The sequence below is a fragment of the Bacillus niameyensis genome (genome assembly GCF_001375535.1).
GTDB classification, from domain to species: Bacteria; Bacillota; Bacilli; order Bacillales; family Bacillaceae_C; genus Lederbergia; species Lederbergia niameyensis.
This window is the reverse complement of record NZ_LN831197.1, coordinates 1599668-1657338: the sequence shown is the minus strand read 5'-3', so window position 1 is coordinate 1657338 and position 57671 is coordinate 1599668. Positions and strand designations below refer to the sequence as shown.

At 37.3% G+C, this 57671-nt stretch carries 53 protein-coding genes and 1 tRNA gene (2 of these 54 running past the window's edge); 42 read left to right on the top strand and 12 right to left on the bottom strand.

Annotated elements, in window-relative coordinates; all coding sequences use genetic code 11:
* Positions 1-867 carry the 5' portion of a Gfo/Idh/MocA family protein gene (locus BN1243_RS08135; RefSeq protein ID WP_062105820.1) on the bottom strand. 162 nt of this gene lie to the left of the window's left edge, so 867 of the gene's 1029 nt are visible here — the first part of the coding sequence; it begins with the start codon at positions 865-867; the stop codon falls past the left edge of the window.
* Between the two features lie 244 nt (positions 868-1111).
* Between BN1243_RS08135 and BN1243_RS08130 the strand changes: the two genes are divergently transcribed.
* Both BN1243_RS08130 and BN1243_RS08125 read left to right on the top strand, forming a co-directional pair.
* Positions 1112-1492 carry a hypothetical protein gene (locus BN1243_RS08130; protein WP_062105817.1) on the top strand — a complete coding sequence of 127 codons (381 nt, stop codon included), beginning with the start codon at positions 1112-1114 and terminating at the stop codon, positions 1490-1492.
* A 156-nt stretch (positions 1493-1648) separates the two neighbouring features.
* Positions 1649-2791: an HAD family hydrolase gene (locus BN1243_RS08125; protein WP_062105814.1), complete on the top strand. Its 1143-nt coding sequence runs from the start codon at positions 1649-1651 to the stop codon at positions 2789-2791.
* Positions 2792-2929: 138 nt separating this feature from the next.
* Here the strand turns inward: BN1243_RS08125 and serA are convergent, their stop codons facing one another.
* Positions 2930-4525, bottom strand: coding sequence for a phosphoglycerate dehydrogenase (gene serA / locus BN1243_RS08120; RefSeq protein WP_062105812.1), 1596 nt, complete (start codon positions 4523-4525; stop codon positions 2930-2932).
* The gene (locus BN1243_RS08115; RefSeq protein ID WP_062105811.1) at positions 4518-5675 is read right to left on the bottom strand and encodes a pyridoxal-phosphate-dependent aminotransferase family protein; all 1158 of its coding nucleotides are present in this window, start codon (positions 5673-5675) and stop codon (positions 4518-4520) included. The genes serA and BN1243_RS08115 overlap by 8 nt, the downstream gene beginning before the upstream one ends.
* A 468-nt stretch (positions 5676-6143) precedes the next feature.
* Between BN1243_RS08115 and BN1243_RS08110 the strand changes: the two genes are divergently transcribed.
* The 4 genes from BN1243_RS08110 (at position 6144) to BN1243_RS08095 (ending at position 11441) form a co-directional block, all read left to right on the top strand.
* Entirely contained in the window at positions 6144-7127 is a 984-nt protein-coding gene (locus tag BN1243_RS08110; RefSeq protein ID WP_062105810.1) for a Gfo/Idh/MocA family protein, read from the top strand.
* Between the two features lie 29 nt (positions 7128-7156).
* Positions 7157-9259, top strand: a complete 2103-nt coding sequence (locus BN1243_RS08105) for a tetratricopeptide repeat protein (protein ID WP_062105808.1) — start codon at positions 7157-7159, stop codon at positions 9257-9259.
* Positions 9256-9645: a methylglyoxal synthase gene (gene mgsA, locus BN1243_RS08100; RefSeq protein ID WP_062105805.1), complete on the top strand. Its 390-nt coding sequence runs from the start codon at positions 9256-9258 to the stop codon at positions 9643-9645. The genes BN1243_RS08105 and mgsA overlap by 4 nt, the downstream gene beginning before the upstream one ends.
* Positions 9646-9728: 83 nt before the next feature.
* Positions 9729-11441 carry an AAA family ATPase gene (locus tag BN1243_RS08095; RefSeq protein WP_062105803.1) on the top strand — a complete coding sequence of 571 codons (1713 nt, stop codon included), beginning with the start codon at positions 9729-9731 and terminating at the stop codon, positions 11439-11441.
* 100 nt (positions 11442-11541) lie between these two features.
* On the opposite strand, the gene BN1243_RS08090 is transcribed toward BN1243_RS08095, so the two are convergent.
* Positions 11542-12216: a response regulator transcription factor gene (locus BN1243_RS08090; RefSeq protein ID WP_062105798.1), complete on the bottom strand. Its 675-nt coding sequence runs from the start codon at positions 12214-12216 to the stop codon at positions 11542-11544.
* Positions 12217-12544: 328 nt separating this feature from the next.
* Here BN1243_RS08090 and BN1243_RS08085 point away from each other — a divergent pair, with 328 nt between their 5' ends.
* A complete protein-coding gene (locus BN1243_RS08085) occupies positions 12545-13594 on the top strand; it encodes a polysaccharide deacetylase family protein (RefSeq protein WP_062105796.1) in 1050 nt (349 codons plus the stop codon).
* Between the two features lie 283 nt (positions 13595-13877).
* A complete protein-coding gene (locus BN1243_RS08080; RefSeq protein ID WP_062105793.1) occupies positions 13878-14615 on the top strand; it encodes a FixH family protein in 738 nt (245 codons plus the stop codon).
* 189 nt (positions 14616-14804) lie between these two features.
* Here the strand turns inward: BN1243_RS08080 and thrB are convergent, their stop codons facing one another.
* From thrB to BN1243_RS08065, 3 genes are read right to left on the bottom strand one after another with little or no spacing between them, the layout of a single operon-like run.
* The gene (gene thrB / locus BN1243_RS08075) at positions 14805-15722 is read right to left on the bottom strand and encodes a homoserine kinase (protein WP_062105791.1); all 918 of its coding nucleotides are present in this window, start codon (positions 15720-15722) and stop codon (positions 14805-14807) included.
* On the bottom strand, positions 15715-16779 hold the full coding sequence (gene thrC, locus BN1243_RS08070; RefSeq protein WP_062105789.1) for a threonine synthase: 1065 nt from the start codon (positions 16777-16779) through the stop codon (positions 15715-15717). The genes thrB and thrC overlap by 8 nt, the downstream gene beginning before the upstream one ends.
* Positions 16779-18077 (bottom strand): homoserine dehydrogenase, encoded by a 1299-nt coding sequence (locus BN1243_RS08065; protein WP_062105787.1) that lies wholly within the window; start codon positions 18075-18077, stop codon positions 16779-16781. Before BN1243_RS08065 ends, thrC begins: the two co-directional genes overlap by 1 nt.
* 190 nt (positions 18078-18267) lie before the next feature.
* Here BN1243_RS08065 and BN1243_RS08060 point away from each other — a divergent pair, with 190 nt between their 5' ends.
* The 25 genes from BN1243_RS08060 (at position 18268) to hisIE (ending at position 46535) form a co-directional block, all read left to right on the top strand.
* A complete protein-coding gene (locus BN1243_RS08060) occupies positions 18268-19059 on the top strand; it encodes a hypothetical protein (RefSeq protein ID WP_062105785.1) in 792 nt (263 codons plus the stop codon).
* Between the two features lie 5 nt (positions 19060-19064).
* On the top strand, positions 19065-19454 hold the full coding sequence (locus BN1243_RS08055; protein WP_062105783.1) for a GntR family transcriptional regulator: 390 nt from the start codon (positions 19065-19067) through the stop codon (positions 19452-19454).
* Positions 19435-20139, top strand: a complete 705-nt coding sequence (locus BN1243_RS08050) for an ABC transporter ATP-binding protein (protein ID WP_062105781.1) — start codon at positions 19435-19437, stop codon at positions 20137-20139. The genes BN1243_RS08055 and BN1243_RS08050 overlap by 20 nt, the downstream gene beginning before the upstream one ends.
* A gap of 6 nt (positions 20140-20145) precedes the next feature.
* Complete coding sequence (locus BN1243_RS08045; RefSeq protein ID WP_062105779.1) at positions 20146-21066, top strand: ABC transporter ATP-binding protein; 921 nt, start codon at positions 20146-20148, stop codon at positions 21064-21066.
* On the top strand, positions 21059-22021 hold the full coding sequence (locus tag BN1243_RS08040) for an ABC transporter permease (RefSeq protein WP_062105777.1): 963 nt from the start codon (positions 21059-21061) through the stop codon (positions 22019-22021). Before BN1243_RS08045 ends, BN1243_RS08040 begins: the two co-directional genes overlap by 8 nt.
* 176 nt (positions 22022-22197) lie before the next feature.
* The gene (locus BN1243_RS08035) at positions 22198-23316 is read left to right on the top strand and encodes an ABC transporter ATP-binding protein (RefSeq protein WP_062105775.1); all 1119 of its coding nucleotides are present in this window, start codon (positions 22198-22200) and stop codon (positions 23314-23316) included.
* A 40-nt stretch (positions 23317-23356) separates the two neighbouring features.
* Entirely contained in the window at positions 23357-26308 is a 2952-nt protein-coding gene (locus BN1243_RS08030) for an extracellular solute-binding protein (RefSeq protein ID WP_230200139.1), read from the top strand.
* Positions 26298-27296 carry a carbohydrate ABC transporter permease gene (locus BN1243_RS08025; RefSeq protein ID WP_230200138.1) on the top strand — a complete coding sequence of 333 codons (999 nt, stop codon included), beginning with the start codon at positions 26298-26300 and terminating at the stop codon, positions 27294-27296. The genes BN1243_RS08030 and BN1243_RS08025 overlap by 11 nt, the downstream gene beginning before the upstream one ends.
* Positions 27297-27324: 28 nt before the next feature.
* Positions 27325-28215, top strand: a complete 891-nt coding sequence (locus BN1243_RS08020) for a carbohydrate ABC transporter permease (RefSeq protein ID WP_062110499.1) — start codon at positions 27325-27327, stop codon at positions 28213-28215.
* Positions 28216-28238: 23 nt separating this feature from the next.
* Entirely contained in the window at positions 28239-30377 is a 2139-nt protein-coding gene (locus tag BN1243_RS08015; RefSeq protein WP_062105771.1) for a YIP1 family protein, read from the top strand.
* Positions 30377-32719: a DUF5696 domain-containing protein gene (locus BN1243_RS08010; protein WP_062105769.1), complete on the top strand. Its 2343-nt coding sequence runs from the start codon at positions 30377-30379 to the stop codon at positions 32717-32719. Before BN1243_RS08015 ends, BN1243_RS08010 begins: the two co-directional genes overlap by 1 nt.
* 1 nt (position 32720) lies before the next feature.
* A complete protein-coding gene (locus tag BN1243_RS08005; protein WP_062105767.1) occupies positions 32721-33590 on the top strand; it encodes a carbohydrate ABC transporter permease in 870 nt (289 codons plus the stop codon).
* Between the two features lie 14 nt (positions 33591-33604).
* Complete coding sequence (locus BN1243_RS08000) at positions 33605-34582, top strand: carbohydrate ABC transporter permease (RefSeq protein WP_062105765.1); 978 nt, start codon at positions 33605-33607, stop codon at positions 34580-34582.
* A gap of 322 nt (positions 34583-34904) precedes the next feature.
* Complete coding sequence (locus tag BN1243_RS07995) at positions 34905-35606, top strand: response regulator transcription factor (protein ID WP_062105763.1); 702 nt, start codon at positions 34905-34907, stop codon at positions 35604-35606.
* A complete protein-coding gene (locus BN1243_RS07990; protein WP_062105761.1) occupies positions 35603-36961 on the top strand; it encodes a sensor histidine kinase in 1359 nt (452 codons plus the stop codon). Before BN1243_RS07995 ends, BN1243_RS07990 begins: the two co-directional genes overlap by 4 nt.
* Before the next feature lie 20 nt (positions 36962-36981).
* Complete coding sequence (locus tag BN1243_RS07985) at positions 36982-37758, top strand: hypothetical protein (RefSeq protein ID WP_062105759.1); 777 nt, start codon at positions 36982-36984, stop codon at positions 37756-37758.
* A gap of 315 nt (positions 37759-38073) precedes the next feature.
* Positions 38074-39417, top strand: coding sequence for an ABC transporter substrate-binding protein (locus BN1243_RS07980; protein ID WP_062105758.1), 1344 nt, complete (start codon positions 38074-38076; stop codon positions 39415-39417).
* Between the two features lie 89 nt (positions 39418-39506).
* Positions 39507-40514 (top strand): family 20 glycosylhydrolase, encoded by a 1008-nt coding sequence (locus BN1243_RS07975; RefSeq protein WP_062105756.1) that lies wholly within the window; start codon positions 39507-39509, stop codon positions 40512-40514.
* Between the two features lie 261 nt (positions 40515-40775).
* The gene (locus BN1243_RS07970; RefSeq protein ID WP_062105754.1) at positions 40776-41900 is read left to right on the top strand and encodes an ATP phosphoribosyltransferase regulatory subunit; all 1125 of its coding nucleotides are present in this window, start codon (positions 40776-40778) and stop codon (positions 41898-41900) included.
* A complete protein-coding gene (gene hisG, locus BN1243_RS07965) occupies positions 41897-42517 on the top strand; it encodes an ATP phosphoribosyltransferase (RefSeq protein ID WP_062105752.1) in 621 nt (206 codons plus the stop codon). The genes BN1243_RS07970 and hisG overlap by 4 nt, the downstream gene beginning before the upstream one ends.
* Positions 42514-43800 carry a histidinol dehydrogenase gene (gene hisD / locus BN1243_RS07960; protein ID WP_062105751.1) on the top strand — a complete coding sequence of 429 codons (1287 nt, stop codon included), beginning with the start codon at positions 42514-42516 and terminating at the stop codon, positions 43798-43800. The genes hisG and hisD overlap by 4 nt, the downstream gene beginning before the upstream one ends.
* Before the next feature lie 20 nt (positions 43801-43820).
* Positions 43821-44408, top strand: coding sequence for an imidazoleglycerol-phosphate dehydratase HisB (hisB, locus tag BN1243_RS07955; RefSeq protein ID WP_062105749.1), 588 nt, complete (start codon positions 43821-43823; stop codon positions 44406-44408).
* Between the two features lie 20 nt (positions 44409-44428).
* Positions 44429-45124 carry a 1-(5-phosphoribosyl)-5-[(5-phosphoribosylamino)methylideneamino]imidazole-4-carboxamide isomerase gene (gene hisA / locus BN1243_RS07950; RefSeq protein ID WP_062105746.1) on the top strand — a complete coding sequence of 232 codons (696 nt, stop codon included), beginning with the start codon at positions 44429-44431 and terminating at the stop codon, positions 45122-45124.
* A 6-nt stretch (positions 45125-45130) separates the two neighbouring features.
* Positions 45131-45892, top strand: a complete 762-nt coding sequence (gene hisF, locus BN1243_RS07945; protein ID WP_062105744.1) for an imidazole glycerol phosphate synthase subunit HisF — start codon at positions 45131-45133, stop codon at positions 45890-45892.
* Positions 45882-46535, top strand: coding sequence for a bifunctional phosphoribosyl-AMP cyclohydrolase/phosphoribosyl-ATP diphosphatase HisIE (gene hisIE / locus BN1243_RS07940; RefSeq protein ID WP_062110496.1), 654 nt, complete (start codon positions 45882-45884; stop codon positions 46533-46535). The genes hisF and hisIE overlap by 11 nt, the downstream gene beginning before the upstream one ends.
* A gap of 38 nt (positions 46536-46573) precedes the next feature.
* Here the strand turns inward: hisIE and BN1243_RS07935 are convergent, their stop codons facing one another.
* On the bottom strand, positions 46574-47710 hold the full coding sequence (locus BN1243_RS07935; RefSeq protein WP_062105742.1) for a zinc-dependent alcohol dehydrogenase: 1137 nt from the start codon (positions 47708-47710) through the stop codon (positions 46574-46576).
* A gap of 229 nt (positions 47711-47939) precedes the next feature.
* On the opposite strand from BN1243_RS07935, the gene BN1243_RS07930 reads away from it, so the two are divergent.
* Entirely contained in the window at positions 47940-49397 is a 1458-nt protein-coding gene (locus BN1243_RS07930; protein WP_062105740.1) for an amidase family protein, read from the top strand.
* A gap of 137 nt (positions 49398-49534) precedes the next feature.
* Here BN1243_RS07930 and BN1243_RS07925 read toward each other — a convergent pair whose 3' ends face one another.
* Positions 49535-50449 (bottom strand): MBL fold metallo-hydrolase, encoded by a 915-nt coding sequence (locus BN1243_RS07925; RefSeq protein ID WP_062105738.1) that lies wholly within the window; start codon positions 50447-50449, stop codon positions 49535-49537.
* Positions 50450-50729: 280 nt separating this feature from the next.
* On the opposite strand from BN1243_RS07925, the gene BN1243_RS07920 reads away from it, so the two are divergent.
* Genes BN1243_RS07920 through pabC form a run of 5 tightly spaced genes read left to right on the top strand, consistent with a single transcriptional unit; the run spans position 50730 to position 55406 of the window.
* Entirely contained in the window at positions 50730-51887 is a 1158-nt protein-coding gene (locus tag BN1243_RS07920; RefSeq protein ID WP_062105736.1) for a DEAD/DEAH box helicase, read from the top strand.
* Positions 51888-51892: 5 nt separating this feature from the next.
* Positions 51893-52549, top strand: a complete 657-nt coding sequence (locus BN1243_RS07915; protein WP_195892087.1) for an HAD family hydrolase — start codon at positions 51893-51895, stop codon at positions 52547-52549.
* A 22-nt stretch (positions 52550-52571) separates the two neighbouring features.
* Entirely contained in the window at positions 52572-53969 is a 1398-nt protein-coding gene (pabB, locus tag BN1243_RS07910) for an aminodeoxychorismate synthase component I (RefSeq protein ID WP_062105734.1), read from the top strand.
* The gene (gene pabA / locus BN1243_RS07905; RefSeq protein ID WP_062105733.1) at positions 53966-54547 is read left to right on the top strand and encodes an aminodeoxychorismate/anthranilate synthase component II; all 582 of its coding nucleotides are present in this window, start codon (positions 53966-53968) and stop codon (positions 54545-54547) included. Before pabB ends, pabA begins: the two co-directional genes overlap by 4 nt.
* Before the next feature lies 1 nt (position 54548).
* On the top strand, positions 54549-55406 hold the full coding sequence (gene pabC / locus BN1243_RS07900) for an aminodeoxychorismate lyase (protein ID WP_062105731.1): 858 nt from the start codon (positions 54549-54551) through the stop codon (positions 55404-55406).
* Positions 55407-55463: 57 nt separating this feature from the next.
* On the opposite strand, the gene BN1243_RS22840 is transcribed toward pabC, so the two are convergent.
* A complete protein-coding gene (locus BN1243_RS22840; RefSeq protein ID WP_268258065.1) occupies positions 55464-55598 on the bottom strand; it encodes a hypothetical protein in 135 nt (44 codons plus the stop codon).
* Between the two features lie 135 nt (positions 55599-55733).
* Positions 55734-55877, bottom strand: a complete 144-nt coding sequence (locus BN1243_RS22040) for a hypothetical protein (RefSeq protein WP_154669823.1) — start codon at positions 55875-55877, stop codon at positions 55734-55736.
* Positions 55878-56054: 177 nt separating this feature from the next.
* Between BN1243_RS22040 and BN1243_RS07895 the strand changes: the two genes are divergently transcribed.
* A tRNA-Arg gene (locus BN1243_RS07895) sits at positions 56055-56127 on the top strand.
* A 780-nt stretch (positions 56128-56907) separates the two neighbouring features.
* Here BN1243_RS07895 and BN1243_RS07885 read toward each other — a convergent pair.
* Positions 56908-57189: a hypothetical protein gene (locus BN1243_RS07885; protein WP_062105727.1), complete on the bottom strand. Its 282-nt coding sequence runs from the start codon at positions 57187-57189 to the stop codon at positions 56908-56910.
* A 215-nt stretch (positions 57190-57404) separates the two neighbouring features.
* Here BN1243_RS07885 and BN1243_RS22300 point away from each other — a divergent pair, with 215 nt between their 5' ends.
* Together BN1243_RS22300 and BN1243_RS22295 are read left to right on the top strand one after the other, a co-directional pair.
* A complete protein-coding gene (locus BN1243_RS22300) occupies positions 57405-57566 on the top strand; it encodes a hypothetical protein (protein ID WP_195892086.1) in 162 nt (53 codons plus the stop codon).
* On the top strand, positions 57566-57671 hold the 5' portion of the coding sequence (locus BN1243_RS22295; protein WP_195892085.1) for a hypothetical protein. It continues 38 nt past the right edge of the window; only the first 106 of its 144 coding nucleotides appear in the window; the start codon lies at positions 57566-57568; its stop codon lies beyond the right edge, outside the window. Before BN1243_RS22300 ends, BN1243_RS22295 begins: the two co-directional genes overlap by 1 nt.

Here is a 57671-nt window from a genome sequence, read left to right as displayed (position 1 = left end):
TTTAGCACCAGTATCATATTGAATAACTTCCTGAGGATTATTATCAGCAACATACTCAATGCCATTATTTAGCTTAATTGTACCACGGTCTCCAACAATTTTAGCGATACCGTTTTCACAATGGAGTTCAATCTCGACTGGCGCATCATACGTATAATAATTAATACAGTGGAATGCGGTTACAACACCATTTTTATATTTAATCACCCCTTCAGCAGCATCTTCTACATCGATAAAGGAATGGGCGCGGTTGCTAATAGTAGCATCAATGTAATCAATTTCATCGTTAATAAGATATCTCATAATATCCATAGTGTGAATGGCTTGGTCAATAATGACACCGCCACCTTCCTTATCCCAAGTACCCTTCCAGTCACTATTCTTATAGTATTCATCTGAACGATCCCATGTAACGGAAAGTTTACCAGCTTTGATCGCACCAAGTTCGCCATTTTCAAGCAGTTTTTTAATCATTTGTGTACTAGCGTTATATCGGTTTTGAAAGATAACCCCAAGCGTTACATTATTTGCTTTCGCTGTTTCAACCATTTCAACAGCATCTTCATATGTAATCGACATTGGCTTTTCTGTTAAAATATGAATTTCTCTCTTAGCTGCCTCAATCGAAACAGGTGCATGGAGGTAATGGGGAAGACAGATATGGATGACATCCAAATCTTCCTTGTCAAACATCTCCATATAATCAGTGTAGTAAGAACAATTGTATTTTTCGCCTGCAGACTTTGCGCGATCTTCTTTTATATCACATACAGCTACCAATTCAACATCTTCACGATTTTTTACAGGTACTGCATGCATTGGAAAAATTCTTCCGCAGCCAATAATTCCAACTCTAAATTTTGACATTTCCCTTTCTCCCTTCAATTCTGAAAATAACTTTCAAAGTAATAAATAAGAAAAGTTCAACGGCACCTACCTTTCAATTGCATTATAGCAATCATAAGAGAAAAACGTAATTATTTAGCTGTGATTTTTTAAAAAAAGATAATAAATTGAATCTTTTACAGTAACATGGACAGAACCTATGAAAAAGTCATATAATAAGTTTATATCTACATATTCTATCAATATAAAGAGAGGGGGAGAACTCATGTCTTTCATGCGTATTGTAACAGGGTTATGGAGAAATAGCACAGAGACGAGCGATCGAGCAAAGGACCCGAAGTTAAAGACACGCTATTACAAGATTGGAAAGCGCAATCTAGCGGAAACGATTACATCTGTCGTTAATAATAAACTTCCCGGCTGGAAGATTAACCATTTCGATTATGAGCGTGGAGAAATGTTGATCGAAAAAAGAGGTATGAGACGCAACCAGATTGTAATAACGATTATTCAAGTTGAGCCGCTTCGTTGTAGCGTGGATCTTGTTTCAGCTTATGAAGGGTTGGGGGATCTTGGGGCTACTTATTTTGCAGTCCAGAAGTTTTATGAGTTGCTAAATAAAGAGGTACCACCTGTTTCAAAATAATAGAAGTTGTAAGCCAGTTACCTGTATTAAACTAATACGGGTGCTGGCTTTTTTTGAATTTGGATTTTGGAGAAATTCTCTGATTAATAAGGAAATTCAGTGCGGTATATGGTAGACTAATAGGAAGAAGCAACTAGGAAAAAGGAGAATATACACATGATAAAAACTGTTTTATTTGATGTTGATGGAGTCCTTTTGAGTGAGGAACGCTATTTTGATGCATCAGCATTAACTGTTTGGGAATTGTTAAGCAGCAACAATTATTTAGGTCTCCAACCTGAAGAATATAAAACAAATTTCAGTGATGATGAGATTGCTGGAATTCGCTCCCGTGTTTTTGAAAATGATCTTGTCTTAAAGTTCTTGAAATCTCGCGGATTGAATGCGAACTGGGATATGATTTATTTAACAGCTAGTTATCAAATTATTCGTCTGTTAGAACAGATTAAAGATAAAGCTCAAGATAAAATAGAAAATTGGGTAACGAATGAAATTGATCGTGATGTTTTGTTAGAAATGTCTGAAGTCTTTATCGAAAAAGACCTTTCTTTAGATTTCAATAGTTTTCGTATCGATTTTGCTGAAGCAGAATCCTCCAAGGCAGGCTTGTTCGCCCATTTGGATCTGTTAGCTCAAAAAAAGCTAGGAGTTACGAAAACGAGTTTTGGGCATAAGGGAAGCCTTTGGTCAACTTGTGAGCATATTTCTCAAGAGTGGTATGTGGGGGATCACCATGTTCTTAAGTCGACGGGAAGACCTTCAGTACAAACAGGGAAACAGGGCTTTTTAACGGATGAGAAAGTGTTGGCTTTACCAGAGGAAATTTCTGAATTATTCCAAGCCTTGAAGGATTCTGGAGTCGTGATCGGGATTGGAACGGGTCGTCCGGAATTAGAGACAATTGAACCCTTTCAACATTTAGATTGGTTAAGGCATTTCGATGTTCGAAATATTGTCACGGCTGATGATGTGCTTTCAGCTGAACGAGCATATCCTGATTCACCAGCGTTATCAAAACCACATCCATTTACATACGTGATGGCCTTATCAAGTAAATCTAAATCCGCTAAGGATTGTATAGAGGAAAAACTGCCGATTGAAAACGGAAAAGAAACTTTGATTGTGGGCGATTCGTTAGCGGACCTATTAGCAGCTAGAAAAATGGGTTGCACATTCGCAGCTGTTTTAACAGGATTATCTGGTAAAGATGCAAGAACAGAGTTTGAAGAACATCAAGCTGATTATATTTTGGACAATGTTCTTGAAATAAAGGATCTAGTTCTATCTATGGTCAAATGAACGTCTCTAAAAAATAGTTCAATCTAAAAAAACATGTGGTGAAAATGATTCATTTTCACCACATGTTTTTTAAAATACCTGAAAACAGGTTTTATAAATAACAAGATGTAAACCACATAAAGCTTTACGAAGATACAATTATTCCATAATCGGCAGTTCGAGAAATTGGGCTTCTTTCAATCCCTTTAATGAAGTCAACACACGTATTACATCATCATCTACATTTTTATCGAGGGTCAAAACCATGATGGCCTCGCCTCCTACATCAGCCCGTCCAACTTGCATAGTACCGATGTTTATATCGAAGTCGCCTAAGATGGAGCCTACACGACCAATCATGCCCGGAATATCTGTATGCCTAATATAGAGAAGGTTGTTTTCGGGACGAACATCTACCCGGTAGTCATTCATTTTAACAATTCTAGCTCCATAGCCATTTAATATTGTTGCACCTATATTAGAAGTTATTTTGCCCTTTAATAATGAGAGTTCCACATAAGAAGCGAAGCCTTTGCTCTTCGGATTTTTGAAGACGTTTGATGTTACGCCTTGGTCCTTCATCAAGTGGTGGGCATTAATTAGATTAACAGAGTCACCTAAATGCTGGGTCAAAATGCCTTTAATCATATTGCGAGTTAACAAATCAGTACTTCCATTAGCTAATTCCCCAAAATATTGGATCTCAATCTTTTCAGGAGCTTCTTTTAACAATTGAATGGCGAGCATTCCAATTTGTTCTGATAATGTTATATATGGCTGTAGTTTTTTGTGAGTCTCTCCAGATATTTGCGGCATGTTAACAGCATGGCGAATCGATTGAGTTTCAAAGATTTCAATAATTTCTTCGCTGACTTCATGAGCCACTTTTTCTTGAGCTTCAACTGTTGAAGCGCCAAGATGTGGAGTAACAATCACGTTCGGATGGTTGAGCAGCTCCATATTAGTAGAAGGTTCTGTTTCAAACACATCTAAGGCTGCACCAGCAACTTGACCAGAATTTAAAGCTCGTACAAGAGCGGCTTCGTCAATGATTCCTCCACGTGCACAGTTGACAATTCGAACACCGTGTTTTGTTTTAGCTAAATAATCATCATTAATTAATCCGCGTGTTTCCTTAATGAGAGGTGTATGGACTGTAATGAAATCTGCTTCTTGAGCAATTTCATCTAAAGTTGCTTTCGTAATCCCCATTTGTTCAGCACGGTCTTCTGTTAAATAAGGGTCATAGCCTAAAATATTCATACCGAAACTTTTTGCACGCTTCGCCACTTCGGAACCGATTTTTCCCATACCAACAATTCCAAGTGTTTTTTCGTATAATTCAACACCCTTGAAAGAATTTCGCTCCCATTTTCCTTGAGATGTAGAAATATGGGCATGCGGAATTGTACGAGCAAGGGATAACATCATTGCCATTGTAAGCTCAGCAGCGGAAATCGTGTTAGCGCCTGGAGCATTTATAACAATAATCCCTTTTTTGGTAGCTGCATTCACATCGATATTATCTACCCCAACACCTGCGCGAGCTATTACACGTAGTCGATTAGCATGTTCTAAAATGTCTGCTGTTACTTGCGTTTGGCTTCGTACGATTAAAGCATCATATTCACCAATTATATTTATTAACTCTTCAGGTGGTAGTCCTGGTTGTTTATCAATTGTAAAATTTGGATGTTCAAATAATGCACTTAAACCAGTATCACTTATCGCATCAGATACAAGAACTTTATACATGGTTGATCCATACCTCCTGTGCTTTTTTAGTGGCAAGTCCTAAAACATCTTGACCTTCTAGTTTGTAAATTGTCATTTCCAGGGCATTTAACACTTTTAAAACTTCAAACGGTGTGCAATATCCCATATGACCGATACGGAAAATTTGACCTTTTAATTTATGTTGTCCACCACCAAGTGTGACCGAATATTGTTCACGAAGCATTTTAGTAATAGCACCAGAAGTACTATTTTTCGGAACAACAGCAGTTACTGTTGGCGAGGCATCCTCATCAGATGTTAACAAATCTAAACCAATGGCTTTTACACCTTCACGGGTCATATTCATTAATAATTGATGGCGTTCAATCACTTGTTCGAAGCCTTCTTCTTCAATCATTTTGCATACTTCCTGAGCGCCATAAATTAGCGAAATCGCAGGAGTGTAAGGTGTTGATTTCTCTTTATCATAGGACGAAAAATAGCGATTTAAATCTAGATAGAAGCGGTTAGATGAATGCTTTTTAATGTGCTCTTTTGCATAATCATTGACTGCAACAAAGGCAAGTCCTGGAGGAAGCATCATAGCCTTTTGAGAACCAGTAACTAAAATGTCGATATTCCATTCTTTCATGTTGACAGGAACTGCACCAATACAACTAACTCCATCAACGATAAACAGCGCATCTGCTACTCTCTTAGTTACTTCACCAAGTTCTTTTATAGGATGAAGAACGGCCGTCGATGTTTCACAATAGGTGGCTATGACAGCAGTAATCTTTTTATTAAGAGATTTTAGGAAATCTTCTAGTTGTTCAGGTTTACATGATTTTCCCCACTCGATCTCTAAACGATGAACATTTGCACCAAAAGCTTCACAAATAGTAGCAAATCTTTCACCGAAAGATCCTGAAACAATTACGACAATATCATCATTTTCTCCAATAGTATTAGCTGCTGCAGTTTCCAAAGCTCCAGTACCACTTGCTGATAAAATGGTTACAGGATTTTCAGAACCAAATATCGGTTTTAGACGATTTGCAACATCCTCTAATAAAACAGGGAATTTACTGCCGCGATGTCCAATCATTGGTTGATTCATTGCATGTTTAACACGATCGGGAATTGGTGTTGGTCCCGGAGTGTATAAGTATTCTTGGCCTAGAAGCATTAGCTTTCATCCTTTCCACTTCGTCTATAATGATTAATAAAAATGAAAACGCCCCCATAACAGACGCATGCGCCGTGTTATGAGGGACGTAATATCGTGGTGCCACCCTCGTTCACTGGAATAAATAATTTATTATGTAGGTTCCAGCCTCGAGTTGATAACGGCTTATGCCGGGCAAAATTTGCCAGTTCAGAAGTGCTGGGCTATTTGCAGAAAAAACATCGATTCTCACCAACCATCGACTCTCTTTAGTATTTTCTACAAGCCGTCTTCCTCATTACTTTTATCGTAATTAGAAATATTTAGAATTTAATATACAGTGTATTGTACACATAAGCTGCGAATCTTGCAATAGGAAAATAAAAAAATGGATGTTTTTTCGAGAATTTTCGTCAAGAATCATGCAAGTCTGCCGTAAATGCAATATAGTATGTATAAGGTCATTTTGTTTTTGAAAGGAGTATAACGATGATTCGATTTGGAGTTATAGGAACGAATTGGATTACAGATTCTTTTATTGAAGCAGCATCAGAACATAAAGATTTTCAATTAACTGCCGTCTATTCTCGGACAGAAGAGCGTGCAAAAGAATTTTCTATAAAGCATGGGGTAGACACCTTTTTTACAAATGTGGAGAAAATGGCAAGCAGCAGCTTAATTGATGCCGTTTATATAGCGAGCCCTAATTCATTTCATTGTGATCAAGCTTTAACACTTATGAATGGTGGTAAACATATTTTATGTGAAAAGCCAATAGCTTCTAATCCTCAGGAATTGAAAAAAATGATTGAAACTGCACGTAAAAATAATGTAGTGCTAATGGAAGCTTTAAAAACAACATTAATGCCTAATTTTAAAGAGATACAAAATCACATACATAAAATCGGAAAGATAAGAAGGTATTATGCAAACTTTTGTAAATATTCATCCCGGTATGACGCTTATCGACAGGGGCATATCTTGAATGCTTTTAATCCTAAATTTTCTAACGGTTCATTAATGGATCTAGGCATTTATTGCATTTATCCAATGGTTGTTTTATTTGGTGAACCAAATAAAATTCATGGGAATGCTGTTATGTTAGAATCAGGAGTAGATGGAAGTGGAAGTTTGATTTTGGAATACGATGGATTTGAGGCAGTCATCACCCATGCAAAAACAATTAACTCGTACATACCATCCGAAATTCAAGGGGAAGAGGGAAGTATTATAATTGATGAAATTTCAACCCCTGGACATATTGAAATTCGTTATCGGAATGGCAAGAGCGAGATCATTAGTCAAAAAAGTGATAGGCCTTCCATGTACTATGAAGCAGAGGAGTTTATTCAATTAATTAAGAGGGGACAGTTAGAATCGGCTGTTAATTCTCATGAAAACTCGTTAATTGTTGCGCAAATTATGAAAGAAGCTAGACAACAGTTTGGATTGGTTTATCCAGCTGATCTATAACAGTGTGGAATAAGGAGGTTGTTGAGCAGATGGAATTTGAGAACAACTTAATCGAAAAATCCTTTTATGAAACGCTTTTAAATGAAAGTGAAAAGCAAAATCCAATTAAATCCCTAGGTGAGTTATTCTATCGGAAACAAAAGGATGAACCTGATCAATTGGATGAAGTTAGATTTGCTCAGGGAGAAGTGTATTTTCATGTTAGGGATTATGAGTCAGCAATTCATAAATGGGAGAATGTTCAAGGGAATTATGAACAATTCGCACGTAAGAATATCGCTGATGCCTATTTAGAACTCGATTTACTGGACACTGCGGAAGAAATTTATCAGTCCATAACAACTGACTCCCTTGTCCTAAATATAGAAATAGCTCTTCAGTTGTTCGGTTTGTATATAATGCAGAATAAAACACATGAAGCGAAACAAATGATTCAAAATGCAGTCATCCTTAATCCAGCCTATCCAAATGTAACAAAGCTTGCCCGTGCCTTTTTCGAAGAGATTAAAGATATGCCAAATGCTGTTGAATTGGCGGTAAATGAAGGTATACGAACAGAAGATGAGGATTGGATAAAGGTTTTACATGGATATGTGGAAAAAGGTCATATTATTTATGAACCAACCTACTTTCTTCCATTATTAAAAACAACACTGACTATCAATAAAGAGCAATTTGAAAAATTGGTTACAGGATTATGGAACGGCTATAAAAATAAGGATTCATTTTTAACATGGTTAGAGTTAGTAAGTGAGCTTTTAAATAAGGAAGGCGAGCCCCAAATGAACAAATGGGAAACGCTGGACGCTTATTTTGAAAAAACTTACTTTGAACTGGTAAGCGGGCAATATAGCTACTTTGAAATTGAAACATTAATGCCTATATATATAGAAGCTTGGATAAAAATAAGTAAACAGTTAGGTAATATTTTTTCTATTTCGGCAGCGATAGCGTGGAACGACCTTTTCCCAGGAAATATTAGTCAAGATACTACAGAATTAATCGGAAATACTATTGTCGAACGTAATGGGATGTCAGAAATTCTATCTTTTTCCCGAAGTTTATTTAGCAATATTAAAAAGTGGGCAGAGGATCATGAATTATTCATTGAAAGAGAGGAAAATGAGAATCAAAGTTATTCGGCAGTGCTTGTAAATGTTAAAGCGACGATACAACTTTTAATGGAACAGCTAGAAAAATTGAAGGAAGAGATGACACTTTCTATCGAGAACGATGAAGATATAGTTTCAAGGCTACAAGGCTCTATCAATCAATTACAGGACTTAGAAGAAGAAAAAGCTCAAGAAATTAGAGAAGCTTTCTTAAGCATTAAGGAAAATATTAATTCTAATTTGAGAAAAGCGATACCTAGTCTTATCAAAGAGTCTGCTAAAATCATTAAGGAAGACAGTGACTTCCGAAATATCCATCTTGATTTAAATAATGAGATGAATAAGCGAATTAATTCTTATATGCACACTACTATTCTTCCGATCTTTATTCAACTTCTTGCTGATTGGATAGAGAATTCGCAAGCTAAACTTTTGGAGATGCAAGCCCAATTATTTGAGTGGAGTTCTGGCTTTAATGAACTTCTTGGTCAAGATCGGATCAAACTTGAGTGTGATTTTCAAATACTTGAAGATTGGAAAAGGGATGCCGACCGAATGACGAGCGGAATTCAAATTGAGAAAGAAAATATTATGCTTAAAAGAACTCCTTCTCAAGTTTTTTTAAAGGGTGCTGGTAAATTGTTAGGGACCTTTTCTAAAAATCAGTCTGTTTTGGCCAATGCTTATCGTAGTTTTATACAAAATGAAAATTATGAGGAAGTAGCTGAGGCGGTTTCATCCAAGTTTCTTCAGCAATATGGGTTGTTTGAAAAAGCGATCGGAAGAGATATCCATCTCTTTATAAAACAACCTTTAAACACTCTACAAGAAATAGTAGAGGAAATTCAGGGAAGAATAGATGAAAATCAAGATAAATTAACTAAATTCCAAAAAAATCCAGATCTATATCGGAATGCACTAAAAATCTTTGAAGTAAGACTACGTCAGCTTGAGTGGATTCAAGATAGCAAGGAGAATAAGGAATTACCAATAAATAACCCTTCAGGAGGCGGACAATGAGAATAGCATTAATAGCACATGATAAGAAAAAAGACGATATGATTCAGTTTGCAACCGCGTATAAGTTTATATTAGAAAAGCATGAATTATATGCAACAGGAACTACAGGTGCAAAGATTATGGAAGCAACTGGATTAAGTATTAATCGATTTCAATCTGGTCCACTAGGTGGAGATCAGCAAATTGGCGCATATATTGCTGAAAATAAAATGGATGTTATCATCTTTTTACGTGATCCATTAACAGCTCAACCTCATGAGCCTGATGTTTCTGCCCTTATGCGACTTTGTGATGTCTATGGCGTTCCGTTAGCAACTAATATGGGAACGGCTGAAATTGTCATTCGTGGCTTAGAAAGTGGGCTTTTAGACTGGCGTGCTAAGTAAATGGCAATTATTCACCAATGACTCTATCCCTCTAATGATGCTATACTATTGATTAGATTTTCATTATAGAAGGAGATGGAATAATGAAATCCAATTCCAAAATTGCAACGAAGGTTATTCCAGTTGTCATTGGGTTAGTTTTAGTTGTTACGGTTATTCTTTGGGCGTTACTATCCGCAAATAAAGATACTGTCATTCCGTTTTCTTCCATTGAAAAAGTCATTCAATCACAAAATGGTGAATTAGTGACACTTAAAGAAATGTCAGATGGTACGATTACTATTGAGACAGATAAAGCGAAATATGTCTCCCATTTTCGGCCAAATAGTCCTTTAATTGATGAACTTGTTCAAAAATATAATGTTAACTATAAATATTCAAATGGTACACATGCAGGTAATTGGATTTTTGGCGGGATCATCGTTCTTTTACTTGCAACGGCCCTCATTCTTCAGAAAAAGGGTGGGCTTTCGACTGCAAAGATGAAACATGGTACAGCAAAGCCAGTTCCATTACCATCGATTACGATGAATGATATTGGTGGATTATCAGAAGAAATGAAGGAAGAAATCGAGCAAACACTTGAGATTATTAAAGCCCCACAACGTTCTATGAAACTAGGTATTAAAGCTCCTAAAGGCATTTTATTATATGGTCCACCTGGAACAGGGAAAACGTTACTTGCCCAGGCTATGGCAAATGAAATTGGTGCTAGTTTCTTTTCCGCAAGTGGTTCGGCCTTTACAGAATTATTTGTTGGTGTCGGCGCATCAAGAGTCCGCGGATTATTTGAGAATGCTAGAAAACAAACTCCTGCTGTTATATTTATTGATGAGGTTGATGCTCTTGCTGGAAAAAGAAAACAGCATGGGGGAGAAGAGGCAGAAAAAACATTAACAGAATTGCTTGTTCAGCTTGATGGTGGACATGCAAATGACGGTATTCTTTTTATCGCAGCTACAAATAGAAAAGATATGCTTGATGATGCATTTCTCCGCCCAGGGAGAATTGATTTTTCATTCCTCGTTCCTTTACCTGATACAAAAGGTAGAAAAGAAATTATTGATATTCACGCGAAAGGAAAAAAACTTTCTCAAGAAGTTGTTGCTTCATTTAATACTTTGGCTGAGAGTACATCAGGTTTTTCAGGTGCTGAAATTAGTTCGCTATTTGAATCAGCAAGCAGAAAGGCGATCAGAGAAGGGCGTGAGGAGGTTGGGCTTACTGACCTTGATTATGCCATTGATCGAACGATTCTTGGCTCAGCTTCTCGGGTACTTAACGATCCAGAAACTAAGCAAAGAGTGGCCATTCATGAAGCGGGTCATGCCTTGATTCAGGCACTGACAAAACCGGATACAGTTCGTAAAGCTACAATTATTCCTCGTGGTCAGGCATTAGGCTATGTAGCACCTGTTCAAAAGGAACTACATTTATCAACTACTAGTGAATTGCTGGATCAGGTCTGTATGATTCTTGCAGGTGGAATAGCAGAGAGGTTAATTCTTGGCGAGCATAGTGTTGGGGTAAGTGGAGATGTCCAACAAGCAAAAAAACTATTGGAAGATATGGTTGAAACTGGAATGCTTGAAGAGGGCTTTACGCTTACTTTTGATAAGCAAGAAAAGGATGTTAAAATGCAGGAGTTATTCGAAAAGGCGCTTGCGAAGACAGAACAGATGTTGACAAGTTATAAATATGAACACCAGCAATTAGTAGAAGCATTATTAATAGAAGAAACATTGGATGGAGCTGAAATTCAAGCAATTGTTTCTCGTAAACCTGCATATGCATAAATAGTTTAAACCCTCCTAACTTTTGAATAAGATAGGAGGGTTTTATAAGATTAGGAGATATAGTTTGCAACTGTTAGTCAGAAAATACTAAAGTACATATTCATGATTTTACCCATTTATATCCATACCCCCATACAGTTTGTATGTATTGAGGTTGTGATGCATCTTCCTCAGCTTTTTGCCTGATTCTCCTAATATTCACATCTACAATTTTCGAATCGCCCGCAAAGTTCAATCCCCACACCTCATCTAAAATGTCATTACGACTAACCGCTTTTCCTTTTGCTAAATCCAAGATAGATAGTATATCGTATTCAGTTGGCGATAACTCAATCTCTTCGCCCTTTTTATATAAACAGCGTTGTTTTCGATTTAATGTGAGAAGTGGTTTTTCCTCCATTTCATGAACGGGGACTCTCCTAAGCAATGATTTAATCCTGGCAATTAATTCATTAGGACTAAATGGTTTAGGAATATAATCATCAGCTCCGTTCAATAAACCATGTACTTTATCGCTCTCCATTGTTTTTGCTGTTAACATAATGATGCCGACATCTTGATTATATTCTCTAATTTTCCTGCCGACCTCAAAGCCGTCTATTCCAGGAAGCATAATATCTAATAATACGATTGCAACATCACCGTGTTGATATAATAGTTGTAACCCATCTTCACCACTATCTGCTTGCAAAACTGAGTAACCAGATCTCTTTAAGTTAATTTCGATAAAACCTCTAATATTTTCTTCGTCTTCAATAATTAAGATTTTTTCCATGATTAGATCCCTCGATATGGTTCGTTTTGTGTATCAATTATCCTAATTTGTATATTCGACATATCATTTGTTTTTCTGAATTATTCCACATTAACTAGCTGTAAGACCAAGAATTGTAAGTGAGGCGATGGAAGAAACCTCCATTGATTGAATTATCATTCTATGCCTACTCCATAAATCCCTACAATCTCATAATATCTTTAAAACGATCTTAAAGGGTTTCAAAAAAATAACAAATTGAAATGACACATTTGTAACCTTTATGTAACAAAGTTCTTTTAAAAAAAGTTTAAGATAATAATAGAATTTTGTCGAGAGGTTGAGGAAATTGGAAAAAAGAGCAAAGAGAACTAAAAGGAAATTAAATCGGTTAGGAAAGACAGTGCTTGGGTTTTTAATCATATTCACCATGGTCACAACGTACCTCATATGGGACCAAGTGGCCGAAAAAAATGTTGTTGCTAAAAGAAACTCCGACAAATTGACGGCTACTGTTGAAGCGAGCCAGCCACCTAAAAAGATGGAGAAAGAATCCGATCAAAAGCAGAATAATGTTGAAAACGGTCAGAAAATAGAACATCTACATAGTGAAAAGGATTCGAAACAAACACATTCTGAAACAAAGAAAAACCCTATACAAGCTGATAAAGAAAACGTTATAGATACGAAACCAAATGTTACAAAAAAAGATCAAAAGAAAAAAGATGCAGTTGATTCAGAGTCTAAAAAAAATAATCAGGCTATCAATAAGGAAGATGGAAAAGCTGAACAACTTGAAATTGGGAAAGTAGTATATATGACATTTGATGATGGACCCCATCCGACTGCGTCACAGGAAATACTACAATTGCTAGAAAAGTATAATGCTAAAGCTTCTTATTTCATGTTAGAGCCGAATATGAAGCAGAATCCTGATGTCGTGAAAGCGATGATCCAAGATGGGCATACAGTAGGCGTACATGGGGTGACTCATGATGTGTCTAAAGTTTACAAATCTCCTCAAAGTTTTGTTGCTGAAATGAATACAGCAATCGATTTTATTGCGGAGACTACGAATGTTAATACACATTTGGTTCGAGCTCCTTACGGCTCTAAACCTTATATAACAGCTCCGTTTCAACAAGCTTCTGATCAAGCAAATTTCATAATCTGGGACTGGAATGTAGATTCCGTTGACTGGAAACTTAAAAACGGCCAATATGTTCAGGAAGTCATCCAACAAATCAATCATCTTGAAGGCAAGGAGCCATTAGTAATATTGATGCATGAAAAGCCAACAACGGCGGCACATCTTGAAAATTTACTTAAATATTTTCAAGATAATGGATATGAAATGAGAGCCATTAATGAATCTATGCAGCCCATTCAGTTTAAATAGAAGATGATTTGAAAGCTAGTAAGATTAGTAGAAAATGCCTCTGAAGAATGTTTTCAGAGGCATTTTTAAGTATATGGGAGTATCTCACTCTGTATAAATTTCTTTTTATCCGATAGGTCACTGTCAATTAATAATCTTCTTATATATTCTGTGAACTTTCTGCCATATTTTACAGATTTCAATAATTCACCATAAATTTACGGTATTTACATGCAAAAATTGTTATAAAGTAGAAATAAAGTAAGAATAATGGTAGTAAAGATTAAGATGGAGGAGATAGACATTGAGAAAAGGACTATTACTAATTTTTGGTACAATTATAATTTTGATAATGGCAGGTTGCTCGGGCAATAAAAATAATGCTTTAAATGAGGACATGCCAAAACCTTTAGAGGTTGAGCTTTCAGTACCAGAAACAGCAGATGTGAAGGAAGCGGTTGTTTTAAAAGCAACTGTGACGTATGGCGAAGAAAAGGTAGAAGATGCCGATGAAGTTGTGTTTGAGATTTGGGAGGAAGGGAAGAAGAGCGAAAGTGAAATGCTCGACTCTACTAATAAAGGGGATGGGACATATGAAGCAAATACATCCTTTGAGCAAGACGGAGTTTTTGAAGTTCAAGTTCATGTAACAGCAAAACAACAGCATAATATGCCAAAGAGTTCCATCCAGGTTGGCGAGGGCACATCTGAAGCACATCATGAGCATGGAGATCACGAGCACTCGGAAGACTTCAGCATGCACTTCATGAATCCGAATAAAGTAGAGATTAATCAGGAGACGAAACTCGTCGTTCACGTACAAAATGAAGAAACCCCTTTAGAAAAGGCTCGTGTCCGTTTTGAAATATGGAATGATGCTATCTCTGAAAAACATGATTTTATTGATACAACCGAATCAAAAGCAGGAGAGTACGAGGCAACATTTACTTTTTCTGAAAAAGGCACCTACGATGTAAAAATTCATGTAGAAAATGATGATGGACTACATGAGCACGAAGAATACAAAGTAGAAGTTCAGTAATAAGAAAAGCGAATGCACCCGCATAGCGACGTACAAACTTTTTAAGCCTCTGACGAGATAAAGGAAACACGGCGAGGAACGAGCCGATGTTGACTTATCGTAGGAAGAAGCTGAAAGTTTGCAAGTCGCTGGGTGCAGCTAGACATTAAAAAAAACTGAAAGTGCATCGGACACTTTCAGGTTTTTCGCTTATCTCGCTAACCTTGAAGATAAATCTAAATTAACGCGGAGACCATATGGGTCTATTTTTAACAATTCCACATTATAAGTCGGAAACCGTTTCTGTAAACTTGCAGAAACGAGTGACCCTTTTCCTTTTGGAACGAGTGAAATCATTGTCGGACCTGCTCCGCTAATAACTGTTGCATATGCACCAGCTGATTTTGCTTCGTTACGAATCTCGCGATAATTTGGAATTAACGATGCACGGTAAGGTTCGTGAAATAGATCCTCTTCCATCATTTTGCCCGCAAGTTCATAATTTCCTGAAACGAGTGCAGCAAATACGATATTTCCAACAGCACTTGCTGCAACAGCATCGTTTCTAGAAAATTGTTCCGGCAATACCTTCCTGGCATCCTCTGTTTTTAATTCGAATTCCGGAATAGAAACAACTAACTCTACTTGAGGATCTGCTTTTTTGAAAACTCCGATCTCCCCACTAGCTAATGGTGAGGCGATGACAAGCCCTCCCAAAAGTGCAGCTGCTACATTATCCGGATGGCCTTCCATCATTGTTGCCTGTTTTAGCTTTTCTTGGTCAGTTAAACTCAGTTGGCAGAGTTGATTGGCCAGTTCAATACCAGCAACAATCGCTGAAGCACTGCTGCCAAGACCCCGTGCTAAAGGAATTTCACTTTCAACTACTACTTTACAAGGAGGCAGGGGTGCGCGAAATGTATCAGCGGTCTCCTTTGCTGCCTGATAAATTAAATGTTTGGCTGGATCGGGATTGGCTGGAAGATGGACAGACTGATGTTCAAACTCCCAAACATTTGAGTATTCTACTGACAGCGTTAAATATTTATTAACGGCTAATCCGGCCGAATCAAAACCTGGGCCGATGTTAGCACTACTCGCTGGAACAGTAATCGTAAACTTATTCATTTGAAATGACGCCTTCAATATAATTTAAAACCTTTTGTTCGTCATTTGGAAGAACAACAGTTTCAATATTGATTTCAGAAATGGCGGTTTGAGGATCCTTCAATCCATTTCCTGTTAAAACTGCAACTACTTTACTTCCTTTAGGAATGTTTCCTTTTTCCAATTGTTGCAGTACACCTGCGATTGATGCACAAGATGCTGGTTCAGCAAATACACCTTCAGTTCTTGCCAATAATTTAAATGCATTTAAGATCTCAGTATCTGAAACAGATTGAATCATACCACCTGATTCATCACGGGCATTTTCGGCGAGAGACCAACTAGCAGGGTTACCAATTCTAATTGCAGTAGCAACTGTTTCTGGTTCATCAATTGGTTCTCCGCGAACGATTGCGGCAGCTCCTTCAGCTTCAAAGCCAAACATTTTTGGAAGTCCAGTTTGTTTAAACTCATTGTATTCCTTGAATCCTTTCCAGTAGGCACTAATATTTCCGGCGTTACCGACAGGAATGGCAAGAATATCTGGTGCAGAGCCAAGTTGATCACATACTTCAAACGCAGCTGTTTTTTGTCCTTCTAATCGGAATGGATTAACAGAATTAACAAGGGTAACAGCAGAAGTCTCACTAATCGTTCTAACCATTTTTAAAGCTTCGTCAAAATTACCTTCAATTTCAACGATTTCAGCTCCATACATCATAGCTTGAGCTAATTTACCAAGAGCAACTTTTCCTTTTGGGATCACAATAATTGCTTTTATACCCGCTTTTGCTGCATAAGCAGCTGCAGCAGCGGAAGTATTTCCTGTAGATGCACAAATGATGGATTTACTTCCAGATTCAACTGCTTTTGCAACAGCCATAACCATTCCGCGGTCCTTAAAGGAACCAGTAGGATTAGCTCCTTCTATTTTCGCATATAATTCAATTCCAAGTTCTTTCGATAAATTTGAAAGAGAAACGAGTGGTGTGTTTCCCTCGTTTAGTGTCAGTGCCGGTGTTTGATCCGTAACTGGCAAGTATTCTTTATAGTTTTCAAGTAATCCCGGCCATTTCATTACTTTCCATCTCCCTCTACACGATAATAACTAATCACATTTTTTATAACAGGTAAGTCGCTTAGTTCCATTAAGGCAGTTTGGAATTGTTCTAGTGATACTTTGTGCGTGACGATAATAATTTCTGCCAAATCCTCTTTACTTAATGGAGTTTGTAAGATCTTCTCAAAACTGATATCCAGCTTATTAAACAAGTTTGTAATTTTGGAAAATGCCCCAACTTCATCTTTTAAGTGTAAACGGAAATAGTATTGCCCAAAACGTTGGTCAGGACTTTTTAAAACTCTTTCAAAACGCGGGCCAACGAAGCTATTTCCATTGACTTGGAGTCGCATGTTTTTCATGATGGCTACGACGTCAGACATGATCGCAGTCGCTGTTGGCAGGCTACCTGCTCCAGGGCCGTAAAACATCGTTTCTCCTACAGCCTCTCCGTTTACATAAATGGCATTGTACTCATTTTTGACAGAGGCTAAAGGATGGCTTTTTGAAAGGAAAGTTGGCTGCACACTCACTTCCAATTGTTGATTTTCGAAATTGGCTAAACCGATTAATTTCATCGTGTAACCAAGCTTTTTTCCGTAATTTAAGTCTTCAACAGCAACTTTGCTAATACCTGATACTTCGACATCTTCTAAGTTTACTTCCGTTAAAAAGGCTAACCTTGCCAAAATTGCCATTTTTCGAGCAGCATCTAGACCTTCTACGTCAGCAGTAGGATCGGATTCGGCGAAGCCAAGTTCTTGAGCTTCCTTTAGTGCCTGCTCGTAGGAAAAACCATCTTCATCCATTTTGGTCAAAATGTAATTTGTAGTTCCATTAACAATTCCCATTAATTTTTGGATGCGGTCTGAAACAAAACCATCTGCTAATCCTCTAAGGATCGGAATTCCTCCAGCTACACTAGCTTCATAAAATAAGTCACATTGATTGTCTAAAGCCATCTTTTGAAGTTCAGGTCCATAAAGAGCAATTAAATCTTTATTAGCAGTGACAACATGTTTTTTTGCTTCCAAAGCTTCGATAATATATTTTTTTGTTTCCTCAATTCCACCGATTACTTCAACAATAATATCAATCTCGGGATCTCTCAATACTTCATTTGGATCTGTTGTTAAATATGTTTCCCCAATTTGGATATTACGTTCTTTTTCTAATTCACGAACAAGTATGCTTTTTACCTTTACATTACAGCCTACTTGGTGAACAAGTTCTTCTTGATGATCATTAATAAGCTGGACTACTCCAGACCCTACAGTTCCAAGGCCTAGTAGTCCAATGTATACATAGTTTTTCAAGTTTGCCTCACCCTTTCGATGTCTACCTACAAAATACAATTGTATTTATATGGTAGACATTGTTAGCGGAATTGTCAATAGTTATTTTCATAAAAAGAAAGTCCAAGTTATTTGGGAAAACCACATTGACAAATCTTAATGTGTTAGTGTACTATTTGATTAATACAGTGATACATTGGAGGTGCTATTCATGCATGCTTTTTGGGGCTTAATCAAAAAAGATCTAGCAATAACAAGATTTTGGTATTTGGTTTGGCTAGTTCTTCTTTTTTTGGGGATGATTGCAAGTTTCGTTCTTGTAGAAAGAATCAATGAACCAAGTTCATTAGTTCCTATATATATACTTGCCATAAGCGCTCAAATCGTTTTAATGCCAATTTTGATGTTATTCGCACTAAAAATTGAAGGTAAATCGCAAATGTGGCTCTATAATCCGCAAAGCAGTACGAAATTATTACTTGCAAAATTGACGTCTATGTTTTTAATGCAAGTACTATCACAGTTTTTCCTAATTATATACGGTGTGGTCATACTTAATTATTTACTTCGAGCAGAAGTGATTTCGACGTCTGAAAAGTTTTTACCTATTAATTTGATCTTCTTATTCCATCTCGGAATTATCGGTACCGCCGTTTATCTAGCTATCTGGATTCTATTCTATTGGACTGTGTATCACTCCCTGGGGAAATACCCTCATATAAGGAGTTTCCGGTGGTTGATTATTATGATCATGTGGTTTTCCTTTAATACTATCGAAGCAATCTTTCATTTTATATTAGGGAAAAGCAATTTATTTCCTAGCTTGACAATTGAAATAAACACCGTGCCATCGATGGATTACGTATCAGGAAGTGGATGGGAAATTGTTAAACGAGATGGAGATTTCTCTTTTCCGATTCTTGCAATTTGCATATATACCGTTATCGCTATTGCTCTATTTCTCATATCAAGTCGCCTCCTTGATAAAAAGGTGGAGGTGTAGCAAAAATGGCTAAAGATTTTGAGGCATCTAAACCAATTTATTTACAGATTGTAGATCAAGTTTTCCAAAAGATTGCGAGAGGCGAAATCAAACCAGGAGAAAAACTTCCGTCTGTGAGAGAAATGGCTATTCAATCAGGAGTTAATCCAAATACAATTCAACGGTCTTATACAGAAATGGAAAGGATGGGTATCGTGGAAACAAAGCGAGGGCAGGGGTCGTTTGTGATTGAAAGCGAAAGTATTGTGCATGAATTGCAACGCTCTATGCAACGGGAAATCATTGAGCAATTTGTAAGTAATATGGAGGAATTGGGCTTTTCTAAGGAGCAAATGATGAAAGGACTTGAAAGCTATTTGAAGGAGAGGGACCAAGATGGCCATTCGCTTTCATGAAGTAACAAAGAAATATGGTGACGACAAAGCATTGGATCGCGTGACAATGGAGTTTCAGCCCGGAAAAATTTATGGTTTATTAGGGGCAAATGGAAGTGGAAAATCAACTACTTTAAAGTTAATAACAGGGCTCGTTTACCCAAATAGTGGTAAAGTAACCGTGCTTGGTAAGGAGGTTTCTCGAAAAACCTGTCAAGAAGTTGCCTATTTGACCGAACTAGATATGTTTTACGAAAGTTTTACAGTAGGAAAAATGGTTGATTTCTATGATTCGCAATTTCCTGACTTTGACTCCGCCAAAGCTGCTCATTTATTAAAAGATATGAAGCTGGATCCGAAGAAAAAAATTCGCCAGTTGTCAAAGGGAAATCGTGGAAGAGTAAAATTAGTCCTTACATTGGCAAGAGATACTCCGATTATTTTGCTTGATGAGCCATTTTCCGGCCTGGATGCAATGGTACGAGATTCAATTGTAAAAAGTTTATTAACGTATATTGACCTTAGTAAACAACTGGTAATCATTGCTACCCATGAAATCGATGAAATTGAATCAATTATGGATGAGGTTTTGGCTATTCATAATGGAGAAATCATTGGGCATGAACAGGTGGAGGATCTTCGAGCAGAATATGGCTATTCAGTACTAGAATGGTTTAAGTCAATAATGCAAGAGAGAGGAGAGTGATCTACGATGAAAAGCGTAGTCGAGCTGAAACATGTTTCAAAGGTGATTCGTGGAAAGAAAATCATAGATGATTTAAGTTTTGAAATAGTAGAAGGGGAAGTGTTTGGATTTCTTGGTCCAAATGGTGCCGGGAAAACAACTACTATTCGAATGATCGTTGGACTAATCGGAATGAGTTCAGGCGAAATAACAATTTGCGGAAAAGATGTTAAGAAAGATTTTGAAGAGGCGATCCAACATGTGGGGGCAATTGTTGAAAACCCTGAAATGTATAAATATATGAGTGGCTATCATAACTTGCTACAAGCTGCCCGCTTAATACAAGGTGTTACAAAAGAAAAAATTGATGAAGTAGTTGAACTTGTTGGTTTGAAGGATAGAATTCACGACAAAGTAAAGACGTATTCATTGGGGATGAGGCAGCGGCTAGGGATTGCGCAAAGTCTTTTGCATAATCCTAAAGTGTTAATTCTAGATGAACCAACAAATGGACTTGATCCAGCAGGTATTAGAGAAATCCGTGACTATTTAAGAAGTCTTGCTCGTGAGAAAAATCTTTCCATTATCGTTTCAAGTCACTTACTTTCTGAGATGGAAATGATGTGTGATCGAATAGCGATTATCCAAAAGGGAAAATTGATTAATGTCCAATATGTTCAAGAAGACACTGAAGTTATGAAAAGAACATACAGCTGTATCGTTGATAATCCTAAAAAGGCACTTCAGTTATTAAAAAAGCAAGGTTATCAAATAAATATCAGGTCGAATGAACTCGAATTGATGCTAGATAAAGAGGAAGTTCCCGAAGTCATTAATTATCTCGTTCACCATGATCTGCTAATCTATGAAATGAAAAAATTATCAAGATCACTGGAAGACCGATTCCTAGAGATTACAAATAATGGGGCGGTGAAAGCTAATGCTTAGACTAGTACAAAATGAATGGATTAAGATATTCAAACAAATTAGTACGTATATTATGATTGCTTTTCTTATTGTTATAGTAATAGCAGTTGGAGGGATTTCAAAATACGTGAATTCCCAAGATAAGGCAGTAAGTACGGATTGGAAAAAAGAGCTTCAGACACAAATCCAATCAGATAGAGAAACGTTGTCCAATCCTAATGATATCGTGATGGCCCCATCTCTTACAGGTTTTCTAGAAAAGCAAATTGCTATAAATGAGTATCGGATTGAACATGATATTCCACCAGAACAGGATTATACAATATGGTCATTTGTCAACGACTCTACTGGTTTGATTAGCTTAGTTGGTTTACTCGTAATCGTTGTTGCAGCGGGGATTGTCGCGAATGAATTTAGTAAGGGGACGATTAAGAACTTATTAATCAAGCCGTACAGACGTTGGAAGATTTTGTTAGCCAAGTATCTTACAACTGTTGTATTTCTTGTTTTTATGCTTGCTATTCTATTTATTAGTTCTGCGCTTTTAGGGGCTATCTTTTTCGGAACAGGTGATCCTGCTAGTAATGTTCATCTAGCTTACACAAACGGAGAAGTAGTAGAACAAAGTATTTTTATTTATCTCGTAAAAACCTACTTACTAAATTCATTAAGTGTCTTTTTACTAACAACGATGGCTTTCATGATCTCTTCTGTTTTCAGAGTAAGTGGCCTTGCGATCGGAATCTCAATCTTCTTACTTATGACAGGTGATACTGTTACGAATTTGCTAGCAACTAAATTTGAATGGCCCAAATACTCATTGTTTGCCAATACAAATTTAATGCAATATATCGATGGAACGCCATTAGTGGAAGGAATGACGATGTCCTTTTCCATTACAGTTATGATTATTTATTTCTTGTTATTTATTTGTCTAGCTTTTGTCTTTTTTACAAAACGTGATGTGGCAAACTAGGGGAATTTCATACAGCTATTTAAGAAGAAACTATGGTGTTTCTTCTTTTTTTTGTAAAAGGCTGTCAAAAGCTACACAGAGTGTGTAGAATCTTCACACTAAATTCACAAAAACTCATATAAAATTTAGTTAAAACAAACTACAAATTGTTACGTTTTGTCTTAGGAGGGACCTAAATGGCAAGGATTTTGTTGAATAATGTCTCTAAGCAGTATGGAAAGTTTAAGGAGTTAGCAGTAAAAGATTTTAACCTGGATATAAATGACCAGGAATTTCTCGTATTCTTGGGACCTTCAGGTTGTGGGAAATCGACAACTTTAAGAATGGTGGCTGGATTGGAAGATGTTTCAAAGGGGGAAATTTATATTGGTGATAATTTAGTAAATGACATCCCCCCTAAAGATCGGGATATATCTATGGTTTTCCAAAACTATGCTTTGTATCCTAATTTAACTGTATACGAAAATATTGCATTTGGTTTACGTATACGAAAAATCCCGAAGCACGAAATTGAAGATGCTGTAAAAAGAGCAGCTCGCGTGTTGGAAATTGGCGCTTTTCTCGATAGAAAACCGAGAGAACTGAGTGGTGGTCAAAGACAACGGGTAGCTTTAGGAAGAGCCATCGTTAGACAGCCTCAAGCGTTTTTGATGGATGAACCATTATCCAATCTAGATGCAAAATTACGTGTACAAATGAGGGCAGAAATTATAAGGTTGCATAGGTCAATGGGTGTAACAACTATTTATGTAACTCATGACCAAATTGAAGCGATGACAATGGGAGATCGGATAGTTGTAATGAATAGAGGTATTATTCAGCAAGTTGATTCTCCAGAAGAGATCTATAATAGGCCGACAAATATGTTCGTTGCAAAATTCATCGGAAATCAGCCTATGAATTTCTTTAAAGGGACTATACGAGAAATTGATGGTCATATTCGGTTTTTCACGAAAGCGTTTAACTTACGTCTTACAGACCAACAGGCAAACATGATGAGGAATAAACGTCTACATGATTATGAGGTTGTGATGGGAATAAGACCAGAGCATATGGGCTTCGAAAAGGAATTATTCGAAACTTATCCACATGCAACTATTGAGGCATTTTTACAATTTAATGAGTTTATTGGATCTGATCACTATTATCATCTCGATTCTCATGGGAAAGAGTCCTTTATAGTACGTGCTCATCCAAGGGCCCGCTATGACGAGGGTGCAAAAGTAAGAGTAGCTGTCGATATGGACAAAGCACTATTCTTTGATAGAGATAGTGAAGAATTGTTGACAGATTGAACGGAGGGATAAGATGAAGCTGCAATCTAGGAAATCTCTAATGAAGAGATTGCTATATTCATTTATATGTATGGTTTTCATTGCTAGTACACCTTTAAATATTGGAAAAGATGGACAAGCCTCTGCTGAAGAGAAAGAAGCAAAGGAAGAGCAACCTGCGGCAATTAATTTAAATACATTTATTGAACCGTTTTATAATGAAGTATTGCAGAATTGGGAAGCTGACGGAAAAAAGCCCGGAAAAGATGTTATTGAAATCCAAGCCTTTGATTTCTCAAATGCATCGGATGAAAACGCTATATCACACGGATCATACGCAGGAAAAGATAATGTAGCTATATGGTCCGACTCATCAGCTTGGGCTGAATATGTAATCGATGTCAAAGAGGCGGGTTTGTATGAATTGTCTGCTGAATATAGACCATTTACCCAAGAGGATGGAGGGAGTCGGCAAGCGGCCATTTTAGGTGTACAAATTAATGGTTCCCATCCCTATCGTGAGACAAGGTCGATACAATTGCGAAGACAGTATCAGGACAAAGAAGCACAATTTGATAGCGAAGGTAATCAAATTAGATCTTTAGTTGAGGATATTACTGAATGGAGTACAGCTCTTTTTCGGAGTCCTGGTGTAAGTGTTGACCCACTATTGTTTTATCTTGAAAAAGGGAAAAACACGATTCGTTTACAGCCAATGAGAGAAGGACTTGCAATTGGAACAATTAAGATACAACCACCTACCACTATTCCAAATTATGAAGAAGTAAAGGGAACTTACCCTGATAATGCTCAGGAAAATGGTGAAACAATCACAATTGAAGCAGAGCAATTTAGTGGGAAAAATTCAACTTCTATTCAGGTTCAATATAATCGTGACCCACTGACTACACCTGAATCATTGAAAAAAATAAAATTCAATACGATAGGTGGAGGAAGCTGGTATGACAGCGGGCAAACGATCACTTGGGAATTTGATGTTCCAGAAAGTGGCGAATACAAACTAGGCTTTCGTGGATTACAAAATTATCGGAAGAATCTAGCTGTTTTTAGAACTTTATATATTGATGGAGAGATTCCATTTGAAGAAATGAAGCATTTGAAAATCCCATATGCTTCAAAATGGCAGGAACTTATCGTAAAGGATGATAATGAAAAACCTTATTCTATCTATTTAGAGAAAGGGACACATACGTTATCTCTTGAAGTAACGTACGAGCCATTCATGCCAATTATTGTTCAAATTGAGGAATTGGCTGATCAAATTAAAGCTGTTTCTCAAGAAATTCAGATCGCTTCAGGAAACCGAATCGATGAATTCAGGGTGTGGAACGTAAAAAAAGAATTACCTGGCTTAATTGAACAACTTGAAGTGATGCATGATCAATTCGATAAACTCGCCAAAGAAACGATTGAGATAAACGGCGAACGAAGTAATGTTTCTCAAGCATTCGAATCGATTGTTCAGGATATTTCCGTATTACTTGAAAAGCCAAATGATATTCCAAACAATCAAGTAAGAATTGGTGCGATGCAGGAAAAGCTTGAAACACAAAGAACGGAATTAATGAATAGCCCATTGGAAATAGATAAGTTTTACTTAACTCCAAATAAGGAAGAATTTCCACGTATGACGGCTAATTTCTTTGAGAAGTTCAAAGGAACGTACAATTCTCTCATTTACTCATTCTCTGATAAGAATCAATTAAGAGAACAGAAAGATGAAGAACTGAATGTTTGGATGATGTGGGGGCGCGATTACGCGGAAGAATTACAGCAGTTAGCTAACCAATATTTCACTCCAGAATATGGGATCAAAGTTAATGTAAACCTTATTCAAGATCAAAACTTGCTAATTTTAGCAAAGGCAGCCGGAATTATGCCTGATGTCGCACTTGGTGTACCAAGTGGAATGCCTTTTGAAATGGCTCTGCGTGGTGCAGCGAAAGATTTTTCCCAGCTATCAGGTTCCGAAGAAGTACTAAATAATTATGCACCGGGTACTTTGCTTCCATATTATTATGATGGCGGATATTACGGAATCCCAGAAACAATTAACTTTAAAGTTTTATTTTATCGTAAAGATATATTGAATCAGCTCGACCTTGAGGTTCCTAATACTTGGGACGATGTCTATGATATGATTCCGACTTTGCTACAAAATCAATATAACTTTTATGCAGATCCTAAAGACTTTTCATACATGCTATACCAAAACGGGGTTGACCTTTATAGCGAAGATGGGATGGCAACTGCATTAGATAATCCTGAAGCATTCAAAGGATTTGAAGAGTGGACGAATCTCTTTAATCTTCATGGTATGGACAATCAAGTTCAAAGTTTTTATCAGCAATTTAGAAAAGGAACGATGCCAATTGGTATTGCCGACTTTAATCAATATATGCAATTACTAGTTGCTGCACCTGAAATTCTTGATTTGTGGGGGATTGCTCCTGTTCCAGGCCACGTAAATGAAAATGGCGAGATTGTAAGATGGGCCGGTGGTACTGGGATGGATACAACAAGCATGATGCTATTTAACGATACTCCAGAAGAAAAGCAAGAATTAGCTTGGGAGTTTATTAAGTGGTATACATCGCCAGAGATGCAAACAGAATATGGGTTAAACCTTGAACAATTCCGTGGAGAAACATTCCGTTGGAACTCGGCTAACGTACAAGCATTTAGTCAAATGCCATGGAGACAAGAAGATTTACAAGTAATTTTACAGCAGTGGAAGTGGGTAAAAGATGTACCTAACGTTCCAGGCGGTTATATGACGACAAGACAGTTGGATTTTGCATGGAACTTAACAGTCCTTGAAGGAGAAAATCCAAGAATAGAATTGGAAAAAGCAGTCAAAGAAATAAATCGAGAATTAAAGAGAAAACAAATTGAATTTGATTTGATCGATAAAGACGGAAAAGTATTACATCCTTTAAAACTTCTTAGTGTTACAGAACCGTGGGAAGGAGTGAGTCAGCTTGAACGGTAATGCTCAAATAGAAAACACAAATGTGGAAACAGTGAAAACAGGTAAGTTTAACCAGTTCAAGATGGATATTTCTGAGAAAACAAAGAAATTACTGTCTGAAATATGGCGATACCGCTTATCTTACTTGTTTATCGCTCCCTTCATGATTATGTTTATTATTTTTATTCTCATTCCAGTTATTGCGGCTATTGGATTAAGTTTTACCTATTTTAACTCGATACAATTTCCGGAATGGACGGGATGGCTAAACTATCAAACTTTATTTTCACAAGACATTGTCTTCTTGCAAAATATTTTACCGAACACATTTAAATTTTCATTATTCGTTGGACCAGTAGGATTTATACTAGGCTTCTTGCTAGCGTGGTTCATTGCACAATTACCGAACACATTGCGGATGGTTTTTGCACTCGCCATGTACGCTCCCTCGCTTGCTGCGGGGGTTGCCATGACGGTAGTTTGGCAAGTAATGTTTTCCGGTGACCGTACAGGTTACATCAATAGTTTTATGTTGAAATATGGCTTTATTACAGAACCGATTATATTCCTACAAGACCAAGACTGGCTTTTAAATATTATGATTGTTGTTTCCATTTGGTCGAGTATGGGAATTGGCTTCTTGGCGATGCTGGCTGGTTTATTAAATGTGGATCAAGAACTTTATGATGCTGGAAAAATCGATGGTATATCTAGTAGATTACAGGAAATTTGGTATATTACTTTACCAATGCTAAAACCTCAGTTAATGTTCGCAGGGGTTATGGCTATTGTTCATACTTTGCAGTCAGGTGAACTTGGAGTGCAATTATCGGGATCAAACCCAACACCTAACTATGCTGGTCAAGTTATGATCAGTCATATTTCAGACTACGGTTTTATCCGATTTGAACTAGGCTATGCAGCGGCGGTTTCGGTTATCTTATTGGTTTTGATGTTCATGCTCAGCCGTGTCTTCTCTTATCTTTTTGGTGAAAAGGAGGACGAATAATTTGAAACTATTAGCTTCACTAAAAAATATGGGGCAAGAGGCCATCATCAAAGTGAAAAATTTTGGTGGAGAAATAAGAAGGCTTGATGGTACTCAATGGGTTATTCTCTTTTTCTTAGCCTTGCTAGCGGTTTTTATGTTACTACCCATTGTATATATTTTTAATCATGCTTTTAAGCCATTACATGAGTTATTCCTATTTCCACCGACGTTTATCGTTCAGGATCCAACAGTTCAAAACTTTATTGAATTAATGTCTATGACACAAAGTACATTCGTGCCAGTATCAAGATACATTTTTAATAGTGTAATAGTAACGGTGTTGGCTACAGCTGCAATGGTTATTACGAGCTCATTATGTGCCTATGCATTGTCTAAACATAAATTCCCAGGATCCAACCTTGTTTTCGCCCTAATCATGGTATCACTTTTATTTGTACCAACAGTATTACAGATCCCTCGTTATGTAGTTGTTCAAGGTTTAGGGATTATGAATACGTATTGGGGTCACGTATTACCAATGATTGCGATGCCTGTCGGGGTTTTCCTTATGAAGCAATTTATGGATCAAGTACCTAATGAAATGTTAGAAGCAGCTAAAATTGATGGTGCATCAGAAATTAGAATGTTTATGCAAATTGTTATGCCGATTGTAACTCCTGCTGTAGCAACGATTGCGATTATTTCATTCCAAAATGCATGGGGAAATGTTGAAACTTCGCAGTTGTTTATGCAGGATGAGTCGATGAAAACATTGCCTTATTATATGATGTCGCTCACCGCAAATTTGGCCAATACAGTTGCAAGACAAGGAGCCGCGGCAGCAGGGGCACTGATTATGTTCTTACCCCAGCTGATTATATTTTTGTTCTTCCAAAGAAAAGTTATTGCTACCATGGCCCACTCTGGAATTAAATAAGGCAAGGAAACGGGGGTTCAACAATGAAAATAAGACGAAGAATTCGGAATATGCTATTCGCCTCTTTCAGCCTTATTATCTTGTTCTTGCCATCTTCATTATCAGTCAAGGCTGAAGCGCCTTTTGAAACTTTTAGTGTTAATGGTTTTAATAGGACGATTTTCACGCAGCCTGCGTATGAGCCTGACGGGGTTATGGCAGAAGATATCTATATGGTTGACGAAAACGGCGAACAAATCTTTTCTCCGCTAAAACAACCGCAAGATTTGTTTATTGATGAAGCGGATGATATTTATATTGCAGATACAGGCAATGATCGGATCGTTCATTTGGATAAAGATGGAAAGTTAGAAAGAATCCTTACAGTACCAGAGAGTCCGTTGAAACAGCCTTCAGGTGTATTTCTAAACTCAAAAGGCGATATTTATGTGGCGGATACTGGGAATAAGAGAGTAGTTCATTTAAATAAAGAGGGCAAACTCTTAAAAGAATTTGGAAGACCAGATTCTAAATATATTGACGAGAATTTTGTGTACGAACCAATTAACATGATTGTTGACCGACGTGGCTTTGTCTATGTTGTTTCACGCGGAACGTACCAAGGGATTGTTCAATTTGATCCCGAAGGTCAATTCTATGGTTTTTATGGTACTAATATAACAGAAGTGTCTCTTATGGATAGAGTCCGTAACATGTTATACACAGAGGAACAATTGAAAAGACAGGTAAGGTTACTGCCGAATCCAATACGTAACATTGACATTGACCAAAACGGATTTATTTACACAGTTTCAAGGGATGCCACTGAGCAAATTAAAAAGCTTAATATTCGTGGTGAAAATCAGTGGAAAGAGTTCTCCTTTGGTGACAATATTAATTTGAATTTTTTACGCAGGCGTGCGATGACGCAAACAGAAGCTGAAGGTCCGCCAACAGCGGAGATCAGCGACGTTACTGTTGATAAAAATGGAATAGTGACAGTCATTGATAAAGCGAGTAACATTGTTGCTCAATTTAACCAAAATGGAGAATTGCTCTTTTTCTGGGGAGCACCTGTTACTGCTGGTTCCCCGCAAGTAGGCGTAAATAAGAGCCCGACAGCACTAGATACTAATTCTGAAAATAAGATATTTATTTTAGATGATTCGTTGAATCTTATTCAAGTTCTAAGGCCAACTGCTTTTGGAAACGATATTCAGACTGCTTACATACTAACGCAGCAAGGAAAGTATGATGAAAGTGAGCAATACTGGAACGAAATCGTAAAACATAATGCGCTATTCTCACCAGCTTATGCAGGTCTTGCCCGTGCTTCCTTTTATCGAGAAGATTATAAAGAGGCGATGAATCTATACGAATTAGCTGGTGATGAACAAGGATATTCAGACTCGTTTTGGCAAATTCGTTTATCCTGGTTCCAAAAGAACTTTGCCTATTTCGCCAACTCATTGTTAGTAATTGGTGTTGGAACAGTGGCAACTTCAAAATATCGAAGGAAGAAAAGGCGTCAAAAGAAAGTAGCAAAAAGTAGAAAGTGGCAAGAAATAAAGCTGATTGAGCAAATAAAACATGCTTTCTATATTTTAAGGCATCCACTAGATGGTTTTGCTGATGTCCGATATAGAGATTTAGGTGGATATACAAGTGCGATTTTAATTCTAGCAGTAGTTGTAGTTGTAGCTTTAGCAAGAATCTATTTTACAAGCTTCACATTCCAGCCTATCCCAATTGAAAGTTTAAATGCAGGTTCAATACTATCCGTAGGCGTGATGGTATGGGTATCTTGGGTCATTTGTCACTATCTAATTGGCGCGATCCGATATGGGCAAGCCCGTTTCAGAGATGTCTTCGTGGGAAGTGCCTATTCGTTATTGCCAGTATTTTTACTAGGATTACCATTAGCATTACTTTCAAATATCATGACCCTTAGTGAGGGATCTATTTACGGGTTTTTCGATGCTATTATGGTGATTTGGTGTGCAGCACTCTTTTTCTGGATGGTTCAATCTTTACAGAACTATTCAGTAGGTGAAACGATCGTGAACATTCTGCTTACATTGTTCTCAATGGTTATGCTATGGGTGTTAGTATTCATTATTATCGGATTAACGTCAGAAACGATCGACTTTATCTTCACGCTTTACCAGGAGGTGACAATGTGATGATAAAATTTAAACGAATATCATTGATTGTCTTAGTTCTTCTTTTAACATTCGGGACGATCTCTGCATTTGCCAATAACGATGATAGCGATTCGGCCGAACAGGAAAATGTTGAGGAAGTTGAAAATACAAATGATGACAATAATGCCGAAGAATCAGATACATCGGAGGATGAGTCTGGTGATGAAGGTAAAGGAGCACCTGTAGAGAGTTCTCTTCCAGATGAAAGTGGATTTCAAAATATTGCAGAAAACGCCAAATATATATTGAAGGCTGATCCGGACACCGGCCACTTTGTTGTTGTGAATAAGCAAAATGGCAAAACCACTAGATCATTTCCTAATCCAGATGGCTGGGAACAAGGTGGGGCATCTAATGTTTGGCAGACCCATTTACAATCTCCTTTCATGTTTACATTTGTTGAATTCAATGTACGTAAAGATGTTGTAAAAGAATCGAATTTCTTGAGCCAAGGCGGGACTGTAGAATTCACGAAGCTCGATGACGGGTTCAAAGTGACCTATGATATGCCGAAAATTGGTTTTAACATACCCATTGAGGTCCACCTTGGAGAAGACTTCGTAGAGACAAAGGTTTTAGCTGATGAAATTGTGGATGCAAAGGAGTTAACGAAAGAGGAACAAGCTGATGCGAAAAAGAATCCAAAAAGCCGACTTGTTTCCCTTCGCTTGTTTCCGTTCTTAGGGGCTGAAACTTCTAACGAAGAAAATGGCTATCTATTTCTTCCAGATGGTCCAGGTGTTCTCGTAGAATTTCAGAAAAACCGCGCGAGTACGAATAACTTATATAGCGAACGGATATATGGCGATGATTGGGCATTTTCAACAAAGACGGATTTATCTTCACGACAACCAGTTAGGATGCCTGTCTTCGGTATAAAAAAAGGTGATCTTGCTACTCTAGGTATTGTTCGTGATGGTGATTCATATGCAAGTATTGTTTCTGCACCGTCAGAGTCATTAAGTCAATATAACTGGGTAACTGCTGAACATCATTTTCGATTCAAATTTTTCCAGCCTACAGATAAGAAAAAATTCACAGGATTTTATCTATATTCTGAGGAAATGCAGCGGTCTACTCGCTCTGTTAGGTACTACATGATTGAGGAGCAAACTCCTACCTATGTAGATATGGCTCAAAGATATCGACAGTATCTTATGGATGAACAGGGACTAACAAAAGCAGAAGCTGACGAAAACATTGACTTACAATTAAGTATTCTCGGTGGAGGAACAAAAAAGGGATTTATTCGCGATACGTTCCTTCCGTTAACAACTGCTGACCAGGCTAGTCAAATCGTGAAGGAATTGAATAGTTCTGGGGTAGAAGATATGACTATTAATTATTATGGGTGGCAGAGAGGCGGATATGAGAATTTCGGCGGCCATTTTCCAGTAGCCAAAAAACTAGGTGGAAATGATGAAATGGAAAATTTCGTCGAATTTGCTCAATCAAAAGGCTTTTCTGTATTCCTGGATACGAGCTCTTACACGTATAATAATACGAATAAAGATCGTTTTCGTCCAAATAGGGATGGATTACAAGATCTAAGTTCAACCATTATTGAAAACAACCGTTTCGGAAATAAAAAGGTCTATGTTAGTCCGCGTTTTATGGAAAAAACAATTTTCAATGATTTAAAGAAAGCAAAGGAAATTGCGGTTGATGGATACATCTACGGTGATGGAATTGGCTCTATGCTTTCGACGGACTATAACGATCGCCATTTTGCGAACCGTCAAGACGTGAAAGAGATTCATGAAAACGTATTGGAAAAAACAAAAGCCGAACTAGGAAAGGTTCAATTATCCAAAGGGAATTTCTATGCATTGCCATATGTCGATCATCTTGATCAAATGGATAGTGACTATTCTTATGATTTATTCGCTGACCAAAAAGTCCCGTTTGCACAAATTGCACTTCATGGTTTGGTAAGTTACTCATTTAATTATGGCAATATGGGCGGTAATGCCCAACAGAGTTTCTTACAAGGAATTGAGTATGGAGCAGTTCCCTCGTTTATCCTAACCTATGAAGAAACACAGAAATTACTAGCGTCTGATAACATGAGTAGATTTTACAGTACCTATTATAAAGATTGGGAAAAAGAAATAACCTCTTGGTATCAGAGCTATAATGAGGCCCTTGGTGATGTACAAGACCAATTTATCGTGGACCATCGTATGTTGGATGAAGGTGTATTTGAAACGACATATGAAAATGGAAAACGGATTGTTGTCAATTATAACAAGCATGGCTATACAACAAATGGGATGACAATTGGGGCCGAGGATTTTGTCGTTCTCGAAGGAGGGAAATAATGTGCGGACTAAAAAAAGGATAAACGCTAAGGTTGCTCGTAACCTGGAAGGAAGTTTATTCATCGCACCGTGGTTAATAGGATTTCTGATATTTCTTGCCTTCCCACTAGGATTCTCACTTTATATGAGCTTTCATCAAGTGAGAGTCCTACCAGGTGGACTCGAATATGAATTTAATGGTATAAAGTATTATCGGGAATTGCTGCTTAATAGTGCCGACTTTTATGACTTGTTAATTCCTTATTTCCAAGAAGTCATTCTGATGGTCCCAATCATTATTATATTCTCACTCATGATTGCTATTTTGTTAAACCAGAACTTGTATGGGCGATTTCTATTTAGAACGATTTTCTTTCTACCGGTTATCTTCACAACTGGTTATCTATTAACGGAATTTGTCAATCAAGGAGAAGGGGCACTAGGCTTTTTAGAGAACTTTGCACTAGGAGGGTATTTGGATGCCTTTTTAGGTGATAGTTCTTGGGGACAACCAGTAAAGACTCTACTAAATCGGTTCGTTTTAGTTCTTTGGTATTCAGGCGTTCAGATTTTAATTTTCTTAGCTGGAAGACAAACGATCCCGCCTTCAGCCTATGAATCAGCTAGAATTGACGGCGCTAATCCATGGGAAGTTTTCTGGAAGATTACACTCCCAGCTATGGCTCCATTTATCTTCCTAAACTTAATTTATACTATTGTTGACATGTTTACTTTCCCGTTTAATCCAGTCAACGATTTAATTGGAACTGGGAATTATGGATACTCTAGTGCTATTGCCTGGGTATACTTTGCTGTCATTGCTGTGTTCTTGTCCATTGTCATGTTGATCTATATGAGAATAAGCAATAGGCAAAGGGTTGCCAGAAGATAAAAGGAGGGCTGAGGATGAATGTAAATATAGAAACAGCAAAAAAATATAAAAAACCCAAAAGGAAGTATAACGTTCAAAGTAAACTAAATTCAGCCAAATACATTGTTCTTGGAAAAGAAGTAAATGAGGGGCTTTTATTTAAGGCGTTTCTTTACACAATTTTTATTGCAACTTCGTATATCTATTTAAACCCAATCTTAACAATGGTAGTCAGAATGCTCATGAGTGAGAAGGATCTCATTGATCCGACAGTTATGTGGATTCCGACCGAGTTATTTTTTGGCCATTTGACATCCGCTTGGAAAAGTTTACACTACGGTCAAGCGTTTTCTATTAGCTTGTTAGTCGCTGTTACAGCATCTGTCTTTCATTGTGTTTCTTGTGGACTTGCTGGGTATGCACTAGCTCGTCTGGAATTTCCTTTTAAGAAACTAGTATTCGGTCTGTTGATATTGGCATTTATTATTCCGCCGCAAATTATAGTATTGCCAACAATCATTGCCTTTAATAAATTGGGGATTATGAATAATTTTATTACATTGATTATCCCTTCCATTTTGGGATTCGGTGTAAAAGGATCGTTATTTGTAATTATTTTTAGGCAATTTTTCTTAACGCAACCAAAAGAATTGGAGGAAGCGGCGAAAATTGATGGAGCAAGCGCTTTTAAGTTTTATTTAAAAGTCATGCTTCCATTAGCAAAGCCAGCTATTTTAGTAGTATTTTTATTCTCATTCGTATGGACATGGAACGATACTTATTTCCCAAGAATGTTTTTATCGGATTCCAGCCTTTTACCCCTCGCTAGTGAAATGTTGCAACTCGATCGGGTCATTACAGGGCTAATGGAATCGCAACAGATTTCTTCCTACGAAGCAGGAGCGATCAAAATGGCAGCTAGCTTTTTATCGCTATTACCACCTTTGCTCATATTCTTAATTTTCCAACGTCACTTTGTTGAAGGAGTAGAGCGTACTGGATTAGTAGAATAATAGTAGAAAATCCTACCTTATATAAAAAGGTGGGATTTTCTATGTGTTTAGCTAGAATTAAATTTTAACTGACTGTCTAAATCAAAGTCATAGAAATATTAATTTAATCAATTTGCTATTGTCGAATGTTGGCGAATTGACTTATTTATTCGCAAATGATAATTTATAAATAGATGGGTCGATATAGAATAACAAGGATGGAAAACGCAATCAAATCTGACTATTCGAAAATGGTTGCGCTACCAAAAAAATGCTGTGGCAGACATACTTTTTTAACCTTCATCAGCTTTGCTTTACAACCTATTAATAGGAGGGGGTTAATATGAATATATTAATTGTTGAAGATGAGGCCTCAATTCGTGATGTTTTAAAATCGTATTTTTTAAAAGAGGGATGGGGAGTTTATACTGCTAGCGATGGTTTGGAAGCGCTACAGCATGTTCGAAAATTTAAGGTAGATGTCATCTTATTAGATCTGATGATTCCAAAAATTCCAGGTGAAGAAATATGCCGAGAAATACGAAAGAGTTCCAATGTCCCTTTAATTATTATTTCCTCTAAGTCTAGGGAAGAAGATATGATTAATGGATTAAATATTGGTGCTGATGATTATATTACAAAACCGTTTCGTATTAAAGAGGTTATTGCACGAATCAACGCCCTGTTAAGACGGGTTGAAATGTTTACTAAAGAAAATAAAGAAGTTTTACGATTTAACCATAATAGTCTAGTAATTAATTTTGAGACTCAAGAAGTACTTGTAGAAAATAAAGCGGTTAAATTAACTTCTACCGAATTTAAAATTCTTGATGCCTTCGTGAAAAAACCAGGAAAGATTTTTAGTAGACAGGATTTGTCTTATATTGTTCAAGGGTACCGCTATATCGGTGATGGGCGTACGATGGATGCTCATATTAAAAATTTGCGTAAGAAAATAGAGGAAGATCCTAAAAACCCAAAATACATTGTGACAAAAATTGGTTCTGGATACAAGTTTAATAGCATTTTGGATGAAGCGAGATGACGCCTAAGGGAACACAGACTATTATATTTTTCTTGCTTACTATCCTTTCTGTCCTTTCGATTATTTCTATCTATTTTGTTTTATCATTTACTTCGAATCGATCCTTCTTGCAATATAAACAAAAGTATTTTGCTGAACAAACCTATCATATAAGTTATATTCTTCGTACGAACATTGAGACGCCGCTTACATCGGAAAAAAATAAAGAATTATTTGATAAAACTGCCCAAGAATTTGCAACACCAGTTCATTTTTTTAATGAGGATTTTAGTAAGATTATTTATACAAATGAGATGAATCATACTGAGTTTGCTCAGCCTTTTTACATCGATGTTCCCATCGTTAAAGAGGGTGAACCATTAGGGTATTTACGTGCCTTTTATGACTTAGATCAACATATTGGTGCACCAGCATTATCTATGTTTGAGAAAGATTCACAAAATCAACTACGAATGATTATCGTAATCGCTCTAGTTGTAACGATTATTATTAATTTTTTCCTTTCTAGAATTTTAGCTAAACCTATTAAACAATCAGCTTATTATGCTCTTAAAGTATTGAGAGGAAATCGTGAAGAATTTGTCCCGAGAAATGGCACTGAAGAAATTAAGCAATTAATAGATGGTATTAATAGTTTATTAGTAGAGTTTAACAATGTAGAGAATTGGCGGAAACAAATGATGGAGGATTTAACGCATGAATTGCGTACCCCATTAACATCCGTTCTTACAAGACTGGAAGCAATCATCGATGGTGTTTACCCGACTACAACAAAAAACTTACAAGATATTTACGATGAAATGGAAAGATTGTCACGGTTGGTTGCTAATGTTCAACGGTTATCTGAGGCAGAAGGAGCACGCTTTAAGTTAAATATTGAAAAAGTCAATATGGTTCATTTAGTCAAAGGGGTATATGAAGGTTTTCTATTTATTGCGAAACAGAAGGAAATTGAATTGAACTTTAGGAACCCCAATAAACCGTGTACAGCATATGTAGATCCTGATAGAATGATTCAAGTCGTCACAAATATTATTTCGAATGCTCTTAAATATACGGCACGTGCGGGAAAAGTGGAGATCGGAATCGAGAGTAATGATGACGAACTGATCATTTATTGTAAAGATAATGGAGTAGGTATACATGAAGATGAACTATCACTAATCTTTAATCGTTTCTATAGAACAGATAAGTCGAGATCTCGCGAGTATGGAGGTTCTGGGATTGGTTTAAGTATTTCGAAAGCACTTGTTCATGCTCATGGCGGTGAAATAGGTGTGGAGAGTGAACCCGGGGAAGGATCCAAATTTTGGGTTGGGATTCCGATTGATAATCAACTAGTATCACCAGAATAGTAATGCAACGGAGGGTTCACATGGAATTGGTAAATACATTTCGAAAGGTTCACCGACGGGGGATAATCCTAATTGTTCCTATTCTATTTGATTTTTTGGCTCTGGCAATAGGTTGGGCGTTTATTGGTTTTTATGGAGAGCCATTTACTTCCATTCGTATGATATTAGAAATGGGAATGCCTTCTGTAAGTCATATATCGAATATCGCATTACTTGCAAATAATATTGACTTTATCAATACTCCAGTTGAGTTGCCTAGTTTTATGCCAATTATTGTCATAATAATGATAATTATTGCTGCTTTTTTGCAAGGGGGCTATATTAGAACTTTATATTGTATTATTAGGAACCAGCCTTTCGTTATTTCTGATTTTTTTAAGGCTTGTAAAAAAAATGTACTACAGTTTGTTATTCTAGAGATTGTTGTATTTTTATTAAAAATTGGTGTTACGGCCTTTTTAGTCATTTTCTTTCAATATATTGGTGCGTTTGCAGCGCTAGTCTTTTTTATTGTCCTGCGAATAATATTTATCTACCTCGAATTTACTATTGTTGTAGATAAGGTGAGTATTCCAGAAGCGTTGAAATTAAGTAGAGCACACTTAGGGAAAACTCTTCCGAATACGTTACTAATTGTTTTGATTATGTACATCATTTCGATCATTATTAGTTTCCTGCTTCATAAATTTTGGTCACCATATATTGTTATAGCGATCATAATAGTTTACGCTTATTTTATGACAATCATCCAATCTATATTTATGTCGATATTTTGTCGTATACATAAAAGTATTTAAAAAACCATGGGTAGCTCCCATGGTTTTTAAGTCCTGTTGTTCAGTTAACAGTTATAACGAATAAAGAATTATTTCTAAAGAGTATTTATTTTGCGATGCAAGACTCAAAAATCTACAAAATTAGTCAAAAATTGATATTTCACACGAAATTCACATCACCTCTATTAGAATATAGTTATACGCTTTCATTATTGCTATAAAGTGATTTGAATAGGTTAAGTGATCATCATGTAAGGGGAGATTACTCAAATATTCCTATGGCGTATAAAAGCAATAAGGGATGCGGATAAACAATTCATCAAAGGGGGTAATAACATGAAAAGAAAGTTTAAGTTAATGTCACTATTTGTCGTTATTGCATTTCTAGCTTCATTTATCGTGGCATGTGGAAATAATGCAGAACCTTCTAATAGTGGTAATGAAAATAGCCAAAAAGAAGGAGAATCTGCAGAAAAAGACAATGGCAAGGAAGAGGAAGAACAGCATGAAGAGGTAACCATCAGATGGGCTCACCAATGGGAAGAAGACCATTTCTGGGACAACTATGGTGACCTTCTAAAAGAAAAATTCCCTTACGTAACAATTGAACTGCAACAGGTTGGAACAGACCATCCTGAAACTTTACAAGAAGTTATCGCTGCAGGCAAAACACCTGATGTTGTAACTTTAGGTATTGTTTCTCATATTCAATTTTTGGATGAATTAGGATTGGCTTTCAATCATGATTCTCTTATTGAACAATCTGGTTTTGATCTAAGCAATTTGGAGCCTTCCATTGTAGAATTTACACGCGGATATGATCCAAAAGATGAAAAAGGTCTTTATGCTATTCCAAATTCACGTCCTACATGGGCTTTGCACTACAATAAAGACGTATTTGATATCCTTGGAGAAAATTATCCTGAAGATGGAATGACATGGGAAGAAGTTGTAGAACTTGCGAAGAAATTGACTCGCGAAGTTAATGGTGTTCAATATTATGGGTTAGATCTTGATGTTCCTTATGATGCATGGACACAGCTAAATGTACAATCTGTTGATCCAGATACAGATGAAGTTGTTATTGCAAATTCTGAAGAGTATAAGCAATTTTTCAAAATGATTGATGATACACTTTCCATTCCTGGATATCCAACAGAGGAGCCAGGAAGCATGCTCATGCACTGGGGTGGTAAGTGGGATGAAGGCATTTTCGCTATGCGTCCTTCTTCTACAGGCTGGCTTGATCAAGATAATATTGATATTGCAACATACCCAGTTTGGGATAAAGAAAATCCACTTATGCCAAGACCAAATGCTGGTGGCTTTGCAATTACTGGAACTAGTGAGCATAAAGAAATTATCATGGAAATGATTTCTTACTTGCTTTCTGAGGAAGTACAGATTGAAAAATCTAAAGAAGGTCAAAGTTCTATTCTTGTAAGTCCAGATGTTCAAGCAGCATTTGGGGAGAACAAACCAGAGTGGGAAGGCAAAAACCTTGATGCATTATTCAAATATGGATATGCAGTAGGCCCAGAAAAACCTGCTAAATACGGTAGTATTCCATGGGGTGAATTCCAAGAATTTGCTAACTCGGGAATGGATGTTAACGAATATCTACGTGTTTACCAAGAAAAAATGGAAGAACTTGTTCGTAAACAAAAGGAAACTGAGTAATTTAATCGTTTCATAGAATAAGGGGATTCAGCAATTTTAACATATTGCACGAATCCCCTTTATTATATTTGGATACTGAGGTGAAGAAAATGAACAATACTAATCCAGTTAAAGCCTTTCATTTAAGATTTGGATCCCATGAACTGTTAGAACCATTTAAATCGTTTATTCAAAATGTTCTAGTACCTAAAGGAATTAATTTTATACTCCTAGAATGCAATACGTCATTCCAATTTGAATCGCATCCAGAGCTGTCTTCTGGATCATTAACAAAGAAAGATGCTAAAGAACTATCCACTTTTTGTAAACAGAATGGTATCCGCCTAATTCCTTTATTCCAATGTTTAGGACACCAAGGATGGGGAGGCGGCCGGAACAGCATATTGAAGCACTATCCTGAGTTTGATGAAACTCCACATGTGCCTGAAGATGCGGAATGGCCAAAATTTTTCGCTCCAAGCTGGTGCCCGAATCATCCTGATGTGAATGCACTTGCCTTTGAACTAATCGATGAACTAATTGCAGCCTTTGAATGTGATGGTTTCCATGTAGGGATGGATGAGGTTTTGGCATTAGCAGATGATCAGTGTCCCCGTTGTAAAGGTCAAGACCGTGCAGATTTGTTTGCCAAAGCTGTGAATGATATGCATAGTCATATTGTTGGGGAACGCGGATTGGAAATGTTTATGTGGGGAGATCGTTTAATTGATAGCGAAGACTCAGGATACAATAATATGTGGGAAGCGGATACGTTAGGAACCTACAAAGCTATTGATAAAATTCCAACTGATATTACGATTATGGATTGGCATTATGAAATGCACCAATCATTTCCTTCAGTTAAGCTGTTTCTTGAAAAGGGATTTAGAGTGATTCCTGCATGCTGGTTTAAAACGGATGCTGCGCTTGCATTTTTAGAAGAAAGTATACAGGATGCAAAGGAATTGGGAGCTGCTGATCGTATGCTTGGTATGATTGTTACATCTTGGCATGGTTGGAATAAAACTGTTTTTGACCAATTCGAAAAAAATGACCTAAATGGTGAACTTCAGGAGTTATCAGTTACACTTAATAAAGTAACGAGTTACTTAAAATAAAAGAATTTATAAGGATGTCCAAAAAGTGATACTATGGACATCTTTTTGTTTTAATAGGTGCACAGTGCTAGTTAATGGAATTCGATCATGAAAATTCTAATCGTGTCTGAAACTAAATGATCGACTTTATTTGTATCTAAAAAGTATTTTGAATTTTTAATTGACGAATGTTCAATCTTTATGATAAAGTAAGAGAAATTCAATAAATACTTTAGTTCGATAGAGTGCTAATGAATTAAAGAATCGGGAAGTGAATAATACATGTTTGTACCAGCAGGAAGCAGAGATGAAATGGGATCGGTAGTCCGTAATCGTTTTAATGTAATGGAAAGGTTCAGAAGAATCATTACATTAAGAGGATATAATCTCATTTCTACACCAGTTGTCGAATATGCCTCAACATTTACAAATGAATTTGTAGAAATGAAATTACAAGATATGATGAAATGGTTTAATCCAGAAGGAGAAATTGAGGTACTCCGTCCAGATTGGACAACAGCGATAGCAAGAGCGCTTGCCACTCAAGAAAAGACCCCTCAGAAGTGGGCTTATCAAGGATCAGTATTTCAGCAATCAACTCCTGGTATTGAATCTCACCAAATTGGGGTTGAAACGTTACATTTACCTGAATTGCTCGGTGAGGGTGAATGTTTACTAATGGCTAGATCTTTCCTTCGCGAACTGGGTACTGGTGATTGCCTTGTTGAATTAGGGCATACAGAAATATATGAGAGCTTGGCCAGTAAGTTGGATTTACCTAAACCAGAGTTGGAACGGTTAAGACTTGCTATGCATGATAAGAAAAAGGATGAAGTGTTTCAAATTGCTAAAAATGGTGGAAGCATTGAAATTGCTTCGGAATTGGCGATGCTTGTAGATGCGTACGGATCGCTCGATGTATTAACTCAATACGAGGAGCGTTGGAAAGAACAAAAGAACTTACTTCAGATACTAGATCATATAAAAAAGGTCGCTCAAGTCCAAAAGCAATCAGGAAATGAGGAAATTTTAATTGATCTTGGCAGAGTGAAAAACCTGCCGTACTATTCAGGAATTATGTTTAGAGGATTTTTAAAGGAAACGGGCGAGGAATGTTTCTCCGGGGGCAGGTATGATCGCCTTTATGAACAATTTGGAGAAAGTGTTTCCGCTGTCGGGTTAGCCTTTGATGTCGATGTACTTGCTGGTAGATTAGTAGATTCAGAGATAAGAGAAAAAATCTGTATCATTGCTGAAGTTGATGCCCTTGCCTTTACAGAAGGTTTAAGAGCGGAGTTTCAAGATGCTATCGTCGACGTGCAAATCGAGCGATTAAGCGATAAAGACTATGATCGAGTTTTTGAAGTGTGTAATCGAAACGGAAAATTTGAGGTGATCGAAAGATGAAACCTGTCATTGCTTTAACGAAAGGAAGATTAGAAAAACAATTCATCCGCTTTCTAGAAGAGCGAAATTATAATGTTGATCCACTTCTAGATAAAGGAAGAAAGCTACAGGTAGAAACGGATCAGTTTTTTGCTTTCTTTGCTAAGGGGACTGATGTAGCAACTTATGTAGAGTATGGGATTGCTGATTTAGGAATTGTTGGTGAGGACATTTTAATGGAATTTCAGCCAGATGTGTTTGATTTATTACCTCTCCCTTTTGGAAAATGCCGTTTTGCAATTGCCGGAGAGCCTAATCAAAACCCTGATCAACGAAAGCAAAGAATTGCTACAAAATATCCGAACATTACAACAAAGTATTTCCGCGATCAAGGAAAATCGATTGATATCGTAAAGCTAGAAGGGTCTGTTGAACTTGCTCCTTTACTTGGACTCGCAGATGACATCGTTGATATCGTAGAAACAGGAAATACATTGAGAGAAAATGGTTTAGTTGTAAAGGAAGAGATGTTTTCCATTTCAGCGCGCTGTATAGCAAATCGAACATCTTTAAAACTAAAAAAGAATATTCTTTCTCCATTGATTGATTCCTTTTGGATTGAGGAGGTAATCAAATGATACCAGTTTACTCGTCGGAAAAATTTACTGAGCTGTTTATTAGTAAAAAGACTAAAAAAGAGCCGTTTTCAGAAAAAGTTCTTACTACCGTAAAAGATATTATCGAAAATGTCCGTGTTAAAGGCGATGAGGCATTAAGAGAATATATGCTGAAGTTCGATGGTAGTGTACCAGAAAATTTGGTCGTATCAGAGGAAGAAAGACAAGCTGCTTGGCAAGAAGTATCCGAAGATGTCATCGAATCTTTAAAGAAGGCGGCAGTAAACATTCGAGCTTTCCATTCTAAACAATTGCAACAATCACGAATGATGCAAGTTACAGATGAGATCATTTCGGGCCAACTTTTTCGCCCAATTGAACGTGTAGGTGTTTATGTACCTGGCGGGAAGGCTTGTTATCCATCTAGTGTACTAATGAATACAATTCCAGCGGTTTTGGCGGGAGTTGATGAAATTGTGATGGTTACACCAGCTCGTAATAAAGGAAACATTGAGCCGATTTTATCTGTTGCTGCTGATATTGCCGGTGTCCATACTATTTATAAAGTAGGGGGTGCGCATGCAATTGCAGCCTTAGCCTATGGAACAGACAAAATCGCATCTGTTGATAAAATTGTTGGTCCTGGAAATGAGTATGTTGCCGCAGCGAAGTCACTAGTGTTTGGCGATGTTGGGATCGACATGATTGCGGGCCCTTCAGAAGTTGCGATTATTGCGGATGGATCAGCTAATCCGAAGTATGTAGCAGCCGATTTAATTGCTCAATCTGAGCATGATGAAAAAGCACGTGCTTTTCTTTTTACGACATGCGAGCAACTTTTACAAGAAACATTATTTGAGGTAGAAAAGCAATGCGCAGTATTACCAAGAGAAAATATTGCTAAGGAATCCCTTTTAAATGAAAGTGCGGTCGTTTTAGTCGAAACGATCGATGACGCTTTTCAGTTAAGTAATCAATTAGCACCTGAGCATTTGGAAATACAATTAGATAATGCCCTTACTTTTTTAGGTAAGGTGAAAAATGCGGGTTCTGTTTTCGTTGGTCATTACACGCCAGAGTCTGTCGGAGATTATTTTGCCGGTCCGAACCATGTGTTGCCAACGTCTGGGACAGCAAGATTTGCCTCTGGTTTATCTGTTGATGATTTTATGAAAAAAACAACATATGTTTACTATTCAGAACAAGCATTAAATCAAGCAGCCCCATATATTGAAAAAATTGCTGAAGCAGAAGAACTGGAAGGGCATGCTCGAGCGGTTACTGTCAGATTGAAATCTGTATGAAATAAAGGGGAGTGATAGAGATGCGAACTGCTACTGGCGAAAGAGAAACAAGAGAAACGAAGATTGCGATAGAATGTCGGCTTGATAATCCATCTGTAGTAGAAATTGAAACAGGTGTTGGATTTTTTGATCATATGCTTGAGGCATTTGCCCGTCACGGCCGAATTGGTTTGACATGTAAGGTGGAGGGTGATTTACATATAGATAGCCACCATACTGTTGAAGACACAGGAATTGTATTAGGAAAAGTGATTCGAGAAGCTTTAGGAGATAAAGCTGGGATCGTGCGCTACGGTTCTTCTTACGTACCAATGGATGAAGCACTTGCGTTTGTTGCTATTGATATTAGTGGAAGGCCATTTCTCCATTTTGAAGGGGAATTTGCGACGCAATCACTAGGGAATTTTGACACAGAACTTGTAAAGGAATTCTTCCAAGCTTTTGCTTTTAATTCGGGAATTACATTACATGCACGTGTGTTATACGGTGAAAATACTCACCATAAAATAGAAGCCCTTTTTAAAGCGTTAGGCCGTGCATTAGCAGAAGCGGTACGGATTGATGCGAAAATAGAGGGTGTTATCTCAACGAAGGGCATGATCGAGTAAAAATGTTTAGGGGGCTGGAAATGAAAATTTTACCTGCAATGGATTTAATTAATGGAAAATGTGTAAGGCTTTATCAAGGAGATTTCAATCAAACGACACAAGTGGGGAGCGACCCTCAATCACAGCTCCAAACATTTATCCGCGACGGTGCTGAAATTATCCATATTGTTGATTTGGATGGTGCACGTTCAGGAAATCCTGAACAATATGAATTAATTGCTAAGTTATCGCAAAATTCGACAGTTCCTATTCAAGTAGGTGGGGGAATTCGCACAATCGAAACAGTAAAAGCGTATGTGGAGGCAGGAGTATCTCGTATTGTGATCGGGACTGCTGCATTGGAAGATGAAGCTTTCTTGAAACAAGCGCTTGAACATTATTCTGAACAGATTGTAATTGGCATTGATGCTCGCAACGAGAAAGTCGCGACAAGAGGATGGGAATCGGAAACAGAAGTTGATTATATTGAATTTGCTAAATCGATGGAGCAACTTGGTGTAAAGCGAATTGTTTTTACGGATATTTCTAAGGATGGAACGATGCAAGGCCCTAATCTTGAACAATTAAAGAAGATTCACGATGCTGTAGATTGTGAGATTGTCGCATCTGGAGGAATTAGAAATCAAGCAGATCTTGCTGCGATTGCAGAAATTGGGATTAAAGAAGCCATCGTAGGAAAGGCCATGTATGAAGGTACAGTCAAATTAAGGGGATGAATTCAAATGACAACAAAAAAAATCATACCTTGTTTGGATTTTAAAGATGGCAAGGTTGTCAAAGGTATTAATTTTGAAGGTTTACGCACGATGGGAGATCCTGTTGAAATGGCCGAATCTTATTGTAAAAATGGAGCTGATGAATTAGTATTTCTCGATATTTCTGCGACAACTGAAGAAAGAGATACATTAGTTGATGTCGTTAAAAGGGTAGCCGAAAAAGCAACAGTTCCATTTACAGTTGGCGGAGGAATTCGCACAATTGAAGATATAAAGAAAATTTTAGCAGCTGGTGCTAATAAAGTTGGAATTAATTCCGCAGCAGTTGAAAATCCAAATTTTATTAAAGAAGCTGCAGAACAATTTGGCTCGGATCGAATTGTTGCTGCGGTCGATGCTAAGCTTTTTCCAGATGGGTCTTGGCATGTTATGACTCGTGGAGGGTTAAAAGATGCTAGTTTGGATGCGATTGACTGGTCCAAAAAGGTAGAGGAACTTGGGGCAGGCTCCATCCTGCTTACAAGTGTTGATAAGGATGGAGTTAAAGATGGTTATGATTTGGAATTGACTCAAGCTGTGGTAGAGGCAGTGAAGATTCCAGTCATTGCTTCAGGTGGCTGCGGAAATGCGGAACATATTGTTGAAGTGTTTGAAAAGACTAATGTGGCCGCGGCATTAGCAGCATCTATCTTCCACGAAAATTCAACTAGTATTGAAGAAGTGAAAGTGCTGTGCAAGGAGCGAGGAGTCGATGTTAGTGAAGCCTAATTTCTCTCAAGGGCTTATACCCGCGGTCATAGTCGATGATCATACTGGTGAAGTTCTCATGCTTGCCTATATGGATGAAACTGCCTATGAACGAACATTGGAAACGAAAGAAACCTGGTTCTATTCCCGCTCACGTAAAGAATATTGGAATAAAGGAGCAACATCGGGCAATAAACAGATTGTGAAATCGATCAGTTTAGATTGTGATCAAGACACTATATTGGTTAGAGTCCAACCACTTGGTCCTGCTTGTCACACTGGAGAAACTTCTTGTTTTTATAATGAAATTTATCGCGATGAATCGACTTCAATACCTTCCTCAACTATTTATGCGAGTTTAATGGAAGAAATTAAGGAGAAAAAAAACACACCTGTCGCCGGGTCCTATACGACTTATTTATTTGAAAAAGGGATCGATAAAATTGCAAAGAAATTAATTGAAGAAGCTGGCGAAGTAGTAATTGGTGCAAAGAATGGTGATAAAGAAGAGGTCATTAATGAAAGCAGTGATTTAATTTATCATTGTCTTGTATTACTAGCTGACCAAGGGATTGCTCTTGAAGAAGTGGAAGCGGAACTTAAAAGGCGTTCTTCCAAAAAAGGCAATGCCAAAGAAGAACGACCGGAAATTGAAAACTGGTAGAAATAAGGAGTGTTGAGTTGAGTCAACACTCCTTATTTTTATGACGTTTTTAAGACGACTTTTATACATTCATCTTCATGTTCGTTAAAAATATGGTATCCATGCGCAGCTTCATCAAGAGAAATTCGATGAGTTATAATCTCGGTAGGATCAAATTCCTCTTTGGTGATTTTCTCATAAAGCTTAGGCATGTAATGAATGACAGGTGCTTGCCCCATCTTTAATGTAATGTTCCTAGTGAAAAATTCTCCAAGTGGAAAAAGGTTATAATTTGATCCATAGACTCCAGTTAATTGGATCGTTCCAAACTTACGGACTGCTTTTGAAGCAATATTGATTGCACTCATTGTTCCACCTTGAAGTTTCATTTTCTGCCCAATTTTTTCAATCGGATTCTTTTTACCATCCATTCCAACACAATCGATGACAATATCGGCTCCACCTTTTGTAATCTCATGCAAAAAGGCACCAGTGTCGTCAAGGTGGCTAAAGTCAAATGTTTCCACTTTATTTGTCTTTTTAGCGTGATTTAGTCGATATTCTAAATGATCCACAGCAATCACTCGTTTTGCGCCTTTCATCCAAGCGAACTTTTGTGTCATCAGTCCAACTGGTCCACAACCTAAAATTACCACAGTGTCTCCCTCTTTAACACCTGCACTTTCAACGCTCCAATATGCTGTAGGAAGAACATCGGAAAGAAAGAGTAATGCTTCATCTTCTAATTCACATGATTCTGGAACAACAAAGGGAACGAAATTACCATATGGAACTCGTAAATATTCGGCTTGTCCCCCGGCATAATCACCGAACATTTCCGAATAACCAAAATATCCCCCTGTATCTAAATGTGGATTTGACTCATCACACTGGCTTTCCATTTGATTCTGACAATAAAAGCATTGTCCACAGGAAATGTTGAATGGGATGACAACTCTATCTCCTTTTTTTACTTTGGAAACGCCAGGTCCGACTTCTTCAACAATTCCCATTGGTTCATGCCCGATAATATAATCATCCTTTAATCTCATATTTCCCTGATATAAGTGTAGATCGGAACCGCAAATCGCTGTCGATGTAATCCGGACTATAATATCATCCTTTTGCTCTATTTTAGGATCAGGCATTTGTTTGACTACAATGTTTTTTGGACCTTGATATGTTACTGCTTTCATCTTGAGCACCTCAGTCTATTTTAGTCTTTTTTATATTGCCCAAAGTTCAGCAATGGTATCGAATTAAAAAAGCAGAGCTACTTAAAAAGTGGATTTGCCAATCGAATTGTATCTCTACCCATAGTTAAACAAATATGAAGAGACAAGAATTTTTAGAAAATAAATAATTCATTGTAGAAAAATAATGAATATAGTAGTAGATTGGATTTAGGAAGAGGAGGGAAAAGCTGTGAAAAACTCTAAGTTAGATGGAAATGATGAACTGCTTGATATTACGATTGACCAAATACAGCAAAAACTTACCAATGGTGAATGGACATCAGTAGAGCTTGTTCAAATGTATTTGTGTCGGATAGCTACATATGATAAAAAGATCCATTCTATTCTTGAAATAAATCCAGATGCCTTGCATATTGCAGCAGCGCTCGATCTAGAGAGGAAAAAGAAAGGACCTAGAAGTGTTCTTCATGGAATCCCCATTTTATTAAAAGACAATCTCGATACTGGAGATAAAATGCATACATCAGCAGGATCATTGGCACTTGCAGATCATTATGCGACTGCGGATTCTTTTGTAGCTGCAAAACTTCGGAAAGCTGGAGCAATTTTACTTGGAAAAACAAATATGACGGAATGGGCAAACTTTATGACGTTTGGTATGCCCAGCGGATATAGCTCAAGAGGTGGACAAACACTTAATCCGTATGGACCATTTGATGTTGGAGGATCAAGTTCTGGATCTGGAGCAGCAATCGCTAGCAATTTTGCAGCTGCGGCGATCGGAACGGAAACGTCGGGATCGATTTTGAACCCATCTTTGAAAAATTCTTTAGTCGGGATTAAACCTACAGTAGGTCTTGTTAGTAGAAGCGGAGTCATTCCTATTTCTCATAGTCAAGATACTCCAGGACCGATGGCAAGATCGGTGAGGGACGCAGCCCACCTCTTGTCATTTATCGCAGGTTTTGATGAAAAAGACCCTGCAACAGGAACGATACCTCTTATAGAAGGATATGATTATGCAAGTGAGCTAAAGGGAACAAGCTTGACCGGTTTTCGAATTGGAATTGCGGGGGAACCATTTACTGATCGAATGAGTAAACATAAACTAGCGATGATGGAGGAAGCACTTAGAGTTTTACGTGAGCTTGGGGCTGAAATCATAGAAAATATTGAAATTCCATCAGCAACAGAAAGCTGGGGGCTCGAAATATTGACATATGAATTTAAGCCGAATTTGAATGCCTATTTAGGGAAAACGGCTTCTTCTAATTCCATTAGATCGCTAGCTGATTTAATTTCTTATAATAATAAACATCCTGAGAAGATGTTGAAATACGATCAAAAGCTTTTAGTTGCATCTGAAGAAACAAGCGGGTCCCTTGTCGAGGCTGAATATTTGCACATATTAGAGCGAGATCAATATTTAGCGAGAGAACAAGGAATAGATTATGCATTAAAAGAAAATCAACTTGATGCGATTATGTTTGGCGGAGATCGTGGCTCTGGTATCGCGGCCAAAGCAGGATACCCAACCGTCATTGTTCCAACCGGCTATATACCAAACGGTGAACCATTCGGAATCTCCTTTTCAGGTACAGCGTATAGCGAGGAAGTTTTATTAAAAATTGCCTATGCTTATGAGCAGGCAACAAAACTTCGCAGGGCTCCTCATTTGGGAGAATAGGGAAAATACACTCAATTGATTTTGTGAACATAAAGACTTTAAGTTTTTAGAAAATATGAATGAACTTAGATAAATGCTCAAAAATCAGAATATATGCCCCAAGATTCCGAATATGGAAACATCATTCGGAATCTCTTTTATATTTTTAACGTTTCACCAATCTTCATAATCTTTAATTCATTTTTCGGAAGTTCACGCTTTGTCCACTCTGCGAGCAAGCGATCCAATGCCTCTTTTGGTGTATCATCGGCTAGCATATATGCTCCATAATGCATCGGAATCATCGAATTCGCTCCTGTATCTATATAAGCCTGTACAGCCTCTTCGGGATTGACGTGTTGATTGGACATGAACCATTCAGGTTCGTAGGCCCCAATTGGCATTAAGCAGTAGTCAATATTATAGCGCTTACCAATTTCGGAAAAACCCTTGAAATAACCACTATCACCAGCAAAATAAACTGTCTTTTCCCCTACGATAACCCATCCACCCCAGTGGGAACGATTTGTATCGGTCAAAGTTCGTTTTGTCCAATGTTGTGCCGGAACAAAATGAATTTTAAGACCATCAACTACTTGCTCATCCCACCATTTACATTCGACAACATTACTAAATCCTTTCCTTCTAAACCAAACTCCTAATCCAATAGGTACAAAAAAGGTCGGATCGCCTTTTAATTTTCTAATAGATGAATAATGTAGATGGTCATAATGACTATGGGATATAAAGACATAATCGATTGGCGGTAATTGATCAATAGGGAGTCCGGGTGGTGTTAGCCGCTTTTCGGCACCCATTCTAATAGCCCAAACAGGATCGGTTATAATATTTTTACCATTTAATTGGATGAAAAAAGTGGAGTGTCCAATCCACGTAATAGTTGAGGTAGTCTTGTTATGGGTTAAAAAGTTAACTTCTGGTTCCTTTACAACAGGAACTTGATAAGAAAGAGATTTCTTTTTTTGTTTTCTCTCTTTTCTCCACTGGAGCAAATCTTTAAAAGTAGAAACTGTCGCATTTTTATCCATATTCTCAAAACGCTTATTTTTCATTGGTATACCCCTTTATTCAGCATTTTACTATCAGCATATTCACTGAATGAAGTTTCACCTTTCCTTTTCATGCATTCAATATGGTACCATGTTTTGGAAATGAAAGGAATTATTCAGATTAGCTTTATATACATAAGAAATTTCTTTCTTCGATGGGAGTATAGTATGATTAAGGCAGATAGTTATCCCGTAAAAGCCCGATTGGTTCAACTAACAATCAGTAAAGGATAAAACAGCTCCACTGATTGAAGTTTCACTTTAAAAGAAACGAGGAAAAAATATGCAAAGAGAAAATGACCATTTTTTAACAAACTTAAAATTGGATTTGCAAAAAAAATGGCAGGAAAGAGGATTTGAAACAGCAACGGCTATTCAAAAATCGGCGATCCCCCTTATTCTGGAAGGAAAAGACGTAATTGCTGAGTCCCCAACTGGTACCGGTAAAACAATCGCTTATCTACTTCCGATTATAAATAAAATCAATGTAGAGTCAAAAGGGTTACAAGCTGTCATTCTGGCACCATCGCGTGAATTAGTAATGCAAATCTTTCAGGAGATTCAAAACTGGATAGCAGGTACAAATATAAAGAGTGCATCATTAGTTGGCGGAGCCAATATAAAGCGGCAATTGGATAAATTAAAAGAGCGGCCGCAAATTATTGTCGGCACTCCAGGACGAGTTCTGGAATTAATCAAGTTAAAAAAGCTAAAAATGCATGAAGTTCAATCGATTGTACTTGATGAAGGTGATCAATTACTAGTGGCTGAACATTTAGATACGGTTCGAACGATTGTGAAATCCGCCTTGAACGATCGACAGCTGTTGTTATTTTCCGCTACGCCATTAAAAGAGCATGATCAGATCAAAGCAATGATTGGAAGAGAAGCAGAAACTATAAAAATTAGTAGGCAAGACACTAGCTTAGCAAATAAAGTTCAGCATTATTATTTAGTTTGTGAAACACGCGAGCGCTCGAAACTTCTTCAAAAGATAGCGGCTATGAAATCTGTTCGTGCTCTTGTTTTTGCTAGAAGTGTAGGGAATATGAATGTCCTGCTAGAGAAATTAAGGTATGAAGGAATAGCGGTGGAAGCCCTTCATAGCGATTTAACTAAGCAGCAGAGAGAGAAGGCTTTGACGTCTTTACGAAATGGGGACATAAATATATTACTTGCAACTGATATCGCAGCCCGAGGGCTAGATATTGAGGGGCTTACTCATGTTATTCATTATGATTTTCCTGAGGATTTGGAACAGTATATCCATCGCTCAGGAAGAACTGGAAGAATGGGAGCAACCGGTACTGTTATCTCTTTTGTGACACCAAGGGAAGAACGTGAACTTAAAAAGTTTAGTAAAAAACTTCAATTAGAAATTCAACAAAGACGAATCTATAAGGGACAGTTGGTGGAGAACAAACAAGCGAAAAGGGGATAAACTAAATGATTAAGGCAGTTATTTTCGATTTCGATGGTCTTATTTTGGATACCGAAACGCTTTGGTATGAATGCTACAAGGAAGTTCTAGCTCAGTATCAAGTAGAACTTCCTTTAGAAGTTTTTGCGCAAATTATCGGAACGCATGATTCACTCTTTCATGAGTATATGAAAGAGCAATTAAAAGATACTGCTAGTATTGATGTAATTAATAAGACGGCTGCTGCTTTACATAAAGAAAAAGTAGCTGAAATAACGATTCGTGAAGGTGTTAAAGAGTTTTTAGACGAAGCAAAGGAATTGGGATTAAGGATTGGTCTCGCAACTAGTTCAAGTACAAGGTGGGTTATTCCATTTCTAAAGAAATTTGAAATAATCGATTACTTCGAATCTATAAAAACAAGAGATGATGTGGAAAATATTAAGCCTGATCCTGAGCTATATTTAAAAACATTAGATGAATTCCAAATACAACCTGAAGAAGCGATTGTGTTTGAAGATTCTTTAAACGGTGCAACTGCAGCAAAACGAGCTGGCATACCATGTGTGATTGTTCCTAACCCGGTAACGAAGGATTTAGATTTTAAAGATTTCTCTCTCATTATCGAATCAATGGGAACCCATTCTTTAAATAAGATCATAAAACAAATGATAGTTTCCTAGAATTAATTGAATAGGTGATGTTGTGGAAAAGCCAATTTTATATGAAAAACATGTTTTTTCAAATGAAGCATTTTTTGAGAAGTATTTCGCTTTATCGGAGAATTTGGAACACCATATTTTATTAGAGAGCGGGCGAGCGGGCCGTTATAGTATTGCTGGATTACGACCGTTTGCTGTGATTAGCGGTGACTCGGAAGGGATTAAAATAAGCCAAGGGGATCAAGAGAGCTTTTTTATAGGGGAGCCGTTAGCTGAGCTGGAGAACTGGATGAGTCAATTCTCGTTTCCACGTCAGCCCAATCTCCCGGATTTTCAAGGCGGTGTGATTGGTTATATTAGTTATGATTATGGTCAATTCATTGAGGATTTGCCAGACTTAGCTGCCGATGATTTACAGTTACCAGTAATTTACTTTCTTGCTTTTGACGAATGGGTTGTTTTTGATCATGAAAAAAATTGCTTGTGGTTTATGGTTTTAAATCGAGACGGGGCAAACGAAAAGTTGGCAAACTTAAAAAAGCAATGGCTAACTGCTGAAAGTGAGCAGGAAGTGCCAATAGTCGATCTCCCAATAAATCAAGAATTGCACGTTTCTTTTACGGAAGAGAAATTTATTGAAGCTGTTCAAAAGACTCAAGCTTATATTAAAGCAGGCGATGTTTTTCAAGTTAATTTATCTGTACGCCAATCCCGGAAAAGTCCAGCACGTCCAATTGAAGTTTATAAAGAATTGCGTAAGTTAAATCCATCGCCATATATGGGGTATGTTCATACTCCAGAATTTCAAATTGTTTCTGGATCGCCAGAATTATTGATTAAAAAGGATGGTACCCTTGTAAGCACAAGACCAATCGCTGGAACGAGACCTCGTGGACTGGATGACCAAGAAGATATAAAACTTGCCAATGAATTGATTGAAAATGAAAAAGAGCGAGCGGAGCATATTATGCTTGTTGACCTAGAACGGAATGATCTTGGTCGTGTTTGTCAATTTGGAACCGTGCAGGTAGATGAGTTTATGACAGTTGAAAAATATTCCCATGTTATGCATATTGTTTCGCATGTGAGTGGGAAACTGGCAGAGGAAAAGAGTCCAGTTGATCTTATAGAGGCAGTCTTTCCCGGTGGAACGATTACAGGAGCTCCGAAAATTCGCACACTTGAAATTATTGAAGAGTTGGAACCTGTTAAACGAGGGATTTACACGGGATCTCTAGGATGGATTGGTTTTAATAACGATTTAGAATTAAATATCGTCATTCGTACAATGCTTGTTCAAAATGAAATGTGTCATGTTCAAGCTGGAGCGGGAATTGTCATTGATTCAAATCCAGAATCTGAATATCAAGAATCATTGAAAAAGGCAGAGGCTCTCTGGCGAGCTTTGGAAGCAGTTGAGAAGAGGGGGCGAAACGATTGATTCTTATGATTGATAATTATGATTCCTTTACATATAATCTTGTTCAATATTTTGGAGAACTAGGTGAACAAATTGAAGTGAAGCGTAATGATACGATTACTCTTGAAGAAATCGAAGAGATGTCCCCAGATTATATCGTGATTTCACCTGGACCATGCACCCCAAATGAAGCAGGGATTTCTCTTGAAGTTATTGAACGTTTTGCAGGGCATATTCCAATACTTGGAGTTTGTCTAGGACATCAAGCCATTGCTCAAGTTTTCGGTGGGAAAGTAATAGGTGCAGAGAGGCTAATGCATGGAAAAACTTCGCCTGTTTTACACGACGGGGAGACGATTTTTTCAGGGTTGCCTAGTCCATTTAATGCGACGAGATATCATTCATTAATTGTTGATAAAATAAATTTTCCGGAATGTCTATTAATATCGGCGCGAACACCAGGTGGGGAAATTATGGCATTAAGGCACAAAGAATATCCGATAGAAGGTGTCCAATTTCACCCTGAATCGATAATGACTGAATCTGGGATGGAATTACTACGAAACTTTATTGAAATGTATCGTAAGGAAGTAAGTTAAAATGTACATTTATGTAAACGGTCAGTATATCAGAAAAGAGGAAGCCGTAATTTCTCCTTTTGATCACGGATATTTATATGGTCTTGGTGTTTTTGAAACATTTCGGACTTACAAATGTCACCCATTTTTATTAGATGATCATTTAGAAAGATTAAATAAAGGATTACAAGAATTGGGCATCATGAAAGAGTTTCATCGTAATGAGGTAATGGAAATAATCGGTCGTTTAGTAGAACTAAATGGCCTTCCGGATTCATATATTCGCTTTAATGTATCAGCGGGAATCGGAGAAATCGGTCTGCAAACAGCCCCTTATGATGGACCAACGATAATTATGTTTCAAAAAAGTCTTGCCCCAACTCAACCGAATCAAGAGAAAGAGGCGGTTATAGTTTCAATACCGCGGAACACACCTGAAACAATCCATCGTTTAAAATCGCATCACTTTTTTAATAATGTTGCAGCAAAAAGAGAAATTGGGTCAGATACCCAAAAGGAAGGAATTTTTCTCACTAAGGAAGGATTTTTAGCAGAGGGGATTACTTCAAATCTATTTTGGGTGCAGGACGATGTGCTTTATACGCCTTCACTTGAGACGGGTATTTTAAATGGAATTACGCGAAAATGGCTGATTACTATGGCGAAACGGCTTGGAATTAATTTACAGGAAGATCTATTTTCAGCCTCTGCTTTAAATGTCGCCCAAGAAATCTTTTTTACTAATTCGATACAGGAAATTGTCCCCGTTTATAAGCTCGGAAAGAAGCTGTTTCCAGGTAAAGAGGGAAAGTTATATCAAAAGTTTCATAAAGAATATAAAAAATGTGTGAATACGCATTGGTCAATCGAAGGGCTCTAGTATTTCTGGTTTATATTAAAAAAATAATAGCCTTCCACTTGGGAGGCTATTTATAAACTAATCTGAATCCTTTGGAGGTTTATCTACTTTATGAGCATCCTGACTATTGAGGGGACCTCGAAGGAAATACACAAGAAAAGAGGCAACGAAAGCAACAACTACGAGAATACCGACTGTAACTCCCCACTGCATACGTGAATCCCTCCTTATCTAATGAAGTATATGACATAAACCCGACCTATTATGATACTCATTTTTCCCCTACACCCGAAAAAGTAAACATAAAAAAATCATCTCCCATAAACAAGCAGGAGATGATCGTTAAAATTATTTTGTGCTAAAATGATTGGAAGGTACCTCATCGATTTTACTAGAATCCTTAGTTTTTAAAGCACCACTAATAAAATACATTAGGAAAGAGGCAACAAATCCTAAGACGACAACTAGTCCTAATACTATTCCCCATTGCATTGTATAAATCCCCCTTTAAGATTTATTATTGAAAAGACCAAGTATTAATTATCGGTCTTTATATGAATGATTTACAATTATAAAAGCTACTAAATAAATTATATCGGATTTAATACTTTTAATCAAAGGAACTTTGTATTATAATTGAAAAGGTATTTTAATTCATGTCTAAATTATGGCTCCGTAGCTCAGAGGATAGAGCGTCGGTTTCCTAAACCGTGCGTCACAGGTTCGATTCCTGTCGGGGCCGTCAAAGTTCGGTATATCAACGTTTGCACGATGTTGTGGTAATTGATCGGATATTAGGAATCTTACGGTTTTGAAGCTTGAAAATAAGGAAACCATTCATACCCTTCTTCGTTAGTTCTTAATAAGAATTTCGAAGGAGGGTATTTTTTGTGATAATAAAACAGAAATTTGGGCGGACGTAGCCAATTGAGCGTTTTCGATTTTTATGAGTACAGAAACTAACCTGCGCATGAGAGTCTCTTGACGACAAAATAGGGGAACTTTTTGTAAGGAATGTATTAGATAGCGTGTCGCTTAGACAAAAAACAGAAGGTAATACTGTTGAAAATATCTCTGAAAGGGTATCTCAAAGACAAATACGAAGGGATATAGCAAGAAATGTCTGTGATCAGGAGTCTCAGAGACAAAAGAGAAGTAATTTTCCCGAAAATGTCTTTGAAAGGGTATCTCAAAGACAAATACGAAGGGATATAGCAAAAAATGTCTCAGATCAGGAGTCTCAGAGACAAAAGAGAAGTAATTTTCCCAAAAATGTCTTTGAAAGGGTATCTCAAAGACAAATACGAAGGGATATAGCAAAAAATGTCTCTGATCAAGATTCTCAGGGACAAAAGAGAAGTAATTTTCCCGAAAATGTCTCTGAAAGGATATCTCAAAGACAAATACGAAGGGATATAGCAAGAAATGTCTCAGATCAGGAGTCTCAAGGACAAAAGTGAAGTAATTTTTCCGAAAACTGTTATTAATAAGCGAGTCTTGGAAACGGAAGATTTGTTATTCATCATAGTTCCTTCTGCCCCCTATATGCTAAAACCGTTGTTTTCAGTGAAGCATAAGAGCCTATTGCAGCATATCCATAAAACCATCCCATAAAAATACCAGCGATTAGATCGTTACGGTGGCTAATAAAAATGGAAATAATTAGCCCTAGAGCTAATGCAATGGTAGGAATATATTGCTTTGGGATTTTCAAAAAAACTTTTAATCCTTGGGTAAGTATCATCACTACTGGGATAGCTATGACTGCATCCCAAAAGTTTGTATGAATTGTTGGAAAGTCCATAGTTCTACACCTTCACTCGGCTTGAATATATGTTGAAAAACACTGCTTCTAATTATTAGAGTGTATCACAGACTAGGTTTTATACTTGAAAGGATATCTTGGATTAAAAGAGGAGACCTTTAACCTGTATAAAAATATACAGAAAAAGGAAAAATATTGATGACTCTATTGGTCAAACTAAGCTTGCATAAATTTATAGAGGGAGGCAATTTACTTTGGCCAAACGCAAAGCTGAACATAATGCTGTAGAAAAATACACAAAAACTCCGGCAAAGAATATTGAAGAGTCCGATTTTACGGCTGAATTTGCTGCTGGGGAAGATCCTATGAAGCGAGCAAATCGTAATTCGCAAAAAGGACGGAAGGGTAGATCTTAATGAAGAAGAAAGAAAAGGGTCAACCATTTAAAGAAGAATTTGGTATGGAACTTGGCGATGTAAATGCCGCCAAATTTTATGAACTTCAGAGTCAAAAGAAAGACA

What these genes read in the sequence shown, in the direction of transcription:
- BN1243_RS08130 (WP_062105817.1), top strand. Translation starts at nt 1,112, where the DNA reads ATGTCTTTCATGCGTATTGTAACAGGGTTATGGAGAAATAGCACAGAG.
- BN1243_RS08125 (WP_062105814.1), top strand. Translation starts at nt 1,649, where the DNA reads ATGATAAAAACTGTTTTATTTGATGTTGATGGAGTCCTTTTGAGTGAG.
- serA (WP_062105812.1), bottom strand. Translation starts at nt 4,525, where the DNA reads ATGTATAAAGTTCTTGTATCTGATGCGATAAGTGATACTGGTTTAAGT.
- BN1243_RS08115 (WP_062105811.1), bottom strand. Translation starts at nt 5,675, where the DNA reads ATGCTTCTAGGCCAAGAATACTTATACACTCCGGGACCAACACCAATT.
- BN1243_RS08110 (WP_062105810.1), top strand. Translation starts at nt 6,144, where the DNA reads ATGATTCGATTTGGAGTTATAGGAACGAATTGGATTACAGATTCTTTT.
- BN1243_RS08105 (WP_062105808.1), top strand. Translation starts at nt 7,157, where the DNA reads ATGGAATTTGAGAACAACTTAATCGAAAAATCCTTTTATGAAACGCTT.
- mgsA (WP_062105805.1), top strand. Translation starts at nt 9,256, where the DNA reads ATGAGAATAGCATTAATAGCACATGATAAGAAAAAAGACGATATGATT.
- BN1243_RS08095 (WP_062105803.1), top strand. Translation starts at nt 9,729, where the DNA reads ATGAAATCCAATTCCAAAATTGCAACGAAGGTTATTCCAGTTGTCATT.
- BN1243_RS08090 (WP_062105798.1), bottom strand. Translation starts at nt 12,216, where the DNA reads ATGGAAAAAATCTTAATTATTGAAGACGAAGAAAATATTAGAGGTTTT.
- thrB (WP_062105791.1), bottom strand. Translation starts at nt 15,722, where the DNA reads ATGAATAAGTTTACGATTACTGTTCCAGCGAGTAGTGCTAACATCGGC.
- thrC (WP_062105789.1), bottom strand. Translation starts at nt 16,779, where the DNA reads ATGAAATGGCCGGGATTACTTGAAAACTATAAAGAATACTTGCCAGTT.
- BN1243_RS08060 (WP_062105785.1), top strand. Translation starts at nt 18,268, where the DNA reads ATGCATGCTTTTTGGGGCTTAATCAAAAAAGATCTAGCAATAACAAGA.
- BN1243_RS08055 (WP_062105783.1), top strand. Translation starts at nt 19,065, where the DNA reads ATGGCTAAAGATTTTGAGGCATCTAAACCAATTTATTTACAGATTGTA.
- BN1243_RS08050 (WP_062105781.1), top strand. Translation starts at nt 19,435, where the DNA reads ATGGCCATTCGCTTTCATGAAGTAACAAAGAAATATGGTGACGACAAA.
- BN1243_RS08045 (WP_062105779.1), top strand. Translation starts at nt 20,146, where the DNA reads ATGAAAAGCGTAGTCGAGCTGAAACATGTTTCAAAGGTGATTCGTGGA.
- BN1243_RS08040 (WP_062105777.1), top strand. Translation starts at nt 21,059, where the DNA reads ATGCTTAGACTAGTACAAAATGAATGGATTAAGATATTCAAACAAATT.
- BN1243_RS08035 (WP_062105775.1), top strand. Translation starts at nt 22,198, where the DNA reads ATGGCAAGGATTTTGTTGAATAATGTCTCTAAGCAGTATGGAAAGTTT.
- BN1243_RS08030 (WP_230200139.1), top strand. Translation starts at nt 23,357, where the DNA reads ATGAAGAGATTGCTATATTCATTTATATGTATGGTTTTCATTGCTAGT.
- BN1243_RS08020 (WP_062110499.1), top strand. Translation starts at nt 27,325, where the DNA reads ATGGGGCAAGAGGCCATCATCAAAGTGAAAAATTTTGGTGGAGAAATA.
- BN1243_RS08015 (WP_062105771.1), top strand. Translation starts at nt 28,239, where the DNA reads ATGAAAATAAGACGAAGAATTCGGAATATGCTATTCGCCTCTTTCAGC.
- BN1243_RS08010 (WP_062105769.1), top strand. Translation starts at nt 30,377, where the DNA reads ATGATAAAATTTAAACGAATATCATTGATTGTCTTAGTTCTTCTTTTA.
- BN1243_RS08000 (WP_062105765.1), top strand. Translation starts at nt 33,605, where the DNA reads ATGAATGTAAATATAGAAACAGCAAAAAAATATAAAAAACCCAAAAGG.
- BN1243_RS07995 (WP_062105763.1), top strand. Translation starts at nt 34,905, where the DNA reads ATGAATATATTAATTGTTGAAGATGAGGCCTCAATTCGTGATGTTTTA.
- BN1243_RS07990 (WP_062105761.1), top strand. Translation starts at nt 35,603, where the DNA reads ATGACGCCTAAGGGAACACAGACTATTATATTTTTCTTGCTTACTATC.
- BN1243_RS07985 (WP_062105759.1), top strand. Translation starts at nt 36,982, where the DNA reads ATGGAATTGGTAAATACATTTCGAAAGGTTCACCGACGGGGGATAATC.
- BN1243_RS07980 (WP_062105758.1), top strand. Translation starts at nt 38,074, where the DNA reads ATGAAAAGAAAGTTTAAGTTAATGTCACTATTTGTCGTTATTGCATTT.
- BN1243_RS07975 (WP_062105756.1), top strand. Translation starts at nt 39,507, where the DNA reads ATGAACAATACTAATCCAGTTAAAGCCTTTCATTTAAGATTTGGATCC.
- BN1243_RS07970 (WP_062105754.1), top strand. Translation starts at nt 40,776, where the DNA reads ATGTTTGTACCAGCAGGAAGCAGAGATGAAATGGGATCGGTAGTCCGT.
- hisG (WP_062105752.1), top strand. Translation starts at nt 41,897, where the DNA reads ATGAAACCTGTCATTGCTTTAACGAAAGGAAGATTAGAAAAACAATTC.
- hisD (WP_062105751.1), top strand. Translation starts at nt 42,514, where the DNA reads ATGATACCAGTTTACTCGTCGGAAAAATTTACTGAGCTGTTTATTAGT.
- hisB (WP_062105749.1), top strand. Translation starts at nt 43,821, where the DNA reads ATGCGAACTGCTACTGGCGAAAGAGAAACAAGAGAAACGAAGATTGCG.
- hisA (WP_062105746.1), top strand. Translation starts at nt 44,429, where the DNA reads ATGAAAATTTTACCTGCAATGGATTTAATTAATGGAAAATGTGTAAGG.
- hisF (WP_062105744.1), top strand. Translation starts at nt 45,131, where the DNA reads ATGACAACAAAAAAAATCATACCTTGTTTGGATTTTAAAGATGGCAAG.
- BN1243_RS07935 (WP_062105742.1), bottom strand. Translation starts at nt 47,710, where the DNA reads ATGAAAGCAGTAACATATCAAGGTCCAAAAAACATTGTAGTCAAACAA.
- BN1243_RS07925 (WP_062105738.1), bottom strand. Translation starts at nt 50,449, where the DNA reads ATGAAAAATAAGCGTTTTGAGAATATGGATAAAAATGCGACAGTTTCT.
- BN1243_RS07920 (WP_062105736.1), top strand. Translation starts at nt 50,730, where the DNA reads ATGCAAAGAGAAAATGACCATTTTTTAACAAACTTAAAATTGGATTTG.
- BN1243_RS07915 (WP_195892087.1), top strand. Translation starts at nt 51,893, where the DNA reads ATGATTAAGGCAGTTATTTTCGATTTCGATGGTCTTATTTTGGATACC.
- pabC (WP_062105731.1), top strand. Translation starts at nt 54,549, where the DNA reads ATGTACATTTATGTAAACGGTCAGTATATCAGAAAAGAGGAAGCCGTA.
- BN1243_RS22840 (WP_268258065.1), bottom strand. Translation starts at nt 55,598, where the DNA reads ATGCAGTGGGGAGTTACAGTCGGTATTCTCGTAGTTGTTGCTTTCGTT.
- BN1243_RS22040 (WP_154669823.1), bottom strand. Translation starts at nt 55,877, where the DNA reads ATGCAATGGGGAATAGTATTAGGACTAGTTGTCGTCTTAGGATTTGTT.
- BN1243_RS07885 (WP_062105727.1), bottom strand. Translation starts at nt 57,189, where the DNA reads ATGGACTTTCCAACAATTCATACAAACTTTTGGGATGCAGTCATAGCT.